Annotated in this window: 43 protein-coding genes and 2 tRNA genes (1 of these 45 running past the window's edge); 25 read left to right on the forward strand and 20 right to left on the reverse strand. The window is 39.7% G+C overall.

Annotation, left to right across the window (positions count from 1 at the left end; genetic code table 11):
* Positions 1 to 388 precede the first annotated feature (388 nt).
* Entirely contained in the window at positions 389 to 2,485 is a 2,097-nt protein-coding gene (locus AC13EX_RS01905) for a beta-galactosidase (protein WP_482891321.1), read from the forward strand.
* Between the two features lie 226 nt (positions 2,486 to 2,711).
* Positions 2,712 to 3,956 (forward strand): outer membrane protein assembly factor BamB family protein, encoded by a 1,245-nt coding sequence (locus AC13EX_RS01910; protein ID WP_084011716.1) that lies wholly within the window; start codon positions 2,712 to 2,714, stop codon positions 3,954 to 3,956.
* Positions 3,957 to 4,317: 361 nt separating this feature from the next.
* Here AC13EX_RS01910 and AC13EX_RS01915 read toward each other — a convergent pair whose 3' ends face one another.
* The 15 genes from AC13EX_RS01915 to AC13EX_RS01985 form a co-directional block, all read right to left on the reverse strand.
* Positions 4,318 to 4,950, reverse strand: a complete 633-nt coding sequence (locus AC13EX_RS01915) for a hypothetical protein (RefSeq protein ID WP_048641827.1) — start codon at positions 4,948 to 4,950, stop codon at positions 4,318 to 4,320.
* Between the two features lie 947 nt (positions 4,951 to 5,897).
* Positions 5,898 to 6,350 (reverse strand): IS200/IS605 family transposase, encoded by a 453-nt coding sequence (gene tnpA, locus AC13EX_RS01920; protein WP_482891322.1) that lies wholly within the window; start codon positions 6,348 to 6,350, stop codon positions 5,898 to 5,900.
* A gap of 335 nt (positions 6,351 to 6,685) precedes the next feature.
* Positions 6,686 to 7,168: a DUF7000 family protein gene (locus AC13EX_RS01925; RefSeq protein ID WP_482891323.1), complete on the reverse strand. Its 483-nt coding sequence runs from the start codon at positions 7,166 to 7,168 to the stop codon at positions 6,686 to 6,688.
* Positions 7,169 to 7,549: 381 nt separating this feature from the next.
* Positions 7,550 to 8,209, reverse strand: a complete 660-nt coding sequence (locus tag AC13EX_RS01930) for a PQLLE family protein (RefSeq protein ID WP_482891324.1) — start codon at positions 8,207 to 8,209, stop codon at positions 7,550 to 7,552.
* Positions 8,210 to 8,763: 554 nt separating this feature from the next.
* Positions 8,764 to 9,516, reverse strand: coding sequence for a hypothetical protein (locus tag AC13EX_RS01935; RefSeq protein ID WP_482891325.1), 753 nt, complete (start codon positions 9,514 to 9,516; stop codon positions 8,764 to 8,766).
* Entirely contained in the window at positions 9,516 to 10,502 is a 987-nt protein-coding gene (locus AC13EX_RS01940) for a DNA cytosine methyltransferase (protein WP_482891326.1), read from the reverse strand. Before AC13EX_RS01940 ends, AC13EX_RS01935 begins: the two co-directional genes overlap by 1 nt.
* Positions 10,503 to 10,934: 432 nt before the next feature.
* The gene (locus AC13EX_RS01945) at positions 10,935 to 11,300 is read right to left on the reverse strand and encodes a VOC family protein (protein WP_482891327.1); all 366 of its coding nucleotides are present in this window, start codon (positions 11,298 to 11,300) and stop codon (positions 10,935 to 10,937) included.
* Between the two features lie 169 nt (positions 11,301 to 11,469).
* Positions 11,470 to 12,543, reverse strand: a complete 1,074-nt coding sequence (locus AC13EX_RS01950) for a methyltransferase (protein WP_482891328.1) — start codon at positions 12,541 to 12,543, stop codon at positions 11,470 to 11,472.
* 81 nt (positions 12,544 to 12,624) lie between these two features.
* Positions 12,625 to 13,779: a N(5)-(carboxyethyl)ornithine synthase gene (locus AC13EX_RS01955; protein ID WP_339712836.1), complete on the reverse strand. Its 1,155-nt coding sequence runs from the start codon at positions 13,777 to 13,779 to the stop codon at positions 12,625 to 12,627.
* Between the two features lie 472 nt (positions 13,780 to 14,251).
* On the reverse strand, positions 14,252 to 14,860 hold the full coding sequence (locus AC13EX_RS01960; RefSeq protein WP_482891329.1) for a superoxide dismutase family protein: 609 nt from the start codon (positions 14,858 to 14,860) through the stop codon (positions 14,252 to 14,254).
* 262 nt (positions 14,861 to 15,122) lie between these two features.
* Positions 15,123 to 15,611 (reverse strand): DUF4252 domain-containing protein, encoded by a 489-nt coding sequence (locus tag AC13EX_RS01965; RefSeq protein ID WP_482891330.1) that lies wholly within the window; start codon positions 15,609 to 15,611, stop codon positions 15,123 to 15,125.
* Positions 15,612 to 15,639: 28 nt separating this feature from the next.
* Positions 15,640 to 16,167 (reverse strand): DUF4252 domain-containing protein, encoded by a 528-nt coding sequence (locus tag AC13EX_RS01970; RefSeq protein ID WP_482891331.1) that lies wholly within the window; start codon positions 16,165 to 16,167, stop codon positions 15,640 to 15,642.
* A 2-nt stretch (positions 16,168 to 16,169) separates the two neighbouring features.
* On the reverse strand, positions 16,170 to 16,598 hold the full coding sequence (locus tag AC13EX_RS01975) for a hypothetical protein (RefSeq protein ID WP_482891332.1): 429 nt from the start codon (positions 16,596 to 16,598) through the stop codon (positions 16,170 to 16,172).
* Positions 16,582 to 17,073 (reverse strand): RNA polymerase sigma factor, encoded by a 492-nt coding sequence (locus tag AC13EX_RS01980; RefSeq protein WP_339712846.1) that lies wholly within the window; start codon positions 17,071 to 17,073, stop codon positions 16,582 to 16,584. The genes AC13EX_RS01975 and AC13EX_RS01980 overlap by 17 nt, the downstream gene beginning before the upstream one ends.
* A 322-nt stretch (positions 17,074 to 17,395) precedes the next feature.
* Positions 17,396 to 17,468, reverse strand: a tRNA-Phe gene (locus AC13EX_RS01985).
* A gap of 88 nt (positions 17,469 to 17,556) precedes the next feature.
* Between AC13EX_RS01985 and AC13EX_RS01990 the strand changes: the two genes are divergently transcribed.
* The 6 genes from AC13EX_RS01990 (at position 17,557) to AC13EX_RS02015 (ending at position 24,903) form a co-directional block, all read left to right on the forward strand.
* Entirely contained in the window at positions 17,557 to 18,888 is a 1,332-nt protein-coding gene (locus tag AC13EX_RS01990; protein ID WP_482891333.1) for a 4Fe-4S dicluster domain-containing protein, read from the forward strand.
* A gap of 12 nt (positions 18,889 to 18,900) precedes the next feature.
* Positions 18,901 to 19,695: a (Fe-S)-binding protein gene (locus AC13EX_RS01995; RefSeq protein ID WP_205749810.1), complete on the forward strand. Its 795-nt coding sequence runs from the start codon at positions 18,901 to 18,903 to the stop codon at positions 19,693 to 19,695.
* A gap of 180 nt (positions 19,696 to 19,875) precedes the next feature.
* Positions 19,876 to 20,364: a hypothetical protein gene (locus tag AC13EX_RS02000; protein ID WP_482891334.1), complete on the forward strand. Its 489-nt coding sequence runs from the start codon at positions 19,876 to 19,878 to the stop codon at positions 20,362 to 20,364.
* Between the two features lie 21 nt (positions 20,365 to 20,385).
* Entirely contained in the window at positions 20,386 to 22,335 is a 1,950-nt protein-coding gene (locus tag AC13EX_RS02005) for a CHU_0125 family OmpA-like outer membrane integrity protein (RefSeq protein WP_048641814.1), read from the forward strand.
* Between the two features lie 45 nt (positions 22,336 to 22,380).
* On the forward strand, positions 22,381 to 23,550 hold the full coding sequence (locus AC13EX_RS02010; RefSeq protein ID WP_048641813.1) for an AIR synthase related protein: 1,170 nt from the start codon (positions 22,381 to 22,383) through the stop codon (positions 23,548 to 23,550).
* A gap of 24 nt (positions 23,551 to 23,574) precedes the next feature.
* Entirely contained in the window at positions 23,575 to 24,903 is a 1,329-nt protein-coding gene (locus AC13EX_RS02015) for a neutral/alkaline non-lysosomal ceramidase N-terminal domain-containing protein (protein ID WP_482891335.1), read from the forward strand.
* On the opposite strand, the gene AC13EX_RS02020 is transcribed toward AC13EX_RS02015, so the two are convergent.
* Positions 24,852 to 25,532, reverse strand: a complete 681-nt coding sequence (locus AC13EX_RS02020; RefSeq protein WP_482891336.1) for a class I SAM-dependent methyltransferase — start codon at positions 25,530 to 25,532, stop codon at positions 24,852 to 24,854. The genes AC13EX_RS02015 and AC13EX_RS02020 overlap by 52 nt on opposite strands.
* Positions 25,533 to 25,565: 33 nt before the next feature.
* A complete protein-coding gene (locus AC13EX_RS02025; RefSeq protein ID WP_482891337.1) occupies positions 25,566 to 26,411 on the reverse strand; it encodes a UbiA prenyltransferase family protein in 846 nt (281 codons plus the stop codon).
* A gap of 101 nt (positions 26,412 to 26,512) precedes the next feature.
* On the opposite strand from AC13EX_RS02025, the gene AC13EX_RS02030 reads away from it, so the two are divergent.
* The 13 genes from AC13EX_RS02030 to AC13EX_RS02090 all read left to right on the forward strand — a co-directional run bounded on the left by AC13EX_RS02030 (position 26,513) and on the right by AC13EX_RS02090 (position 49,934).
* Positions 26,513 to 27,142 carry a GDSL-type esterase/lipase family protein gene (locus AC13EX_RS02030; protein WP_048641809.1) on the forward strand — a complete coding sequence of 210 codons (630 nt, stop codon included), beginning with the start codon at positions 26,513 to 26,515 and terminating at the stop codon, positions 27,140 to 27,142.
* Positions 27,143 to 27,325: 183 nt separating this feature from the next.
* Positions 27,326 to 28,105 (forward strand): alpha/beta fold hydrolase, encoded by a 780-nt coding sequence (locus AC13EX_RS02035; protein ID WP_482891338.1) that lies wholly within the window; start codon positions 27,326 to 27,328, stop codon positions 28,103 to 28,105.
* Positions 28,106 to 28,409: 304 nt separating this feature from the next.
* Entirely contained in the window at positions 28,410 to 29,018 is a 609-nt protein-coding gene (locus AC13EX_RS02040; protein WP_482891339.1) for a DUF6134 family protein, read from the forward strand.
* Positions 29,019 to 29,078: 60 nt separating this feature from the next.
* On the forward strand, positions 29,079 to 31,499 hold the full coding sequence (locus AC13EX_RS02045) for a hypothetical protein (protein WP_482891340.1): 2,421 nt from the start codon (positions 29,079 to 29,081) through the stop codon (positions 31,497 to 31,499).
* A gap of 376 nt (positions 31,500 to 31,875) precedes the next feature.
* Entirely contained in the window at positions 31,876 to 33,387 is a 1,512-nt protein-coding gene (locus AC13EX_RS02050) for an ArnT family glycosyltransferase (RefSeq protein ID WP_048641805.1), read from the forward strand.
* 1,054 nt (positions 33,388 to 34,441) lie between these two features.
* The gene (locus AC13EX_RS02055; RefSeq protein ID WP_048642012.1) at positions 34,442 to 35,212 is read left to right on the forward strand and encodes a GntR family transcriptional regulator; all 771 of its coding nucleotides are present in this window, start codon (positions 34,442 to 34,444) and stop codon (positions 35,210 to 35,212) included.
* A 251-nt stretch (positions 35,213 to 35,463) separates the two neighbouring features.
* A complete protein-coding gene (locus AC13EX_RS02060; RefSeq protein WP_048642013.1) occupies positions 35,464 to 36,693 on the forward strand; it encodes an MFS transporter in 1,230 nt (409 codons plus the stop codon).
* 85 nt (positions 36,694 to 36,778) lie between these two features.
* Entirely contained in the window at positions 36,779 to 38,272 is a 1,494-nt protein-coding gene (locus tag AC13EX_RS02065; RefSeq protein ID WP_482891341.1) for an L-fucose/L-arabinose isomerase family protein, read from the forward strand.
* Positions 38,273 to 38,300: 28 nt separating this feature from the next.
* On the forward strand, positions 38,301 to 41,480 hold the full coding sequence (locus tag AC13EX_RS02070) for a SusC/RagA family TonB-linked outer membrane protein (protein ID WP_482891342.1): 3,180 nt from the start codon (positions 38,301 to 38,303) through the stop codon (positions 41,478 to 41,480).
* 17 nt (positions 41,481 to 41,497) lie between these two features.
* A complete protein-coding gene (locus tag AC13EX_RS02075; RefSeq protein ID WP_482891343.1) occupies positions 41,498 to 42,931 on the forward strand; it encodes a RagB/SusD family nutrient uptake outer membrane protein in 1,434 nt (477 codons plus the stop codon).
* The gene (locus AC13EX_RS02080) at positions 42,931 to 45,459 is read left to right on the forward strand and encodes a hypothetical protein (protein WP_482891344.1); all 2,529 of its coding nucleotides are present in this window, start codon (positions 42,931 to 42,933) and stop codon (positions 45,457 to 45,459) included. The genes AC13EX_RS02075 and AC13EX_RS02080 overlap by 1 nt, the downstream gene beginning before the upstream one ends.
* A gap of 24 nt (positions 45,460 to 45,483) precedes the next feature.
* Positions 45,484 to 46,923: a sulfatase family protein gene (locus AC13EX_RS02085; protein WP_482891345.1), complete on the forward strand. Its 1,440-nt coding sequence runs from the start codon at positions 45,484 to 45,486 to the stop codon at positions 46,921 to 46,923.
* Positions 46,924 to 46,964: 41 nt separating this feature from the next.
* Positions 46,965 to 49,934, forward strand: coding sequence for a glycosyl hydrolase (locus AC13EX_RS02090; RefSeq protein WP_482891346.1), 2,970 nt, complete (start codon positions 46,965 to 46,967; stop codon positions 49,932 to 49,934).
* 66 nt (positions 49,935 to 50,000) lie between these two features.
* Here AC13EX_RS02090 and AC13EX_RS02095 read toward each other — a convergent pair whose 3' ends face one another.
* Complete coding sequence (locus tag AC13EX_RS02095) at positions 50,001 to 52,349, reverse strand: alpha-L-fucosidase (RefSeq protein WP_482891347.1); 2,349 nt, start codon at positions 52,347 to 52,349, stop codon at positions 50,001 to 50,003.
* Positions 52,350 to 52,777: 428 nt separating this feature from the next.
* Between AC13EX_RS02095 and AC13EX_RS02100 the strand changes: the two genes are divergently transcribed.
* Positions 52,778 to 53,155 (forward strand): GxxExxY protein, encoded by a 378-nt coding sequence (locus tag AC13EX_RS02100; RefSeq protein WP_482891348.1) that lies wholly within the window; start codon positions 52,778 to 52,780, stop codon positions 53,153 to 53,155.
* Positions 53,156 to 53,874: 719 nt separating this feature from the next.
* Here AC13EX_RS02100 and AC13EX_RS02105 read toward each other — a convergent pair.
* Positions 53,875 to 53,947: transfer RNA gene (locus AC13EX_RS02105), tRNA-Met, on the reverse strand.
* Between the two features lie 140 nt (positions 53,948 to 54,087).
* Between AC13EX_RS02105 and era the strand changes: the two genes are divergently transcribed.
* From era to AC13EX_RS02120, 3 genes are read left to right on the forward strand one after another with little or no spacing between them, the layout of a single operon-like run.
* Positions 54,088 to 54,978: a GTPase Era gene (gene era, locus AC13EX_RS02110; protein WP_048642019.1), complete on the forward strand. Its 891-nt coding sequence runs from the start codon at positions 54,088 to 54,090 to the stop codon at positions 54,976 to 54,978.
* Positions 54,979 to 54,989: 11 nt separating this feature from the next.
* Complete coding sequence (gene der, locus AC13EX_RS02115; protein WP_048642020.1) at positions 54,990 to 56,303, forward strand: ribosome biogenesis GTPase Der; 1,314 nt, start codon at positions 54,990 to 54,992, stop codon at positions 56,301 to 56,303.
* A gap of 5 nt (positions 56,304 to 56,308) precedes the next feature.
* A complete protein-coding gene (locus AC13EX_RS02120) occupies positions 56,309 to 56,842 on the forward strand; it encodes a hypothetical protein (RefSeq protein ID WP_482891349.1) in 534 nt (177 codons plus the stop codon).
* A gap of 344 nt (positions 56,843 to 57,186) precedes the next feature.
* On the opposite strand, the gene rsmG is transcribed toward AC13EX_RS02120, so the two are convergent.
* Positions 57,187 to 57,671, reverse strand: partial view of a 16S rRNA (guanine(527)-N(7))-methyltransferase RsmG gene (gene rsmG, locus AC13EX_RS02125; protein ID WP_482891350.1) — the 3' portion only. It continues 166 nt past the right edge of the window; only the last 485 of its 651 coding nucleotides appear in the window; the start codon falls outside the window, past its right edge — the gene reads right to left on this strand; the stop codon is at positions 57,187 to 57,189.

The raw sequence follows: 57,671 nt of genomic DNA on the forward strand, positions 1-57,671 counted from the left end.
TGAAAGTGTTTCAATTAAAAATCATTAACATTAAATCAAAGCATCCAATTATTATTTTCAAACGGTATAAAACCGAAATTACTAATATCGAACAGTTCAACACAAAAGTACTGCAAAAATGGCCACTTTTTGGGGTATTTCGAGCCATTTATTGAATTATGATTAGCCTAGTTTAGCCAAGACTATTCATAAATTTCTTTTCAACCATTTACGGAGCCCCACAACCCCCTGGTCTGATTCCCTTATGGGATTATTTAACCGGGATTATTTAATAGAATTGGTGATAGCCTGTCTCGTGTTTACGGGAAGTCTTGCAAAAGCAAGAAAATCGGCGTGTTTGAAGATTTTAGCATAGCACCGCTATGGTGAAATTGAAAACAGCAACGAAGTGGCTGATTTTAAAGCGATTTCAGCACGTAATAGAATGTCTATTGCATATTTTGGGTTAAAAGTACTGAGGCATTCCCAATTAGACCAGAAACATACCATCCTTTTCATGATAAAAGCCCCGAATATATTGACCCAAAATTTTCAAAGATTTAACCTTCTGATTTTCCTACTTTTTCTGTTTACCATAGCTCATCCAGTAAGCGCACAAATAAAATCTGAAGTTCATTGGGAGAATGGAAGCCCTTCTTTGATTATTGATGGAGAGCAATATCCACCTTTTGCCTACATGTCCTATTTGGGAGAGGAAGAATATTATACGGAAATTGCTGCTTCCGGAATTCATCTATACAACCTTCCAGCCTACTTGGGAGAGGGAGGAATAAATACCATCTCAGGAATTGGTGCTTTTAGAAATTCAATATGGAAAGGAGAAAATGAATATGACTTTTCAAGCATAGAAGTAGATTTTGAGAAAATACTTAATGCGGATCCAAAAGCCAAAGTAGTCATCCGCTTTTACCTTGATCCACCTCGCTGGTGGACTTTAGCAAACCCATCAGCAGCAGCACAGTTGCCAGATGGTTCATTATTCCGCCAAAGTTTTGCTTCAGAAGAGTGGCGAGAAAAAACAAAAGTGGCTTTTCAGGATTGTCTGGATTGGTTGCTAAAATCCAAATACCGTAACAATCTGGCAGGAATTCATGTGGCCAGTGGTTTTACGGAAGAATGGTTTTACCATCCTAAACAGTACCAGGACCAAAACCCTGTCCGACTAAAAGCCTTCCGTGATTGGTTAAAGAATAAATATGGTACAGTTCAATCACTGAAAACAGCCTGGAATGCACCGTCTGTCACTTTTGACAATGCCCAGCTGAGCAATATCGATGAGCCTGTCACTGATATCTCATGGAGAGACCCCATTAAAGACCAAAACTACATCGACACGTATCGGTTCCATACGGAAGTTTTGGTGGACAATATTGCCTATTTCTGCAAGATTGTCAAAGAGAAGAGTGATGGCAAATTGTTGACAGGGGCATTTTATGGGTACCATTATTTCGTCACCGACCCAAGGAGAGGCCATGGATCTCTAGCAAAGCTATTGGATTGCCCGGACCTGGATTATTTGTCCAGCCCAAATGTTTACAATAGGTCAATTGGGGAAGATTGGCCTCCTATGGTGGCGGTGAATTCTGTTCACAAGCATGGAAAGCTTTGGTTGGCAGAAAACGATACACGGACTTCAATTACTACACTTTTAAAAGACCGCTCTCAAGGAATAGCTCCTCCTGGTCAATATGAAAGTGGGGTTTGGCTTGGCCCTAAAGACCATGATGCTTCTGTCTCATTGCTATGGAAAAATGCAGCAAGAATGCTGGCTTACGGTTATGGGGGCTGGTGGTTTGACATGTGGGGAGGTTGGTTTAGTGATCCTGAAATGCTTCAGGTATTGGAAAAGACCCAGCAATTTCACCATGACTACCCGTCTAAAAACCCAGAGAAAATGAAGCCTTCTGTATTGGTAATTGTCGATGAAGAACTTTCATTTTGGGACAAAAGTTATGGTAGACTTACTGAGAAAATATTGTCTAACCGATATCCAATAGCCAAAACAGGAAGTGCCTATGACCTTTATCTAAGGACAGACTTACAAGAGATTAGCCACAGTCAATACAAAGTAATCTGGCTTATGGGCTTGCTTCAGTTAACCGATAAAGAAACTGCGCTGATCAAAAAGTGGCAGAAACAGGGCAAAACCATTTTGTGGACCAACGATAAAGGAACAACCCTTAACTTCCCTGGAAAAGCCGCCAAATTCCTTCCGGAAAAGTTGCAATGGAAGCCTTCCGAGCTTAAGAAAATCTGGGCAGAAGCTGGCGTTCACCAATACATAACTACGGAAGACATCTGTTATGTAGGAAGAAATTGGCTAAGCTTACATTCCGTTGATGGTGGAGAAAAAAACATTCAACTCCCCTATTTAGCGCAAGTAATTGACCCATTAACAAACAAGGTATTGTCCGATTCCACCAACCAAATCCAAATAAAAATGGATGCAAAATCAACGGTTATTTTCCGGGTTAATCCATTCTAATCACCCCTTCAATAAATGTCTTATGCCTAAGGGAGGTTTTTGTCATCCATGTTTTATTCCAGTTGAAAGCTTACAGTTATGTACTTAAGAATTTCAAAAGTAATTCCTGAAAAAGAATTGAAATCCTATAACAACCTTTATTTAACCTGTTGTTTTTCTGAATTTTAGAATCAATTTTTATATTTTGCTGACAGAACCCTATTTCAGCCATAAAATAAAAACCAACATGAAGCATATGTTACGTACTTACTTGCCCTTATTCTTAGTACTAATTTTCCAATTTTGTATTTCTCCCGAAGACACAAAAAAGATAATAGATGACGAAGAGGAAGAAGAGGAGGAGGAAGAGGTAGTACTGGAAGACCCCACAGATCTGCCATTTACAGTCGAATGGTCCATCAACAAGGAAGGTGATGAAATTGGTGGCTCCTTTTCCCCGTTTTTGCATATAGGTGAAACCGACCTTTACCTATACAGCCCCTATGGTGGAAAGGGAATTGTTTCTTTGAACAAAGCCAATCAGGAAACCAACTGGAACATCAATAAAGAAAGTATAGGAGGCCCCTTTACCATGAAAACCATTGGAGATCACCTTTGGGCCATGACGGCCGACATTAATAATCCAACTGTGATCAAAGTAGATCCTTCAGATGGCAATGTACTATTTGAAAAGCCTTCCGGAACATTCCCTTCCGGGCAGGTAGATGGTAACTGGTTTGGCTTAAGAAAAAGGGAGACATCCCTCTACAAGGTAAGTTTGGAAACTGGCAATGACGAAATCGCATGTGAGGAGTTATTGGTAGACAATATTAGAAATTTCCTTTTCAGAGATGACAAGTTGGTGCTGATGGTGGTACGTGGAGGTAGAAATTTGCTTTCTATAGATCCCAATACTTGTAATGAATACTGGGAGGTTTTCAATTATGATGAGCCCAACTTTGGTCACCTCAACTATTATTCCTTTGCCGTGGATCTTGGAAGCACCCTACTAAGCGTCAGCCCGGATAATTTCATCTTACGTTCTCCTACTACAGGAGAAGCTGAATGGAAATACCCTGAAGGTTTCAATAACAATACACTTGACCTGACCCATATGCTTCACTTTGAAAGCAAGAAGTCCTTGATCTACCACGACAAAGAATCCGGAAAAGTGGTGGCCATCAACTGGTCTTCCCAATCTAAAACATGGGAATCAGAGATTCAGAATAGAGATGTCGGCCAATTGTTTCTGGTAAAGGATAGGCTCTTTCTTTATACAAAAAACAACTTTCTCTATGAGATCAATGTAGAAAATGGTCAAACCATTTCAGAAAGAGAGATAAAGGAGCTTTATCCTTTCGACACTTCAATCATTCCCTTTTCCATCAATCGTTTAGAAGATTATTTTGGTGAAAGGTATTTCAAAATTTATGGAGATGAAATCTATTACACCACCGAACAAAGCCTCTTGGTTTCAGCGAGGTTAGATTAACATTAAACTGACGCGTCCCCTTCGACAAGCTCAGGGGACGCATCAGATCATTTTTTCTGGCAAAACGCTCTCTTAGTCTACTATTGAAAATTGTTTTATTAAATTTTGTAGATTTCAGTTTATACTTGTAATAATTAATACAACGGAAACGAAAGAAGTCTGAAGGACTTCAACCACAATAACCACGGGTTTCACCCGTGGAAAGAATAAGAAAGCAGAGCGATTTTGGCGGTATTGTTGCTTTTTTTTCTGCAACAATGCTGACAAAATCTCAACGTCTCTCAAACCCTAGCTAAACAAAAACCCCACAACAAATCAACATTTGTTGTGGGGTTTCCTATTTCTAGTTGTATGTGGAAAATTATTTTTTCTCCAACAATACTTCAGCATGTACAGCTACTTCACTCCATGTTTTGCTCACACCGTCTTTACCAGTATGTAAAGCCTCGCAAGCCTTATTGATAGAAGCTACAGCATCTAAAGCATTCCAATTTTCTAATTCCATTACACCGTCAAAAATAAATTGGGTATCATTTACAGTAGAATACTCCAAAGGAATGTTTTGTGTAGTTCCATTCAAGGTTACGTCGATAGAACATTTGTTACCACCTTCTACTTTAAATACACCTGAAATCAGCTCTGTATTTTCCATAACACCGAAGAAAAATTCAAGGATTTTAGGATCTCTTGTTCCAGTAGCGTCGTTGGTAAATAAGCTACTTACAGGGATGCTAAACTTGGTACCATTCATGGCTTCAAGTGCAGTCGCTCCTTCACCGAAATTAGTAACATTAATTTTGGTGAATTGTCCTCCTACAGGTGCTTTGTCTGTGGTCTTGTAAGCCACAAAGCTAACTTTAGTAGAATCTTCTACCAAAGTAAAGTTGCTTTCCGCAACAACCTCTGTTTCAGTTTCAGCGCTTTTATTGGCATTGTTACAACTAAAATTAGCAAGCAACAAAAGGCTTAAGGCAATTAGTTTTAAGTTTTTCATGGTTTTTTTATTTTAAAAATCTTGTCAAATTTAAACATATTAAAGGGGCAATTAAAACCTATAGCCAAATCATTTCCATTATACCTTAAAGTTGATTTTTTTTAACTCTTTAAAGGAGGTCAATTGATGGACCATTCCTTGCTGGGTTGAAGGGCAGCATCTTGTCAACGCCTTAATATTATGGTAAAATGGAATTGTCCCATAATTTACTACACCCTTCCAGGGCTTTAAGGTTTCGTTTTTGCCAATTATGGATGGGCTACACCCATCCCTATTTTACACCGCCCCGTCAGGGCTCCAATTTTTCCAGATTATCCATTCCTAGCCCTGAAAGGGCGATATATATCAGCACAGGGTGGCAGCCCTGTGTGACCAGTCCAATCCCCAACCTCCAAGCCCTGAAAGGGTGACATATTGTCCCCACCTTAATTTGCGAAAAATTATGCTTAAATGGAATTGTCCCATAATTTACTACACCCTTCCAGGGCTTTTCAGGTTTTTTTTGCCGATTGTGGATGGGCTAACACCCATCCCTATTTTACACCGCCCCGTCAGGGCTCCAATTTTTCCAGATTATCCATTCCTAGCCCTGAAAGGGCAATATATATCAGCACAGGGTGTCAGCCCTGTGATTAAGCCCAATCCCCATCCTCCAAGCCCTGAAAGGGTGACATATTGTTCTCACCTTAATTTGCGAAAAATTATGCTTAAATGAAATGGTTCCATAATTTTACTACACCCTTCCAGGGCTTTAAGGTTTTGTTTTTGCCGATTGTGGATGGGCTACACCCATCCCTATTTTACACCGCCCCGTCAGGGCTCCAATTTTTACAGTTATCCATTCCTAGCCCTAAAAGGGCGATATATATCAGCATAGGGTGGCAGCCCTGTGATTAAGTCCAAGCCCTAACCTCCAAGCCCTGAAAGGGTGACATAAAAATACAGTATTAATCCCAAACATAACGTTCATCATATTCTACTCCGTATTTCTTTAAAAAACCAACATATTCCTCTTTAAAAGTCTTTTTTTTATGGTGTTCATGTTGGTTGGCTATATAAATCTTCACTGCCTCCACTTGTGTTGGATTTATTGAAAAAGAACCATATCCATCTTGCCAATAAAAATCCTTATAATCTTCTCCCCTAGTTTTTATCCACTTGGAAGAATGCGATTTTACACTTTCTACAAGTTTCATAAGTGCAATTTTTTTAGAAAGATTGCATAAAATATGTACATGATCAGTAAAACCCCCAACTATGATTGACTGACAATCCATCTTATTACAAACACCTCCCAAGTAGGCATGTAATTCCTTATCAATAGGTGGCAGTATCTTTGGCGTCCTATTTTTTGTGCTGAATATAATGTGAATGAAGTTTTGTACTAGTGACTGTCCCATAATTTTACTACACCCTTCAGGGCTTTAAGGTTTCGTTTTCGCCGATTGTGGATGGGCTGATACCCATCCCTATTTTACACAACCCCGTCAGGGCTTGATTTTTATAGTTATCTGTTTCCTAGCCCTGAAAGGGCGATATATATTAGCACAGGGTGTTAGCCCTGTGTGATAAAGTCCAATTCCTACCCTTCAAGCCCTGAAAGGGTGACATATACCACTGACTTTAATTAGATGAATTTTATGCAAAAATGAAAAGGGCCCCATTATTTACTACAGCTTATGCCGAATATTGAATGAGCTACTACCCATCCCAAATTTTACAACGGCCTTTCTTTTTATTGATAGCCATTTTTGCTCAAGTCCTGCAAAAATACTTTTACACTTTGTTCCATTTTAGTGGTGACTGTGTCCAGGTCATTAAAATTCGGACTTTTCAAAACCTCCCACTCCAAAATGGAATGGGGATGGGTAGAAGCCCTGTAATGAGCCCCCAGTTCTTTTTCATCCATTAAGGCTAAATATTGCTTTTGTACCTGCTTGTTTTGCCCTGCCAACCAAATTTCGAAACTTGCCTTTTGATGATTAAAAATGATGACGAACTTTAGTTTCTTCTCTTTCAACTCTTTTGTACTAATCGGAAAATAGGTAAAGTCCATTGCTCCTTGATAAAAACTACCCACAATGAATTCCTGATGGTTATTCTTGAAATAAATTCTAAGCGACTGCATAAACGCAATTAAGCTTTTGTAAACTCTCGCTATTTCTCCCGTCTGGATTTGTTTTTGGTATTCAGAAAAACTTTCATTCATTGGTTCCATCTCTCTTTTAAGGTGTTAATGGATTTAATTTAGTAGGTAAAACCTTAAATCAAAAATAAGACTAGGAATTTTATACATCAAAACTTCAACGGTGCCTAATACCAAATGGCCTGGGGTAAAGCTGAAAAGAGACTGCCGCCCTTTGGTCCAGATACCCTTCCGTGTTGACCTCAATTTCGGGGCTATGTACGGTAACCAGGTATTTTCCTGAACAGGCTTATACGCCTGGTTCCACTTTTAGAATTGGGAAGTGGGGGTTTTATGATAGCGCATGAAATGTAAGGCCTTTTGAAAACTTTCGTTTAGACATGAATTACAGATCCCATGGTAAGACAAAAAAAACGCCCATAAAGGGCGTTAAACTATACTTTGTGGTTTAAATCACCTTCTTACCAACTTGCCGATGGATTCGAGCAATTGGGATTTGTTAACCAAAGCCACTTTGGCTACACGATAAAAATCACTCATCCAATCCTCTATTTCTTCCAAAGCCTCATCTTTTATTTTGGTTGCTTCCTGAGACTCTCCTTTTTCTCTGAGGTAATTTTCTCTTGCAGCTTCCAAAACAGCTATCTGACTTTCTCCTGCATTTAATTCATCAATGCTGATATTTAGCCTAGAAAGTTGGTTTTGCAAAGCGGAGTCTGCTACCACTTCAGAATAAAAGGTTTTTACCTTTTCCATCCAGCCTGTATAGGCCCTTGGTATTCTACCCAATATCCCAAGGCGGCCTAAGATAACGCCATCATTTTTAAAAACTACTTTGGCTAATTTACGGTGGACCCCATAGGTATCTTCCAATGCTGATTTAGCTTGCGTAAAATTGGCATAAGCAGCGGAAGTTTCATTGTCTTCAATTCTGTTGGCGTCAAATAATTGTCTGGCTTTAGCCAATAAGGCTTTGCCTTGGCTGATGACGCTGGCATCGTATCCCTTTTCTGCCATGGCATTGGCAATTTCGGGTTGATTTTCTGTATTGTTTAGAGAAACCCTGTACAGTTCAAGGGTTTCGGCTTCGGATAAAGAATTCATTTTGGCCATAATAATTAACTTTTGGGTTATAAATTTGAGTTATTGCGAACTCCTTTCGGATGCTTGCCATCTGCTAAAATTGACCCTGCGTTAATTATTGTTACTTATCCATTCTTATAGGTACTAGACCTATTTTTTACCATCCCTCATACATTCCTACAGGCTCCTCCTGTGTAAATGAGCGTTACATTTCCATTTTCCCGAGTTACAATTGCATTATTTACCATTACATTTGTATTCTCTATGATTACAATTGCATTCCCGACCATTTACATTTGATTTTTTTACGTTACAATTGCATTCTCCCCCCTTACGCTTCCATTTTCTAAGGTTACTATTCGGTTTTTTTCCATTACAATTGCATTATTGACAAGTCCCCGTTCCTACTTTTCGGTTACATATCTATTAAATATAACAATAAAATTAAAAAATTAGTAATTTTATTGTGAGAAATTGGTTTGGTGGGGGAGGGATGTGTAAGAAATTAATTTCAATTAAAATTTGCCTCACATATAACACAAAGTTTAATTCACCAGATGAGTATTTGCATTCTAATGACGATTTTATTCCCTTTTTTCAATTGTAACCCAAGTTTTATCAAATCCAATTTCCTTTAAAACTTTATCTTTTTCTAACGCATCTGGTTGTTTTAACTTCAAAATCAAACTTTTTCTTGGAACCTCTTCAATAATAGTAAATTGAGATCCATGTGGCTGCCACACAAATCTTTTATTATCAGTCCCTTGATCATAACCTTCTAAATTGCCATTCCTGTTCCATGAAAAATCAAACAGTTCAGGGTCGTAACGGATAGTTTCAAATTCGAAAACAGCAACTTGAGAAAGGTCATTCGATTTTACCAAGACAACTGTTCTAAGGTTTTTAAATTTTTCTCTTATAGAAGAAACTCTCTCATTCCATATCTCTAGGACTTGACCTCCAACAATTATTGGGTCCGCAGAAATATCTACGGTTCCACCATAAGAATAAAGCGTTGAATTCCTCCCTGATATCAAACGAACTTTATTTAATTTCCTGAAATCTTTAACACCTGATTTCACAGTTTTTGCTCCCCATGCAGTATTCCCTAAAACTACGTCATCAAGACCAACATTCGAAGGCTTCCATTCAGCTCCAATACAATGAGCGAAAATTTCTTCCCATTCAGATCCTTCAAGAACCCCTTTACCTTTTGTAGCTAGTAAATAAACAATTTCTTTGGCAAGAAGGTAAGGGAATTCCGAACCAAATTCATTTAATTTATAGGGTGGGATTGATTTATTTACTGTCCTTAATTTTGGAGATTGTCTTCCCATTACCTAGGGTTATTTTTTAAATCATATTCTCTAAGAACCGACGCTTGATCAAGAGATGTTGCAATATACGGTAACAATTTTTGGACAACCGCCTTAATCATATTCACAGGAACAGCATTCCCGGCCTGTCGTCTAGCCTGACCATCACTAACAACAATCTTATACCAGTCTGGAAACCCTTGTAATCTAAACATTTCTCTCGGTGTTAACCTTCGTTCACCATTCACAAGCAAGTAATTATAAGATGCTCCAGCTCTTAAAGCACAGGAATAAGGATAAGAGCAAATATTTCCTGATTTATTTTCATGCCAAATTGAAGGGTAAAAAGATGATTTATGACTTTCATCTCTTTTTGCTCTTATATAATCTGAAGCATAATGCTTCTGATCAACTTTAGTTTGTAAAATCTCCGTTAATGGTGTATATGGTCTTATAGGATCAGGATAAGTAAACATAATAGGTTCTTTATGACCAACAATTACTATCCTTTCTCTTTTATGAGGTAATCCGTAATCAAGGGCATTTAAAACAGAATATTGAACGTGATAACCAAGTTCAGTTAGTGTTTTCAAAATAACTTTTAAAGTTTTTCCTTCATCATGACCAACAAGTTGCTTGACATTTTCTAAAATAAATGCCTTAGGTTGTTTCTCTTTGATAATACGTGCTATATCAAAAAATAGTGTCCCTCTAGTGTCACTTAGACCTTTCATTTGTCCAATAATGCTGAATGGTTGACATGGAAATCCTGCAAAAAGAATGTCATGATCCGGAACGTCCTTTTCGTCTATTTGTGTAATATCTCCATGGGGTCTTTCTCCGAAATTGGCTTCGTAAGAATCTTGGCAAAATTTATCTATATCTGAAGAAAACACACATTTTGCATTTATATCAACTTCTTGACAGGATTCTTCAAATGCAATCCGGAAGCCTCCAATTCCACAAAAAAGGTCAATAAATCGAATTTGTTCTCTATTATCGTACATTTTTATATTTTAAAATCACCAAACAGTAAATTAATCTTGTTTGAAATTGGTTCCAATCACACAGAAATATGTACTTATATTTAACTATGAGAAATGATTACTAAACTAATGGGTTTTTAATTATTTTAAAAATTTTTAAAGATATTGTATACTAAAATATTCCTTTCTATTAATTAATACATTCTCAATAATTAAATAAAAGCGGTATTTAAACTTTTTATTAAACACCTCCACTCCACAATCAAGCCCTATCCAAAAAAAACCTCCTACTCCAATATGGCATATAATCCCAGAAGGATCGTATAGCATGCATTCGTTTCCTAAGTGATTGTAGACGGTTTCTGAGCATTGGCTATAAGGGAATTATTAAATGTTTTGAAAGCTATACACCTGGGAATAGAAGCAAAGCGATATTGACAGGTGGAATAAAAACTACCCCAAAAACGCCCCAATATGCCATAAAATCCCAGAAGGATCGTGTAGGAAGTATTCGCTGCCCCAGTCGTTATAGACGATTTCGGATAGGCGGACGCCGCTGTACTTTTGAGGGAGGTTGAGGGTTTTTATTTTTTCCAGATGCTTGGCCAACCCCTCCACTTCCATAAATACCATGGTATTGTCTACCCAGTCCTTGACATAGGCCTCCTGCAGGTAGAAGCCAAAGGCACCGGATTTGAAGTAGGACATCTTGCTGGAAAGGACGATTTCGGCAAAGCCCAGATCGGTATAAAATTGACGGGACAGCCCATAATCTTTGGCGCCAATAAACGGCCGAATTGACTTGATTTTATGTTCCATAGTTTATCTCGATTAATTCAAAAAGAATTAACCAAGATAAATATTATATAAGGATTTATCCATAAATCAAAGCAAATGGGTCCATGCTTTCATCTTGGGATTAATTTAATCGGAGAAATAAGGATTGCTATATACTGTATTTTAGAAACAGCCCTGTTCAGTAACAGACCTATGCTTCCTTTTGCGTCAGCTCCCAAAGCTCTACTACTTCATCAGTACGCCAGTTCTGGTTTCGCTTTGTTTTCTTTGAGGCTGGTTTAACAGATTTTTTAAAGCATCTTGCCAATTGAAAACGACCGCCTTCAGCCAGTTCTTTTTCTATTGGATGTTCTTTGGTCAGCTCCGTGATTTGAGCTAGGTTAGAGAACAAAAGCAGCAGTTTGCCATCGGGCAACAAGCGTTTCTTTGCCTCTGCAAAAAACTCAGGGAACAGCTTCTCATTGTAATAGATGCCTGTATCCAAGTTTTCCACAGCATTGGATGCTGGCAGCCAAGGAGGATTAAACACAATCAGTTCGGTCTGTTTTTCCCACTTTCCAAAAAGATGTCCCAGATCCAACTCTATCTTTCGGGACAATTTAGTATCTCCCATAAAGGCTTTTAACCCCACGATCGCGTTGGGATTGCTGTCTGTTCCAAAAACCTTTTGGAAGCCGTACTGCACCATTTGTAAAGCGAGAATACCACTACCCACACCAATGTCTATGGCCGTTTTTTTCGGGCCAGTATAGCGTTTTAGCCACTGATCAAACTGCGCCAAATGATCAAATCGGGTTGGGAAATAGGTGCCGTAATAAGGGTGTAATTTATTCCTTAGCACAGGAATGGAAATCCCATTTTTGTACCATTCCCAGGAACTGTTTAGTCCCTGTACTTGAGGAAAAGTCAGCAAGAAATCACTTTTTTCCGGATACAACTCTTCCAACCAACCGATAAAAGGGGCCTTCTTAAGTGCCAGTTTGTTCCCTGCAATTTCAATCAATACAAGGTTGGAAAGCTTGTGGTAAGCTGCCCGAAATTCACGTTGCTCCTGAAAAGTTGTGTTAGAAAACTTTTTTTGTAAATGAGCTTTCAATTCTTTCATAAGCAACAAGCCGTTGCTATAAAAAGCCGTAATCAACACTTGCTTACCGGCCTCTAATGCTTCTATAGAAAGCTTTATGTCTGTGGTGCCATCAAAGACAACTTTTGGTTTCGCGGAAGTAATCGGTTCCGGCTTGTTTATTTTTATTGCTTCAGTCATATTTTACGTTGTGCTTTGGATTATCCTGAAAAAATCCATTACTGATTCTTATTTATAAAATTAAAATCACCCCAGTCCGGATTAGTTGAGTACCGGATTTATGGGATGTGGATATTTTGCATTGCGGTTCTGAAACCTAAGGATAGTGTCTTTTACAATCACGCCTTTGTCTATATTTATCGCATTACTAATCGTCTGGCTATCTTTCCAACTTTCACGGCCAGAGATCACAAAAGGCAAATGCACGATCATCGCTGCCGATATGGATCTGGAAGCACTTTCCCAAAAATAACTTGGGGTATGATCTACCCCATAGTAATCAATAGCATCAATGGCTATCAATGGATTTTTAAAAGTAGTTGGCTTGGCAAAATAAAAGCCCATCCCTTCATCACAGCTCACATCGATAAACAGTGAACCAGGTTTTAACATTGACTTTTCATTTTCCATGACATAATTGATGGGATCATCTGTATCCTGGTAGGTTCCATTAATGATAATCTCAGATTCATTGATTAATTCCAATAACGGCCTTTCCGTACCATCGTGTTCTACCACGATCAGCCTGGGCTCATTTTCATTCCCCTTTCGAAGTCTGGCATAATGCACATCCAATACCTCTTCTCTTACTTCGTGATCTGGTCGCTGAATACAAATGGTAATGTCCCTAAAACCATGTGCTTTCAAGGCATAAATTGCCCCTCTGCTTACGGCTCCAAAACTAAAGATGATAACTTTTCTTTGATTTCCATAATGTCCATCTATCCCTTTTAATTGTAGGGCATGAATAACGGCACAATAGCCTGCCATTTCATTGTTTTTATAGAAGGTATGTCTTCCAATTTGCCCGCTAGGACTCCAAACATACATGTCTTCGAAAGCAATCAAGGTCAATTTCTTGTCGATTGCGATTTGGGTAATATGATCTTGTTGGGCGCAATGAGGATAACCCCAAAGCAAGCCGCCCTCTTTAAGTTCTTCCAGATCTGAAAGGATAGGTTTGGCAATGATAGCCGCCCCAATATCCGTCAGGATTTCACTTCGACTTGCGATTCCACCGGTCAGCTCACTGATCTCTTCGTCGGCTATATTGAAAGGCAGGCCATAACCTTTTTCAAAAATAAGTTGCTTTCGAATAGGTTCTGGAAGTCTTGTTAAATGTGCAGGATGAATAGGAACCCGTCTTTCGTCTTCTTTTTTCGAGGTACCAATTACACCCATTTCTAATAAAGCCATATTTTTTGCTTTGTGGCGCATTGCAAGGTAATGACAGGTGCAAAAACGCAAGATTAAAATTACTTTTAATAGGTAATTTCCAGCACCCAGGCATTAAGTTGGCTACGGAGTTTAAACAATTGAAATAAAGATTTATAAAAAAGTAAGCATCAGCAATTCGCTGAGATAGTGCGAAGGGATATTTAATAACTTCAGATCAATACTACTGTTACAAAGGTACTTTATTTAAAACCATTACTGGCATTATCCAAAATTATTAACATAAGCTTGAACCCAATTCATCAAAAAGCCCAATGGTTTGACGCATTGGGCTTTGAATGTATCAGTCCTATTCCTTTATATTTTGCACCTATAGGCTAGTAAAGAGGATAATAAGGAAAAGGGAATACGATGCTGTTCTAGGTAATTTAAATCTCACACTCATCCCATACATAAAGCACGCAAAATGAGCATTTTATTCAGTAGCTATTGATTATACTTTTTCCTGTATTACACCACAGGCCACTCTTGAACCGGCTGCACCGGAAGGCTGTGAAGTAAAATCATCGGCATCAGCATGAATAATAACCGCCTTATTGAGGATATCAGAATCCTGTCCATCACCGATAGACCATCCATCAACCACCATAACAAGCGATCCAATACCATCTTCACCTACAGTCAAATTATCTATATCACCGGCATGGTAATCATTTTCACCTCTCTTACCGTGCTCATCTTCAGTTGGGTTCCAATGACCTCCTGCAGAACTAGCGTCTGCTGCACTGCAATCTCCATTTTCATGAAGGTGGACTGCATGCTTTCCCGGTGTCAAATTGTTCACTGACAATACCAATTTAACCTTTCCCTCTGCTGTTTGAGTAAAGGTAGCCATTCCTGAAACCTCACTTCCATTTGCCGCTGACAGCACTGCATTTGCTGACTTGTCAGCCATCTTGGTTTCACTTTCAATAGTCTCCTGTTGGTTTTCTTTTACCTCTGTCCTATCAGTAGCACTTTCCCCGGAATCATTGGTTCCAGGTCCACAAGCTATTGCCATGGATACAGCCCCGATAAATAGAAAATAATTAAGCGTTTTCATAATCATAGTAATTTAGTTAAATCCGAGTTACTATTCAAGAAAAAACTATGCCAAAACTATAGATTATAAATTAACTTTATAACTATAAACAGATTCAATAAAACTAAGTAAGGATAACCTTTTTATTGTATTATTGTATTAATAGGCTTGGAAAATGGCTGCAATTAAGGGACAAACTCCTTGAAAGGCTAGCGGTAAAACACCAACAAAGCTGAATTTTATAGCTCCACTTTAACCCAAGTTATTCCGCACAGCAAGAAAATCAAATCCCCTTGCCTATGGTTGCCAATGTTTTCTGGTCAAAGCGACCTTCCAGTTCGATCACCATAAATTCGCTGTCATTATCAGACCTAATCATCAGCACTAACCCTTCCACAGCCTCTTTTCCTTTGGAATAAATGGCAAGTCCGCTGTCTTTGTCAGTGGCATCCATCATCAATTCATAACGCTCCCTGTTCAAACCTTTGCTTAGCTTGTGAAAATCTGCCTTAGCACGTGAACCTCCCACCGGCAACTTAAAAAACTTAACCCTTTCTATGCTTTCGGTAATGGCATCGAGATTGGCTTCCTCGATTTCTAGGTTCCATCCTTTGGCAAAGTCCAGAAAGTTTCCAGCAAGGTCTAAGTGAAAGAAATTTTCCTCGCCCTTGTATTGCTGATAAAGCTGATCCACACTTTTGCTTTGGGCATGAAGTACTGAAGGAAGGCTAAAAAGGAGGGTCAATGCGATTACAATAATTGAATTTTTCATGGTAAAATCTTTTAATACTAATGGTTATTTATTTTTTTTTAGCTCGGCCATACTCTTCCATTCCGGGCAAACTGGTGTTTTCAGAAAGCATATTGAGGTCTTGATAGGTGAAATCCCCCTGCATACTCATAAAGGTAAATTCACTGGTAGACCCTGAAACCATCAGCAATTCCTTGATCCTGCCTCCTTCTTCCCTGACCATAAATTTCAATGAGCTTTCTTTGTCCCTCACGTCCATGAGTTCTTCATAAAGGTTCTTTTTCAGGTCTCCCATAGCTTCATTGAACAAGGCCAAACCACCAATTTTCTCCGCAGATAGAATTCTAATGCCTTTGATTTTGGTGATCAGCTCCATCAGGTTTTCGGCATCTTCATCCTTCTGGTCCGCATTGGAACTTAGGAACCCCCCGGCCATTTGCATCAGCTTGGGGCTGATGTAAACCCTGGAAAAGCGTTCATCCTGCCTGTACTTCTCATAAAACTGCTCTATGACTTCCGTTTGAGCCTCTGCCAACCAAGGCAATAAGCACAAGGTCAGTAATAATATCTTTTTCATCGCTAATTATTTTTATTGTTGTCATACCAATCCATACCTGAATTGAGGTATTTGATCTTTTCCATACTTTCCAGTTGACTGGTTCCCTTCTTTAGGTTTAGCTTTATTTTACCCATGGCTTCCACTACTTGTTGATAAGCCTCGGCCTGCTGCTGTTGCTCATATTCCTTATAGCCCCACCAACAGGCGGTAACAGTAAGAAAAACCAGCATCACGGCAGCCAATTTTTGCCAAGGAAAACGTTGCTTGGGCAAAGGCAATTGAATACCTGATGACTTCTCTGAGCGAATCATTTGTATCCCTGAATAGAACTCGGCAAGTTTACTATCCGCCTTGTCCGCTTCGACTTCTGCAAAGAGGGTCTTTTCCTCTTCCAGGCTTGTCTCACCCTCCCAGTATTTTTTCCACAATTCCTTATTCTTGCTTTCCATAATTTTCAAGAAATGATTTCAACTTTTTTCTGGCCCGGTGCAATTCCACCTTTACCTGTCCTTCATTAAGACCCAGATAATCAGCCATTTCTTTGTGTGTAAGCCCTTCTACTTCCCGCAGGAAGAAAATTTCCTTTTGTTTCTCAGGAAGTTTATTCATAAACCTGAACACCATTTTAGCTTGCTGACTAGTATCTACTTCGGGTACAACTTCCATTGCCATTTCCCCAACTTCCTCCAGTGTTCCCCATTTTCCTGCCTCACGAATCTGCTGCAGAGCCTCATTTTTTAAGGTCTTCACCAACCATCCCGTAGGATTGTTAATAGAAGAGAGGTATTCCTGTTGCATAAATCCTTTGGTCATTGTTTCCTGCACCGCATCTTGCGCTTTATCCCTGTCCTTCAGCCAAAGTATGGCGAACCGGTAAAGCCTGTTCTTCAAGGGCCAAATCTGTGATTCAAAAAAGGACTTCATGTAGTAAGATGATGATCGGGAAACAAAAAGGTTACACTTTTGGACAAAAACTTTTTTAAATAATAGAGATAATTACCAAATTATCACCAATTAACTGGAACAAGCGGCTTATTCTCAGGTTTACTTTAAATTAGGCTATGGTCCTATTAATTTAAAATCCCATTGCATAATCCCTGTTTAAAAATAAAATATATAGTTTGCCTCCTGACTATTTATTAATTTGCCTATTCAAAGAATAGAAAAAATCAAAGCATGCAAAATACCGGAAATCATTCGCTAAAAATAAAGGACATAAAAAAAGCCCTGGCAAAACCAGGGCTTGTGGTGATGAGTGGGCTCGAACCACCGACTCACGGATTTTCAGTCCGATGCTCTACCAACTGAGCTACATCACCGCTGAAAGTGATGCAAAGGTAGCTATTTGTTACTTTTGTACAAGCAATTTTAATAAAAAAATCGAGGATAAATAATAACACATTCAATATGAGTAGCTTACCACAAATCCTTTTTTTATTGGTTTTAGGAACAGCAGGGTATATTCTGTACAAGAGGATAAACTTTATCCGAAAAACCATCCTACTGGGAAAACCCTTACAAAGGAATGACAAACCGGAAGAACGTTGGAAAACCATGTTACTGGTAGCCTTGGGACAAAAGAAGATGTTCAAAAATCTAATTCCAGCCTTACTTCACCTGGTAATTTACGTGTCCTTTATTATCATCAACCTCGAAGTTCTAGAATTCATAATAGATGGGATTGCTGGTACGCACAGGGTTTTTGCCCCTTTTCTGGCAGGTTTTTATTCAGTAGCCATGAATTTTTTCGAGTTTTTGGCTTTGGGAGTTCTTGTTTCTTGTGTGGTATTCCTTATCCGTAGAAACATCACCAAGGTACCAAGACTCAACATGAAAGAGTTGAAAGGATGGCCAAAATTAGATGCCAACCTGATTTTGGTAATTGAAATCATATTGATGGTAGCAATTTTCACCATGAATGCTACCGACCAAATCCTCGCTTATAAGGGTGTCGGTGGATATATCCCACTCGGCGGTCTTTGGATTAGTGGAAGCATCCAAGGGCTTTTTGAAGGCCTTGAAGTTGGCACGCTGGTTTTTATTGAAAGATTTGCCTGGTGGTTTCACATCATTGGCATATTAGGCTTCGCTGTTTATGTCACTTATTCCAAACACCTCCACATTTTCCTGGCCTTTCCAAACACCTGGTATTCCAATCTGGAACCCAAAGGAAAAATCCCCAATATGGAAGCCGTTACACATGAGGTAAAGATGATGCTGGGAATGCCTACTGATCAACAAGGGACTGAAACTGCTGAAGTTGGTAGATTTGGCGCAAAGGATATCAATGATTTGTCTTGGATCAATCTGATGAATGCCTTTTCTTGCACCGAATGTGGCCGTTGTACGGCCGAATGCCCTGCAAACCTTACAGGAAAGAAATTATCTCCACGAAAAATTATGATGGACACTAGAGACCGGGCCGAAGAGGTGAGTAAAAATCTACTCGCTGGCAAAAAAGGACTGGACGATGGCAAGTCACTTTTAGGAGATTTCATTACTCAGGAAGAAATTAACGCATGTACCAATTGCAATGCTTGTGTGGAAGCCTGTCCTGTCAATATTGATCCATTGGCCATTATTATTGAATTGAGAAGGTATACGGCCATGGAAGAAAGTGGCAGTCCCGCACAATGGAATGCCATGTTCCAAAATATTGAGACCAGTTTTGCCCCTTGGAAATTTCCTCCAACGGATAGATTTAACTGGGCAGCCGATTTAAACAAAGAAAAAAAGTAAAAATTCTATATTATGAGTGATAGCTATAAAGCCCCTACAATGGCCCAAAAAATGGCAGCTGGAGAAGCGCCTGAGATCTTATTTTGGGTAGGTTGTGCAGGCTCTTTCGATGACCGATACAAGGCAGTAACCTTGGCTTTTGTCAAAATCCTTAATAAAGTGGGTGTGAACTTTGCCGTACTCGGAGATGAAGAAACTTGTACCGGAGATCCTGCCAGAAGGGCTGGAAATGAATTCCTGTACCAAATGCAGGCCATGAGCAATATCCAGGTATTGGACGGTTACCAGGTAAAACGCATAGTAACAGCCTGTCCCCACTGCTTCAACACCATCAAAAATGAATACCCGGCTTTAGGGGGCAATTATGAGGTGGTTCATCACTCTCAATACTTGCAGGAGTTGATCAATGAAGGCAAGATCGTCATGAAGGACGGTGGTGAATTTAAAGGTAAAAAAATCACTTTCCACGACAGCTGCTTCCTTGGAAGGGCTAACGATGTATACGAAGCGCCTAGGGCAGTGATCAAAGCACTGGATATGGAACTGGTAGAGATGAAGCGATGCAAGTCCAAGGGTCTTTGTTGTGGTGCCGGCGGGGCGCAAATGTTCAAAGAACCTGAAGCTGGAAAAAAAGACATCAATGTGGAGCGGACAGAAGAAGCATTGCAAACTGGTGCAAAAACCATAGCCGTAGGTTGTCCCTTTTGCCTGACGATGATGACGGATGGTGTAAAAAACAAGGAAAAAGAAACAGAGGTAAATGTTCTTGACTTGGCAGAATTGATTGCTAAGGACCAGCAGTTATAGACCTAAAGTTGGTTTTAAAGGGCTGATTATAAGCGACAGTTTTGGTTTTCATATTTTTTTAGGGGAACTTAAAAAAAATTGTATCATAATAAATCTATCTTCGTTTAAATATAAATGCCAGGTTAAGCCTGTCAATATTTTGTAAATTTGTAGAAGACATATATTTAAAAAGAGTCAATCATGTACGTACCATTTGATGAAATGCCAAAAGATGCGAGAATTTGGGTATATCAGGCAGATCGCCCATTTGATGAGCAAGAAAAAACCTGGATTATATCAAAACTTGTTGCCTTTTGTAATCAGTGGAACACTCATGGTGCTGAAATGCCTAGTTCTTTTGACCTGAAATTTGACCAATTTATTATTCTTAGTGTTGACGAAAGCCAGTTGGGGGCCAGTGGTTGCTCTATTGATAGTTCAGTAAGAATTATGCGAGAGTTAGAGGTTAAATTGAATATAAATTTACTGGACAGTGGAAAAGTTGCTTACCTAGAGGGTGAAAATGTCAGGGTGGCATTTTTGCCCGACATCAAAAAACATGTCGTTGAGGGTTCTTTACAGTCCAACAGCAAAATGTTTAACCCTAGTGTAAGTAAGATTGCAGATTTGAATGACCAATGGCTAATTGAAGCCAACAAAAGTTGGCTAAAAAAATATTTTGCTAATTAATGCTGCGAGAGAAAAAATAGTATGAGAAACATAAAGTCTACCTTTCCAATAAGCCGCTGTTTACTTCCTGTTTTATTGCTTGTATTGCAGGCCTCTTGTACCAGTCTGCTACAGAAGGCCCAAACCCAATTTAACTCAGGAGAATATCAGTTGGCAATCGCCTCTTATTCTAAGTTATTAGAAAATGATTCGGCAAACAACGAGGCAAATTTTTATATTGCAGAAAGCTATAGACTCTCAAATAGAATAGAAAAAGCGGCTGCTTATTATGATAAAGTGAATGCTGAAAATGCCAGCTTTGAAAGTCAACTTCACAAAGGGAGAAGCCTAAAAGGCAAAGGAGAATATGAAGCGGCAAAGGAAGCTTTTGAAGCTGCCAAAAAGCTTACAATGGACGACGAAAAAATCGCCTTGGCCACAAAGGAAATTCAAAACATTGATGCTATAGCAGAAATAACCCCTATCTGGCCCAATCATGAATTGGAAAATTATGAATTGCTTAACTCTACGGGTATAGATTACGCCCCGATTGTAAGTGAGAACCAACTTTTCTTTACTAGCTCACGTGGGGCTGGAGGCATGTATGCAGGCACAGGCCAGGGATACACCCGATTATTTAAAACAAGAGCGGAAGGGATCAACGTAGATGTGCAGGGCGTACAAACCCTTAACGAATTCCGAAATGAATCAGGCCTTAACCAAGGAGCCATTGCCATAAGCCCTGACGGCAACATGATCGTCTATGCACGAGGCAACAGTGCCAGTAGAAAAGACCTTCCTGATGTTAGCTTATTTAGTTCCACATTCAATGGTAGTGGATTTACTGAGCCCGCCTATATGGGTGTTAATGGGGAACCAGAATATTGGAATTCCACCCCATCATTTAGCCCTGATGGTGAAACCCTTTATTTTGCCTCAAACAGGCCTGGAGGCTATGGAGGAACAGACCTTTACAAAGCCACTAAAATGGCAAGTGGGAATTTTGGTAAAGGTGTAAACCTAGGCCCTGAAATCAATACGCCTGGAAATGAGATGTTTCCTAGGTTATTGGCAAATGGAGAGTTTTACTTTGCCTCAGACGGTCATCCCGGATTTGGTAAGCTAGACCTTTTTGTTTTTAAGGAAGTAGAAGACACCAACAAGGTTATAAATCTAGGACCTAACTTTAATTCCATTGCAGATGATTTTGGGATTTTCTTCACCAAGTACCCTGAAGAAGGCTTCATCACTTCCAACCGCGAGGGAGGTAAAGGAGATGATGACATCTATTATTTCAAGGACATGACTCCAGCTCCAAAAGTGGTCAATGTATTGTTAAATGTAGTTACCAAAACAATTGCTGAAAATGGTGAAGAGCAAATTCTTCCACAGGTCCGTGTAATGCTTTATGATGACAACAACCAAACCATAGACGGCAACCTTACAAGTCAAAGTGGACGCTTGCGATTCCCACTTGAACCTGAGAAAAAATATTCAATGATCGCTTCCAAAAGTGGTTACTTCACCAAAAGTGTTCCTTACAGCACTATTGGCAAAACCCCAGCTGAAGAAGACCTGATACAGGATGTGACCAATATTACTCTGGACACTACCATTGTACTTGACCAGTTGATACTAGAGCGTGCCATAGTGCTTGAAAACATCTATTATGATTTAGATAAGGCTGATATTAGGCCTGACGCTGCAGTTGAACTTGACAAGCTAGTCAAAATCCTGAAAGACAATCCTGGAATACGCATTGAGTTGAGTAGCCATACAGATGTAAGGGCTACAGATGCTTACAATGACGATCTTTCACAAAGAAGAGCAGAATCTGCTGTGGCTTATATTGTGTCCCAAGGAATTGATGCAGACAGGCTGGAAGCCAAGGGCTATGGTGAAAGACAGTTGATTATCGAAAATGCTCAAACTGAGGAAGAGCACCAAGTCAACAGAAGAACAGAGTTTAAGGTTATAGAAATCACGGACTAAAATGCTTACCTTTGACCCTTATCTGTTTTTTCCAAATCTGATTTTATGAACGATAGGTACATGCAGCGGGGTGTTTCTGCCTCGAAAGAAGACGTACACCAAGCAATTTCCAACCTAGACAAAGGCCTATTTCCTAAAGCCTTCTGCAAAATAGTAGAAGATGTATTAGGAAATGACCCTGACTATTGCAACATCATGCATGCAGATGGTGCAGGAACAAAGTCCTCTCTAGCTTACCTTTATTGGAAGGCTACAGGTGACCTAAGTGTCTGGAAAGGAATTGCCCAGGATGCAATAATCATGAATATAGACGACCTACTATGTGTGGGCGCAGTCAATAATATATTGGTTTCCTCCACCATAGGAAGAAACAAAAACCTTATTCCAGGAGAAGTGATCGCTGCCATCATCAATGGCACAGAAGAAGTGCTACAGATGCTGAGAGATCATGGCGTCAATGCAGTGCTTACTGGAGGGGAAACAGCTGATGTAGGAGATTTGGTACGTACCATCATCGTGGACAGTACGGTCACTTGCAGAATGAAAAGAAACGAAGTCATTTCCAATGACAACATAAAAGCAGGAGATGTAGTCGTAGGTATGACTTCATTTGGTCAAGCGACTTATGAATCCGAATACAATGGAGGAATGGGAAGCAATGGGCTTACTTCTGCCAGACATGATGTCTTCGGGAAAAATATAAAATCTGCTTACCCTGAAAGTTTTGATCCTTCCGTTCCTGAAGATTTGGTATACTCTGGGAGCTATGACTTAACCAGTCCGGCGCCTGGCACTCCCTTAGACATGGGTAAATTGGTCCTTTCACCTACCAGAACCTATGCTCCTATCATGGCAGCCTTATTGAAAGAAAATAGAGCTGCAATACACGGTTTGGTACATTGCAGTGGAGGAGCACAAACCAAAGTGCTTCATTTTATTGACAATTTGCACGTCATCAAAGACAACCTTTTTGAAACCCCACCTCTCTTTAAAATCATACAGGAAGAAAGCGGTACTGACTGGAAAGAGATGTACAAGGTTTTCAATATGGGCCACAGAATGGAAGTCTACCTAGACGAAAAATGGGCCGATCAAGTCATCGCGATAGCAGCCAATTTTGGCGTAGAAGCAAAAGTTATAGGCCGCGTTACAGATCATCAAGGCAAAAAAGTTACCGTCAATAGCCAACATGGTACCTTCACTTATGAGGGTTAATATGTCCATTTAATTTTCAAAAAAATGAAAGTCCTATTAAAAATCGTTATTGGGTGCTTCATTTTTTTGTTAGCACTGGCATTATTGACCATCACCACTGTTGATTGGACACCCTATAAAGAAACGGCATACTATAAACAAACCCTTCAATCGCTAGAAAACCTGGCTTTTGAGGGGACTGATAATGGATACGTTTTAGGAGGATGGGCCAAGGCCAATATTACTCCTGATACACCTGCAAACCTTGTTGCCTATAGGCCACGAGGTCCCTATGAATTTGTTGAGGACAGCAGTTATATAAAAGCCATCATTGTAGGCAATAACAAGTTTAAGGTAGCTTTCCTTAATTATGAATTGTTGATTGTTCATCCTCAATTAGCACAAGCTTTGCGGTCAGCAATAAAGGAGCAAAAACTTCCTCTAGACCATATTTATTTTACAGCTACCCATACGCACAGTGGTATGGGAGGAACCATTCCTGGTCCCGTAGGGAAGATTGCCATGGGAGGATGGGATGAATCCCTGGTCAAGCATATTGCCAAAGGAACACTCAGTGCCCTCACTAAGGCCTTGAACAATATGGACACGGTTTCCTTACACACCAAAAAGTCAGAAGCCGCGAATTTTGTATCCAATAGATTGATTGCCTCCGACCCCATTGATCCTTATATTAGACAGTTAATATTAAAGAAAAACAACGGTAGCACTTGTTCATTTACTACCTACAGTGCACACGCCACCTGTCTTAGTAGCAAGTTTATGGGCCTTTCAGGAGATTACCCCTATTACCTATCCGAAGCTTTGGAAAGCAGGCATGAATTTGCTGTTTTTGCAGCAGGAGCTGTAGGAAGCCACCGCCCAAAGGCGCCTGGAAATGACATTAAAAGTATTCAGCAATACGCTTCTTCACTGGATTCAGTTGTGAGAAGTAATACTATAGACGAAGCAGTAATGGGCAGTCAGGTTTTGGCAGCAAAACTACCATTAAAGCTCCGCTCACCACATTACAGAATTAGTGACAATTTGCGATTGAGACCATGGCTTTTTAATTGGGCTATTGGAAATAATCCGGCTTATTTCGATGTCATCAGGATAGGCGACGCCCTGTTTATCTCTTCCTCAGGTGAAGTCTCTGGGGTATTTTATAAGGCATGGGAAGAACAAGCAAATGCATTGGGGCTTTCATTGTTTGTAACCACATTTAACGGAGGATATATAGGATACATCACCCCTGACAAATATTATTCAGGTGATTACTATGAAGCGAGGGATATGAATTTTTATGGTCCTTATAATGGGGATTATTTTAAAGAGATCGTTTCTGATTTGATAGCCTTTGGCGCTAAGCGATAAAGCTTGGCCTTATAAAATCCTTTTTCAAAGCTTACTGCTTTTTTTTCACCCCAATCCCAGTTTTTAAAGAATTTATCATAATCAGGAAGTTCTTTTCTCGGATGTTTGGCCAACAGGCTAAAACTTGTGATCATTAAATGTATCAGCCATTGCTTGTCCTTCACTGGATAAAAATCCAAAAATAACCAAGAAGTGCTTGGGGAGACCTTTTGCTTTACTCTTTGAAACAAAGAATTAATAGAATGATCTGTCAATACATCCAATAGAAATTGAGTGATAACAACATCAATTTCCCCCTCCTTGGGAAGTCCAAAATCTTCGGAACAGATAAATTCTACCCGGCTTTGACAGTCCAATGAAACCCTACCTTTTGCCTTTTCAAGCATTTTATTCGAGGCTTCCATGTAAATGATTTTTCCATTCTTGCCGCATCTTTTTAAGATTTCAGGCAGGATAGCACCTGTTCCTCCTCCAATTACCCATACCGTATCTCCCGGCTGAATAATTTCCAAAAATGTCCTTTTGCTTTCATGAAAGGCCTTGCCTAATACAAGAGAGGCAAGGTAATCATAAATAGGAGCAAGAAACCTGTATTTATCCACTGTACTCAATTTGTCCTTTGTCTTCATTTTGGGAGTGGATCAGCTATTCACAAATTGGGGTTAAAAAAACAATAACAGCAAAGGTAGGGTAAAAGCTAACTCAAGTCTCTTTCTGGTTTTTAAGTTATTGGTACCGGGAAATTCCACAAAACTCAAAATGTGCATCAAAAGCATTAAACCCCAAATCAGCGTATATATATGGTAAAAAGAAGGCAGTATAAGAAAAAGAACCACCAGGTAAAACAAACCAATAAGGGTAAGTGACCACAGTAATTTCCGTGTTTTTTCTATACCAAGGACGGTCACAATAGACTCCTGCCCTTCAGCAAAATCTTGCTCACTATCACTATAGGAAAGAAATACCAGATTATACCAAGCCAATAAAAAATAGGCACCTAAAAAAAACATCCAATAATTGGAGGAAAATGAAAGGTCTATATTCAATAGGGGAATTAAAACAAGTCCTGCCACATAAAATAAAGCAGTAGAAAACTCTTTAACAGCAGCTGTTTTTTTTCCTGCAATACGCAATATTGCCATAGACAATACGATGAGAAAGGCAAGACCTAGTCCAGAACCAAACATCCTTAAAGAAGGCAAAAACCATAAGGCCAACACAAATCCAGAGATAACGGCCAGGAACAGCAATCCCAATAGTAAAGTAAAATGGTCTTGATGAAACCTATGTCTATGGGACAAAGCTTTTCCTTTCACCTTTCTGGCATCCAATAAATGGTCAAAAGTATAAATGCTCCATACAGCAAGCGCCAAAAGCAAATAGATTTTCCAGGACAAATTCACTTTCATCAAATCAGCGAAAAAACACATCCCCGCACATGCCCCTGTTACCACATCCAAAGAAAGGAGGTTAAACTTTTCAAAAAAGACCAAGTAATTCAATTTCATTGCACCTGAAAAATTCCAACTGACGGGCAATTTAAAGAATTGAAAGGATCAAAGCATTTAAAAATTATGTAATTTCCACTTTCAAAGCAAAATCAAAATTCATGAACAAGTTATTTTATATCCTGCTGTTATTTATAGGGCAGGAAGTTTTAGCCCAATCACCTATTAAAGTTGCCTGTGTGGGTAACAGTATCACCCAAGGACCAGGCCGTGAACATCCTGACAGTTACCCACTTCAATTACAGGAGAAATTGGGTAAAAAGTACCATGTCATCAACTTTGGTGTTAGTGGACGTACTTTATTAAAAAATGGGGATTACCCTTACTGGAATGAGCCTCAGTTTGAAGGTGTTAAATCTTTTGCCCCTGATATTCTGGTTATCAAACTGGGTACCAATGACTCCAAGCCTCAAAACTGGAAGTACAAGGATGAATTTCTGGACAATTATGTGGAAATGATAGAGACTTTTAGGGCAAGTATGCCTGAAAACGGGAAAATATATGTCTGCCTTCCTGTCCCTGTTTTCAAAACTAATTTTGATATCACAGAAGAAATTATTGTCAACGAAATGGTGCAACTAATCCGCCAGGCAGCTGAAAAAACAGGAGCAAGCCTAATAGACATGCACCAGCCTATGGAGAAGTATGGAAAACTTTTTGCAGACGGTGTTCATCCTAATAAAAGAGGAAACAAGATCATGGCAAAATTGATCGCCAAGGAAATTCGCTGAGTTGCAGCTCACCATGTCATCAAAGCAAAAGCCTGTCCCTAACTTTCCAGGGACAGGCTTTTTTCAAGAAATTAGAGAAATTGGAAATTGAAATCCTTGCTATAATGTTTCACCTATCCAAGAACTCATAATGAATCTTATTAGAAATTAAACCATATAGGGATATTTCGTGTTAAATAAGTCATGCTCCATTATACCACATATTTATTAAAACCTGAAGCCCCTTGGGTTACTTTTGTGCATGGTGCAGGAGGAAGCAGCGCTATTTGGTTTAAACAGATCCGAGATTTCAAAAAATCCTTCAACGTTTTGTTGGTGGACTTACGTGGTCATGGAAAATCAAAAGACAAAGTCTACGAAAAATTAAAAAAATATACATTCCCAGTAATTTCCGATGAGGTCATGGAGGTATTAAACCATCTCAAGATTGAAAAATCTCACTTTGTAGGGATCTCATTAGGAACAATAATCATTAGGGAGATTACAGAAAGATATCCTGAAAGAGTTTCGAGTATGGTGCTTGCTGGCGCGATTATGAAGCTAAACATCAGAGGACAAGTATTGATGCGGCTAGGGATTTTGCTAAAATCTGTGATCCCTTACCTTCTACTTTACAAGCTGTTTGCTTTTATTATTATGCCTAGGAAAAACCACAAGGCTTCCAGATATTTATTTGTTCAGGAGGCGAAAAAATTATACCAAAAGGAGTTTATTCGCTGGTTTAGCCTCGCTTCAAGAGTAAACCCTCTATTGGATTTTTTCAGAATTAAAGAGACCAACATTCCCACACTTTACCTTATGGGTGAAGAAGATTATATGTTTCTACCCACCATTGCAAAGCTGGTCAAAACCCATCAGTCAGCCAAACTTGAGGTGGTTCCTTCTTGTGGACATGTAGTCAATGTAGAAAACCCAGAAGCTTTTAATAAGATAGCTTTGGGCTTTTTAACCCGGATTATGTAATAGGATTTCTCCGTCCTGACAATAGTCAGGGGTGAAGCCTGTCCCGTGTTGACGGGAAGTGTTGCAATCGCAAGACAATCAGGCTGTTTGGAGATTTCACCATAGCGGTGCTATGCTAAAATATCCAAACAGCAACGAAGTGGCTGATTTTGAAGCGATTTCAGCACATAATAGATTGTCTATTGCATATTTCGGGTTTAACTACAATTTAGGTTCATCCATCACCTAATATCTTAATGGGAACTTGAACAAATTCAGTCTTTTTTATACCTTACTATCTGCACATTATTTTAACCAATAGCTAATGCCTAGAACAGGAATTTATATTGCCTGCTGTTTCAGTATGCTCCTCTTTTTATCTACATCTGCCTTGAATGCTCAAGACCAAATCGATTTTGACATTACTTTGGCAGGGTTTAAAATTGGAGACATGAAAGCCAACAAGGTCTTAAATGGGGATACCACCCTATATTTACTAGAAAGTAAGGTGAGTTTTTGGCTGTTTGGGACAATAAATGTAGACTACAATATGAAGGTGAAATACCTTGATGGCATTTTTATTAATTCCATAGTAAGTTCTAAGACTAACAGAGGCGACTTTGTTTCCAAAATTTGGTTAGAAGGTGATCAGTATATAATTGATGCAAAAGGGTATAAATATGAAAACTCAGACACCATTAATGAACCGATCCATCATAGTGCTGTCCGGCTATTTTTTGAAGAGCCAAAGGGAGTAAAATTAATGATGGCCGAAAACTTGGGAAAATATTCGGAAATTAGGGCTCATGGTGAGGGGATTTACACCACCCATATAGAAGGCGATCAAAACAAATATTACTATCAAAATGGACAGATGCTAAAAGTCAGCATGCACAATCCAATAAAAAATTACGAAGTAAGGCGACGATACTAACTTTCAAAATAGCCTAAATGCATAGCAAAAAGGTATATTTGGGGATAATCCCAAATAACGATGCTACTACGAACCCTTTTAATTGTTTCTGTTTTTTTAATAAACGGCCTTTCTTATGGCCAAGATCTTGATTTTTCAAATGCTGTCATAATCCCTCATGGCAATAGTGAGCGATTGCAAAAATATGCCACCATACTACATGAGGAACTGACAAAGCGCGTGGAAAAAACATTTCCTATACAAACGAAGGCAAAAAGAACACAATCTTCCATCCTTTTGACCCAATTCGAGGATATCCCAAGCCTTCCTAAGAATTGGAGGAAGCTTCTTAATGAAGTACAGCCTATGCCTGATGAAGGGTTCAAAGTCATTATTGACAATACATCAACCAACCCGAACTCCATTATTATAGGGCAAGATGACAGGGGCTTATTGTTTGGAATAGGACACCTGCTTAGAAAAATGAATTGGGCTAAAGATCAGCTTTTATTGTCCAAAGCCATTGAAAAGTCCTCTTCACCAAAATCTCCCATTAGAGGGCACCAACTAGGTTATCGTCCCAAGACTAATGCTTATGATGCCTTTACAGTGGATCGTTTTGACCAATACATTAGAGAGCTGGCACTCTTTGGTTCCAATAGTATTGAAATTATGCCTCCACGAACGGATGATGACTTTACCTCCCGTCACATGACTATACCTGCAATAGACATGATCGGAGAGCAGTCGCGAATTGCCAATGAATTGGACTTGGATGTATGGATGTGGTTTCCAAATATGGAAGATGACTATGAAGACCCGCAAACAAGAACAATAGAACTAACACAACGCAAAGATGTATTTGCCTCTATTCCAAGGCTGGATCATTTGTTTGTTCCTGGAGGAGACCCAGGAGACCTTGAACCGGATGTATTGTTTGATTGGCTAGAAGAAGTGGCTACCAAGCTTCATAGATTTCACCCGAACGCCAAAATATGGGTTTCCCCTCAGGTGTTTAAGCCTACAAAGGCCTGGTTTGATCGTTTCTTTTATCACGTCAACCAAAAGTACGATTGGTTTGGTGGTGTGGTTTTCGGCCCTTGGGTTAAAATACCATTACCTGAACTGAGACAATTAACAGACGCCTCACTTCCTATTCGAAGGTATCCGGACATTACCCATAACCTAAGCTCTCAATATCCAATACCAGAATGGGATTTGGCCATGGCCATGACCTTAGGAAGGGAATCCATAAATCCTCGTCCGATAGATCAAAAAACCATCCACAACTATCTGGCCCAATATGCCAATGGAAGCTTGAGCTATTCTGAAGGCACCAATGATGATGTAAACAAATTTATTTGGACAGACCAGGAATGGAATCCTGAAACAGAAGTAATAGAAACACTTAGGGATTATTCTCGATTTTTCTTTGGTCCGGAATGGACAGATGCAGCAGCCAATGGTTTTTTAGCTGAGGAGAAGAACCTGCAGGGTCCATTGCTCTCTAACACTAGTATTTCTCAAACGCTGGCACAATGGCAGGACATGGAAAAAAGAGCCGATGCCAAACTAATGAGTAATTTCAGGTTTCAAATGGGCTTGATCCGTGCCTATTATGACGCATACATTCAGCAGAAACTGCTCTTTGAAACCCAACAAGAACAAAAGGCACAAAATGCGCTCCACAGGGCAGAAAAAGAGGGAAGCTTGAATAGTATAAAAGTCGCCACAGCCTTTTTAAATGAGCAAATGGCTGATCCTTACATTGCTCAATTAAAACATAGATGTTTGGAATTGGCAGATGCACTTTATAATAGTATTGGCGCACAACTGACTGTCAATCCGCATGGAGCGGCTTCTGGAAGGGGGAACTTCATAGACAATCTAGACGTGGTGCTTAATGATGCGCCATGGCTTTTGGCCAACCTTAATGAAATCAAGAAAGAAACCGAGGAGAAGCAGAGATTAGAAAAAATAGCTCAATTACTGAATCGAACCAATCCTGGACCTGGAGGTTTTTATGACAATTTTGGGCAAGGGAAAAGCTGGGAAAGGATATTAAAGCCAATAGAATGGAGTCAAGATCCAGGAGGGCTCTATGGTCCTAGAGAAAGTTTTGGCGTTGGACTAAGGGGCCAAGAGTGGGTTCATGAAATCCAGGCAGTAGGTTTCGGAGGCACTGCTACTCCATTGGCATGGATGAATCAAGTAACTACACTTTATGACACGCCCCTGATCATCAATTATGATCAGCTTAACCCAGAGGTTTCCTACAAAATCAGAATTGCTTATACCGGAAGGTTCCGAGCCAAAATGAAATTGACCACTGATGATGGGCATCTAATCCACGATTATATCAGAACGGGTATTAGGCCTTTGTATGAATTTGAACTTCCTGCCAGCTCCTATTCAGATGGCAATCTTGTTCTCCAATGGACTTGCAGCGAAGGAGAAAGAGGTTCACAAGTTGCAGAAATTTGGATTATTCCCAATCCATGATTTTGCCCTAGTAAATAGTCCGTGTATAAGTTCTTAATGGCCAAAGGTGATTTGCTACCGCGTCCGATAGTGTAAAATATTCACGTTTATATGAATATTCATTCAATAGGCAATTTATAACCTAATGAATTCTCCTAATTTTCGATTAATTGTGCTCAATACCAACTCTTCCAGAAAGTAGGATAGTTTACCATCATAACACAAGTCCAAACTTGCAACACAGCCTGATTTCCTTGCAATTACAACATATCCCTAATAATAAGGAATAGGGTTATCAAACCCTAGTAAATAATCCGCGTTAAATTATTGGTTAATAAATATTTAGCCTTAGATTATCGGGTATTATTATAAGAGCATTTAACCATGTCAATTTTTTATGGTCCTCAACCAAAAAAAATATTCCCTCTATTTTTACCTGTTAACATTGGGGCTCTCGCTAGCCAAAATACTATTTACCCTCCGTCCAGAAATAAATTTATTTACCGAAGAAGCACAGTACTGGTTATGGTCCCAGAATTTGGCCTGGCATTATTATTCAAAACCAGCTTTAGTTGCAGTGCTTAACTTTATAAGTACTGCAGTGATGGGCAATACAGAGCTTGCCATCCGCATCAACGCAATTCTATGTGGTATAGGAATAGCCTGGGTTACTTTTATCTTTGGCACCTATTTATACTCAAAAAAAGTTGGTTTTTGGTCTGCATTAGCCATACAGGCAATGCCATTTTGGTGGCTGGCTTCTACCTTTCATATGACAGACTCCTCCCTCTCCTTCTTTTGGATCTTAAGCATTTATCTTAGTTATAGAGGGATTAATGAGGAAAATAGAGTTTGTTGGATTTATGCAGGAATAGCTACAGTATTGGGGCTTACAGCGAAGTATGTGATGGTCCTGATCTTTCCTGTACTTATTATATACCTGCTGTTTATAAGAAAGTGGAAAACACAAAGAGCTAATTTCTTGGTATTTGTAATGATAAGTGCATTGGGATTCTTGCCGATTGTAATTTGGAACTGGCAAAATAACTTTGAAACCTTTCTGCATTTGCTGGCCTTGACCGGCACAGAAGGAACTAGCTCAAAACCATTTTCGTTGACGGCTGCAAGCAAAAGTTTATTAGAATTCGTAAAAGGGCAATTGGCAATCGTATCATTGTTTCTGTTACCCTCATGGCTACTAACATTTAAATTCAACTTTAAAAATATAAGTACCCCTTTCATTTTTCTTGTTCTACCGGGAATGATGGCCTTTCTTATTTTTGCCTCTTTGAGTATTTTTAAAGAGGCAATGGTTAATTGGCCTACTTTTTCCTATGCAGGGCTGGCAATAGTATTTGCTCGATGGATGACTTTACAAGGCAAGTTTTGGAAAATTGTTAGTCATGGTGGAATCTACATCAGTATTGCCCTACCCCTTATATTCATTTTACCAGACTACACCGGAATTAAATCGAGTAAAACTGTTAAGAAAAGAGAACAAAGGATAATCAAAAGACTGCTAGGTCATGAACAACTGGCGAAAAGAATTGATCACCTTACAGACAGTCTTGGCATAGACAATGCATTTGTATTTTCAGACTCTTATCATACTGCTTCAGCGCTTTCTTTCTACCTAAAAGGAAACCCACAAACCTATGTGTTGAATATGGGAAGCCGAAAAAATCAGTTCAATTTCTGGAATGGTATAGAGCAGTTTCTAGGGAGAGAAAACACGGGTATTTTTGTTAGCTGGAACTACGACTCCATGGAGGATAAAGTTTCTTTTCAATCATTAATCCATGAAGAGTCATTTATCACGAAATTTCACAATATCCCAAGGCGGGCCGTAAAGATTCAATATTGGAGCAATTTAATTGAATACAAGCCCACATTACCGACAAGCTATTAACCCTAATAAGCATAATTGTTTGCTCGCCGTAGCAGGTTAATGGTCTCTGAGTGCAGGATAAAAAAAGCCGCCACCTAATAATAAGCTAACTATTTGGAATTACTTCGAGGAGTAAGAAATTCATAAAATTCAAGCTGAAGAGATCAACTTTATAATATATATAATTCAATAAGGCTTATCGAAAGAGAAAAATTATTTTATTTATTTTTAAAAAAAAGACAAATTACGATCAAATCACATTCAATTCGCTTAATTTCAACCACTTAATAAGCAATTCTGTCCTTCATATGTCAAATAAAATGGTTTTTTGCTAGGACGAAATACAATTAACTGTATTTCGTAATTTTTAACACTTATATTATTGTATTTTACACAATTAAAAAATCTTTGTAAACTTATATAATGATTTACTTTTATATTAATTGGTATTGTATATTTTTCTTTAGTACATTTATCTTATTAAAAATATGAAAACGGAGTGAGTTGAGAAGTGAAGTTGGATTCCGTAGCGGAAGTTGGTTATTTTTTAATGTAGGGTTTGTCCAGGGTTTTATGATGAATAAGACCCTGGCATTTTTTTTTAATCCAATTCAACCCCAATCCTACCTTATGTGTTCCTCACCTGCGTTCCCTTATGGTTTTAGCTATAACTGGAAATAGAATACAATAAATTAGAGTATTAAGTTGAAAGGCGATTGAGACAAGTAACGGGCTACCTATGTCAGGTTAAGGCTTACTTTTTCCCTTAAATGTTTAAACCCGGATTAATAGGATTTCTCCGCCCTGACAATGTCAGGGGTGAAGCCTGTCCCGTGTTTACGGGAAGTGTTGCAATCGCAAGAAAATCAGGCTGTTTGGAGATTTTAGCATAGCACCGCTATGGTGAAATTGAAAACAGCAACGATTGGGTATTTTAAAGCGATTCAGCACTTAATAGAATGTCTATTGCATATTTCGAGTTTAAGGGTTAAAATCATTTAATTTACAAGAATTCCTATTGGTTTTAACTCATTATTTAAGTGGCGACACCTAATAGGCCAGTAAATTTTCTTTTATGAAAAATCGGAACCAGAGCAAAAAGCCCAAATTTATTGTCATAAGTGAGCAAATCATCAGTAAAATAATTTCAGGAGAATTATTGCCGGGAGAAAAGGTGCCCTCTGAAAATGAATTGATTCATAACTTTCAAGTTAGCAATACTACCGCCAGAAAAAGCTTGCAGGAAATTGAGTCCCGTGGTTATGCCCAGCGGATAAAAGGTAAAGGTACCTTTGTGCTCAATAAAACTGAAGACCATCACTTGGTCAGGACTTTGGGTTCAATCGATGCCACCAGAAGGGGGTTTGATGAAGGTTTGAAAGTGGAAGGCTTCAAGCCAAAAACAATTGTGCTCGAAAAGACCGTATTGGATCATGGTGTTTCAGCAGAGATAAGTGGAAAAAATTATATTATTGAAGGGCCTGTTCTAAAAGTACATCAATTAAGGTATGCTGATGAGATGTTGCTAAAAGATGAAACAAAGTACATCTCATTAAAGCTTTGTCCAAAAATCAATATGCTTTCCACGGACCTGTCTTATTTCAAGGTGTACGAAGACAAGTACCAGCTTAAAATTTCCGATATCAAACAGAATTTAAGTGCAATCATTCTTCCTCCGGATGATCCAACAAATAATTTTGAATATGAAAGTGCATTACCTGTATTCGTGCTCGACAGTGTGGTGTTGAGTAGGAAAGACGCTGTACTTGAATTAGAGAAATCTCTCTACAGAGGAGATAAATATAAATTTGCTATCATCGCCCACCCTGAGTACAATGGGAATTAAGTTCAATACTGGTCCTTTTCACGGAGGGTTTTCCCTAATTATTTTTTTTCTAAAAAACACTTTATCACCTTGTTTTACCTTAAATTATTCTCTTAGAGCGTTAAGATAAATTTTGTAATTTCGTTTTAATTTGCTTTTTTGTTCCGTAAGGTCTGGTATTGAGTAGTCTATTGAGTAAAAAATAGATAATAACTTGCATTTTAATTTTTAAGGTTATATCATTGTTTAATTAACTTAGAGCGTTAAGTACAATGAGCCCAAAAATCAAATGGTATATTTTAGCAATGGTTTTCATTGCTACAGGTCTAAATTTTTTAGATAGGCAGGTCTTATCTATGACCATAATAAAAATTCAAGAAGAACTTTCCATTTCCGATGTACAATATGGATGGGTGAACACTGGCTTTTTGGTAAGCTATGCCCTGATGTTCACCGTTGGGGGTCGCTTAATCGATAAATTTGGAGGAAAAAAAGGGCTTGGCTTTTCAGTTGGGATTTGGTCCTTTGCCAGTGTGCTTCATGGTGTTATGAACAGTTTTTCTCAATTGCTGGGATTTCGGTTTTTACTTGGAGTGGGTGAGGGAGCCTGTTTTCCCGGAGCAGCCAAGACGGTGTATGAATGGTTTGATGAAAAAGAAAGGGCCTTGGCCAATGGGATTGCGATAGGAGGAGCGGCAATTGGGGCAGTAGCGGCACCACCTTTGACCATTTTGATTGCAGGGGAATATGGTTGGCGATGGAGTTTTATTATACCCGGTTTGATTGGGTTGGTGTGGATTGTACTTTGGTTTAGCCAATCCTGGAAAAATAGCCTACATGCAAGAGAGGTTAAAGCAATGGCCACTATCGATGAGCATGTAGTGCAAATTTCTATTAAAAGGCTGCTTCAAAATAAGACCGTGCAGGTGTTTATTTTAATTAGGTTTCTCTTAGATCCTGTATTTTACTTTTTGATGTTTTGGGTACCCAAATACCTTAATCAGGAGCGGGACTTGTCCTTTGAGCGAATAGGTGAATTGTTTTGGATCCCTTTTCTTGCTTTGGGTCTTTCCAATATTCTGGGTGGCTGGTGTTCAGATAAATTGGTAGCTAGGGATTTCAGTATCAATGCTGCTAGAAAGTGGGTGATGGGTTTTGCTGCGGCATTGACTTTGGTGGCTCCTTTTATTTCTACGGTTTCTACGGTAGAAGTAGCCGTACTATTGATGTCATTAATGATGTTGGCTCATGGTTTTTGGATTACCAATTACATAACGGCCATAGCAGATGTATTTGGTAAATATGCTACTTCATCAGTGGTGGGTTTATCTGGGACAGCAGGTGCTATTTCTGGGATGATCATTAATCCATTGATTGGGTGGATTGCCCAAAATTATTCTTATGGACCACTTTGGTTGGTCTCTGGAATAATGTATCCTCTGGCCTTTGTCATTCTGATAGTATTTATACCAAAAATTAAAACAATCGAATTCGGTAAATAAAATTCAATTGGCAATTGGGATTGTATCAATTTGTCAAATTTAACATAGTGCGTTAAGAAAAAATATTAATCTTAAACTTAAAACAATGAAGGAAATTAATGGAAGTGGCAACCCAGCAGAGGGAAAATATAAAATTGAAAGAAGAGAATCCTCTTTGCCTAGAATTGGCGTTTTTGGTGTGGGCTATTTCAAATATTGGGCACAATTTGAGGGGCTATTGGATGCCTTATTGGCAAAACAAAAAGTGCTCATAGAAAAAATTGAAAAGAACAATGCAGAGGTAATTGATTTTGGATTGGTAGATGATGCACATTCGGCCTATGACCTAGTGCCTAAGTTACAAGCTGAAAATCTCGATTTGATATTTTGTGACATGCTTACTTATGCTACCTCGAGCACTTTTGGGACAATCATTAAAAATATAAATGTGCCTATAGTGCTGGTAGCCTTGCAGCCAGACAAGGCAATGGATTACAGTAAGGCTTCTACCTATATGCAGCTCTACAATGATGATGTATGCTCATTGCCTGAATTTGCGGGTGTTGCAGTAAGAATGGGAAAAAAAGTGCCTGATGTTATTATCGGTACCCTCCATGATGATCCTGAATCTGAGCGAATGATTGGTGATTATTGTCGGATGGCTAACGTATTACATGGTTTGAAAACAGCTAGAATTGGACATATAGGTCATCCTATAGAAGCCATGCTGGACATGCATACCGATTCAACCATGCTTACTGCCCATTTCGGGGTACATATAGTGCAATGTGAAGCCAATGAAATTGTTGGCAATTACACCAATAAGGTTTCAGAGGCTGAAGTAACTGAAGAAGAGAAGCGTATTTTATCTTTCTTCGATACCCCCGATCCTGTTTCTGATCCTATCTCTGAGAAATTAAAGAAGGAAGATTTAAATGTAGCAGCAGGAGTTTCTGTAGCCCTAAAGAAATTCGTTGAAGATAAAAACCTTGATGGACTGGCCTATTATTATAATGGAGAAGATCAAAGTGAAACTCAATTGGTAATGTCCAATCTTATTGTTGGGAATTCAATATTAACAAGTTCTGGATTTCCCATGTGTGGAGAGTCTGATTTGAAATGTTGTATGGCCATGTTTATCATGGATCGTTTCGGTATAGGCGGGAGTTTCGCAGAATTTCACCCCGTAGATTTCAAAGAAAACTTTGTTTTGGTAGGACATGATGGCCCTCACAATCTCTCCATCGCTCAGGGGAAGCCGGTGCTTAGAAGTTTAAAGAAGTACCATGGTAAACCCGGATTTGGAGCTGGCGTAGAGTTTAAGATCAAGGAAGGGCCGATTACCATGTTAAGTATAAGCTCTACTTATGAAGGTAAATTTAAATTTGTTATTGCTGAGGGAGAATCAGTAGAAGGGCCAATACCTCCTACAGGAAATACAAATACAAGAGGTTTTTTCAAACCCGATGTACGCACCTTTTTGACCAATTGGATCAAAGAAGGACCTACCCATCACTTTGCTTTAGGCATAGGACATCATGCAAAAAGCATCCAGAAAATTGCCAATTACCTAAATATAGAATCGGTAATAGTAGTCTGAATTAATGAATAACCCAAAATAACTGACCATGAAAACACTTATTAAAATTTTTGTTTTCGTGATGGTACTCTGCTTTAGCATGGGCCATTACGAGCTATTGGCACAAGCAGGCAATCGCCTGGTGGTAAAAGGAACGGTAACATCTGCTGAGGATGGGGCCACAATTCCTGGCGTGACAGTCCTTGAAAAAGGCACCTCTAATGGGACGGTGACAGACATAGACGGAGGGTATGAAATTACGCTTAGCAATGGAAATGCTGTCTTGGTTTTCTCTTATGTGGGCTTCGCTAAGATGGAGCTTCAAGTGGGAAACCGAAGTGCATTAGACATCGAACTCCAAATGGATATGGAACAACTGAATGAAGTTGTTGTCGTGGGCTATGGTACTCAAAAGAGAAAAGACCTTAGTGGATCAATTTCAAGAATTACTAGTGATGAGTTTTTACAACCATCTACAGGGAGTTTTGATCAGATGCTACAAGGAAAAGTGGCTGGAGTGCAGATCAACCAGACCACGGGTGCGCCTGGAGGGAATGTGAATATACTTGTAAGAGGAGTGAGTTCAATTTCTGGCGGCAACCAACCATTGTATGTAATTGATGGGTTTCCAGTAGATGGAGGATCAAATTCAAATATGCGTGGTTATGGTGGAGATTCTTTTTCCTCTGCAGATATGGCTTCCAATACTGCGAACCGGATCAACCCATTAAGCGCTATTAACCCTTCAGATATTGCTTCAATAGAGATTTTAAAAGATGCTTCAGCTACTGCTATTTACGGTTCAAGAGGATCAAATGGTGTTGTGATCATAACCACCAAAAGGGGAAATTATGAAAAGGCACAGATTAGCCTTGACATGTCCTATGGTTACCAGGAAGTAGCCAATAAACTGGACTTGATGAATGCCAGCCAATATGCTGATTTTGTAGCTGATGGAAGAGACAATGCATGGATTTTTCGTGGAGGAGATATAAATGACCCTAACGAGGTAAGGAATGCTGCCAGTAGGGTAAGGCCTGAATTTAGAAATCCTGGATCCCTGACTACAAATACAGATTGGCAAGATGTGTTATTCAGAACTGCTCCGGTAAGAAACGTTCAGTTATCATCTAGAGGTGGAACAGATAAAACAAGTTTTTTCATCTCCGGAGGTTATTTTTCTCAGGAAGGTGTGGTGATCAACTCTGATTATAATAGGTTTAATTTAAGGGTGAATGTGGATGCTCAAATTACCAACAAGGTGAGGATCGGAACCTCCACTTATGGTTCTTACGGTTATGGCAGGTTTGCCAATACTGAATCACATTACGGACAGGGTGGTTTGCTTTCCAATGTGCTAGCAGCTTCCCCAACCATACCTGTTTATGATACTGATGGTAATTATTATTTCAATCAAGACGATGTTACAGATGGATTAGGGTTTTTAGCCAATGTGCTGGCAGTAAGTGAAGGATCTGTGGACAGGAGAAATGTGATGAATGTTTACACTAATAATTATATAGAGGTAGACATCAATGAAAACCTGATGTTCAGATCATCTGCTGGTATCAATTATTCCTCAAGTAATATCCGCCTTTGGAGGTCTACCGCAGTACCTCAGTACACCTCTCTGAACTATCCGGCAACAGCCGGAGCAACAAAAATGGACAACCTCAATTGGCTGAATGAAAATACGTTGACCTTTAACAAGTCTTTTGACACCAAACATTTTTTAAATGCTGTAGCAGGCTTTACTGCTCAGAAAAACAGTAGCGACCGATTGTCTGCTGGAGCTTCTGATTTCCCAACAAACTACGTCACCTACCTGTCTGGGGGAATAGTCAATGCAGGAACGCAAACGCTTAACGAGTGGTCTTTATTGTCAGTGATGGCTCGGGTAAATTATTCCTATGACAGCAAATATCTTTTCACGGCTACCCTTAGACGAGATGGAAGTTCAAGGTTTGGAAGCAACTTCAAGTGGGGCTCTTTTCCTTCATTCTCCCTGGGATACAATATTTCTGAGGAAGAGTTTTTAAGCAATGCTGATTTTCTAAGTAACCTTAAAATTAGGGCCAGTTACGGGATTTCAGGTAACAACCAAATCGGAAATTATACCCATATAGGATTATTATCTGCTAGGAGGTATATTAATGAGGGTGGTTTGATACCAGGATTGGTGCCAAGTAGTCTTGCAAATGATGATCTGACTTGGGAAATATCGAAACAAACCAATTTCGGGATAGACATGAGCCTATTTCAGGACAGGGTCAACCTTACGGCAGATGTATATAGGGATTTGAAGACTGACTTGCTATTGGCTGTTCAACTTCCTGCTGCCTCAGGTTTTTACAGTTCCGTGCAGAACATTGGAGATGTCGAGAATAAGGGATTTGAGCTTGGGTTGAATACGGTGAACGTCCAAAAGACCAATTTTACATGGAATAGCAATTTCACTTTTTCTGCAAATAGAAACAAAGTACTTAAACTCGCTACCGAAGGTGGAAGAATTTCAAATTCGCCTTACCAAATTACAGAAGTAGGCCAACCTGTCTCTAGTTTTTATTTGATCAATAAACTGGGCATTTTCATGAACAGTGATGAGTTGGAAGGTGCTGCATTGTTTCATCCAAGAACTGAAGCCGGAGACATAAAATTTGAGGATGTAAATGAAGATGGTGTAATCAATCAAAATGACCGAAAAATTGTAGGAAACCCTTGGCCAGATTTTGTATGGGGTATAACCAATAATTTCGAATGGAAGAATTTCAATTTGAATATTGCTATCGTTGGTTCAGAAGGTGCCCAAACCTATATTGAATCTGGTGGTGCCTTAATGGGTTCCAATGGGGTTCAAAACGGTTTGGTCTTACAAGATAGAAGATGGAGATCAGAAGAAGATCCTGGAGATGGTATTATTCCACGAGCGATCAGAAGTAATCATGCCTTGGGCTTTGGTACCTCCTCAAACTTTCTATTTGATGCCTCTTTTATCCGTATTAGAAATGTGATGCTGGGCTATACTATGCCGCAAGAACTTGTTTCCAGATTTAGGCTGACCGGTATGAACGTCTATGCGAGTGTTGCCAATGTTTACACCTTCACTGATTACCCTGGTTATGATCCAGAATCCAGTAGCACAGGTGACAATGTAGTTAACGCAGGTATTGATTACCTAAATTACCCACTACCAAGGACTTACACTTTGGGACTAAAGATAACCTTATAACTTAAAATTATTGAGTCATGAAAAAATATATCATATATATCCTGACCTTATTGGCTGGGACCTCTTGCTCAGATTTTCTAGAATTGCAGCCTGAACATCAAATCAGTGATGGCTCCTTCTATAAAAATGCCAACGATTTTGAGACAGCGCTTATAGGTAGTTATTCAAGTCTTCAGAACCTGTATGATGCCAATTTAGTGTACGTTGGAGAATTGACAACGGACAATGCGGAAATACAGTGGACTACTCCTTCAATATCCGAGGTGGAATTGGACGAGGTCAACTTTACGCCTTCCAATGGCTTTTTGAATTCAATTTGGCAGATAAGTTTTAACCTTGTTTCTCAGTCAAATAATATATTGTCTAGAATTGATGAGGTGGACATGGGCACTCAGATCAGAGACCAGATAAAAGGCGAGGCTTTATTTTTAAGGGCTTTTGGGTACTTTAATCTTGTCAGAACATTTGGGCCTGTTCCAATTGTGGATGTGGCTTTCCGTAGCCCAGGTGAAATAGCGGCTTATGATATGACGAGAAAACCTGAGGAAGCTGTGTATCAAATGATAGAAGCCGACTTGAATCAGGCTACCTCCCTGCTAACTAATGTAGATGGCTTGGGTAAATCCAGGGCTTCAAGTGCAGCAGCAATGACCTTATTGGGGAAAGTTTATCTTACCCAAATGGACTATAGCAATGCCGAAACTGCATTAAAAGGAGTTGTAGAAAGCAATGCTTATTCGCTTGAATCAGATTATAAAAGTTTATTCAGCAATGGGAATGATGAATTGACTGAGTCAATTTTTGAAATCAAGTACATGTCGGGTAACTTGGGTGTAGGGAATGGCTTTTCCAGCACTTTTACCCCAGCGAGATTTGACATGGATATCTTCCCTAATCAAATGCAAGGTTCAGGAAGAATTTTACCAACACCTGAAATGTCCGAAGCCTATGAAGCCGGCGACCTAAGAAGGCCAGCTTCTATTGGAGATTCTGTAAGGGTGATTTCCGGAGGTTATGAAAAGGAATTGTATGGGTTGAAATTTGTAGATTTCACTACCGGTGTTCAGGGAGATGGTGGAATCAATTTTACTGCTTTAAGGTATGCAGATGTACTATTGATGTATGCAGAAGCACTCAATCAAAATGGCAAGCAGGACGAAGCGATGGTTTACCTTAATATGGTTCGCGAACGAGCAGGTTTGACAGAGGTGAGCGGATTGGATCAAGCGGCATTGACGGTTGCATTGGCACAAGAACGCAGAGTTGAGTTATTTTTGGAAGGTCACCGCTGGTTTGATTTGGTGAGAACAGGTAAGCTGTTAACTGAAATGAATGCTTATTTTGAGCGGAACAATTTAAATTTTGAAGTTCAGGCCTACAAGACGATAATGCCAATTCCGCTTAGGGAAATTGATATTAATCCCAGTTTAGGACAAAACACGGGTTATTAATGAGGATACGAAACAATACAATGCACAATTTTTGGTTGGTTTTGTTGCTAGTCTTGGTCTGTGTTCCAGGGTTAGCACAGGACAACCTAAAGGGTAAGAATTTCCAAAGTATTACTTTGGAATCTTCCCTTAAGCCTTTTAAGAAAAAGGACAAAGCTTATATCAGGGCAGTGGCTCATGAAATGTTTACCCAATGGCATTCTTTGTTGAGGCATACGGATACTGTATCGATGATGCTTTGGACCAGTGATGGTTCTGAGATTCTCGATTATAAAGGCACTATGGATCAACCACTAGAGTGGGCCAAATACATGGGGAATCCAAATACAGCGCATGAAGTGGGTTCAGGTCCCGAATCCCTTTCTTTGCATCAAAGGGCTTATGTCTATCGGGACGATGCGCCAGACTTTACTTATGGTGATTTAGCTTTTATCGTTAAGGTACTTAAAGAGGAAGGACGAAAAGTAACAGGCAAGCCAGTGAAAGTAGGAGCTACCTTTGATCCAGGTCCTGAATTTGCCAAATCTCCTTTCAAATATGAGAAACATCCAGAGATTTTGGGTGGAAATGCCATGGGGCACAAGACTTTTGTAAGTTCTTATTCAGTATTGAATGGTGACAGTGAGTCCTATGCAGGTTTTCCTGATGGTATCCCTGATCAAACCCCATTTGGAACCTTCTTTGGAAGACAAAGTCAGCATTTTCTTGATGACTTGGGTTTTGACTATATATGGCTAAGCAATGGTTTTGGTTTTGGTGCAGAAGGATGGGCAGCTACTGGAGCAATTTTTACCGGAGAAAATTTTGCCCAAGAAAAACTGGTGCCATCTGCAGATAAAGTAGTAGGCTTTTGGAAGTTGTTTAGGGAAGAATGTCCTGATTACCCTATCCAAACCAGAGGTACCAACCTTTCTGTAGGTGCTGATTTAGCCAGAGATGCGGTAGATTTAAGAAACATATACAAAGGAGGGTTTAATATGTTGCCTCCACCCAATTCACCTTGGGCAGCATTGGATGGAGATTTTGGGTTAGAATTGGCAGGTTATATGTCACGAATGGCCATGTTACCGGACAATAGATTTCCATTCAGGTATTATACCCACGATCCATGGTGGATCAATAGTCCTTGGCTAGATCGCTATGGAAGAGAACCACATGATATTTATTTGCCTTTGGCTGTAGCAAGGATTGATGAAGAAGGAAAGATAGGAGTACCTACGCATTTAAATTTCCTGACCATTGATGACACCTATGGCAATATGCCAACGCAGGTACCTGACGAGGTTATGCCTCATATCTTAAAAGCACGGTATGACATGCCTACAGCTCCTGGGCCTTTAGTTTGGGTCTATCCCTTTGATGAGTACCATGATTGGGCAAGGGATTATACCGACAGATTGCCAGAGATTTATTATGGGGACTGGTTTATGAGACAGGCCATCAACAGTGGACTTCCTATGAACACGGTGATTTCAACTACTTCTCTTCCAGGCGCCATTGCGAATAATCCAGGACTTTTTAAGTCTTCGATACTTATGACAATTGCTCCGGAAAAAAATTCTAACAATGAGAAAACACTCATGGATTTTGTGAAAAATGGTGGGCAACTTATAGTATTTGGGCCTGTAGATCATTCAAGTAAAACCTTTATGGATTTTCTTAACCTTTCCAATACTAAGCCGCTTTCAGGGGAGATGGAGCTGCTTTCAGAAGTGGATATAGATATTATTCGAGGGACTGTGCCAGATAAAATCCGGCATCTTTCCTTATTCTCTGGTGGAGGATTCCGTACCCTTATCAAAAACCCGAAAGATTCATTTACTCAAGCTTTGTCAAGTGTGAAGCAAGGGGACGAAAAAAGGGACATGGCATGGCTGAGACAACACCCTGATTGGAATGGAGGAAAGGTTGTTTATTTAAGAGGTACCAATTCCAGCAGTTTTACCGGCGGAAGGTTATTGACGCCAGACAATCCGGAAGAATTCCAGATCGTTCCAGCCATGCTAAGGCAACTGCTTGGGAATTTTGGGATGTATTTGAAAATAGAAAAGGAAAATGCGTCAATCAAAGATCCTGTACTTACAATCAATCGTTCTGACAATGCTTTTATCTTTTCCGGTTACAATCCCAATTCTACCGTAAAGCAGTCCTTTAAATTTGAACAAGGAGCGCCGCTGATTTTAGGCTTAGAGACCATTCTTGAAGATGGTTTTTCCAATTACAATATGCCTACAGCTTGGCATAGAGAATGTCGTGTTTTTGTTAAGCAGAGCTCAGGAATGATATCCTTTAAAGAACTTCATTCCGGACAAAGAGGGATAAGCAAGCGGTATAGTGTCAGTGGGTTACAAAATGGCTCGCTTAGGATATATCCATCCGATGGTGTGACGGCAGAAGATTTAAATGTATACTTAAATTCAAGGTATCCATGGAATACTGGTGAGATCCCATTCACTGAGGTAAAAAATGGCAATGAGCGCTATTTTGAAATCAAAGAGGTCTCTGGAACAGTAGCATTTTCATGGTAGTTTAACTTGGGTAACTAGTTTAAGATGAAAAAGAAAATAGATATTTCCTGGAGATTGATCTTATTTATGAGCTATAGTATGGTGGCAATAGCAGGTTGCCAAAGTGAAAAAACTCAGGAGAAGGAACTAAAGCCCAATGTTTTGGTCATTCTGACAGATCAACATACCAATGATGCCCTGAGTTATTTAGGTAATCCTCACCTGAACACGCCGGCCATGGACCAATTGGCAGCTGAAGGTACCTTTTTTACGGCATCTTATTGTACCTCGCCAGTTTGCGGACCAGCAAGAAGTAGCTTGATCACAGGAAGGTTGCCTCATGAAACTGGTGTGGTTTGGAATTCTACAAATATCCGACCAGAAGTACCAACCATCGGTCAGATATTTAAAGAAGCAGGCTATAATACCGCATGGGCGGGGAAATGGCATCTTCCTCAAGCTTACCCTGCCAAAAATAAAATGGATTCCGTAGCAGGTTTTGCAGTGGTTCCGTTTCAATCTTTGGATAAAGAATGGGATCTCGGAGAAGATACGGATGGGCCCATTGCAGACGCCACGGTAAATTACCTCAATAATTATAAAGAAGATCAACCCTTCTTATTGACAGTTTCACTTCACAATCCCCATGACATATGTCATGTACCAAGAAGACCGGATGAATATGCCAAGGCCCATGAATTGGAAGGTTTGCCTCCCTTGCCCAATAACTTTGAAATTGACCCAGATGAACCACAGTTTCTAGCAGAAAAACGCTTGATGGATCATTATGGGGATGAGTTATTAAAAACAAAGGATTATACACCCGAAGACTGGCAGGCATACCTGTACCATTATTATCGATTTACGGAAATGGTAGATGGGGAAATTGGAAAAATCCTACAAGCATTGAAGAAAAATGGTTATGATGAAAATACCATTGTAGTGCTTACCAGTGAACACGGTGATGGTGGTGCAGGGCACAAGTGGGCGGCCAAGTTAAGTTTGTATGATGAAGCTGCTACCGTTCCGTTTGTCATCAGGTACAAGGGCCATGTGCCATCTGGCAACATTGACAGAAACCAATTGGTATCAGGTATTGACTTAGCCCCGACTATTGTGGATTATGCTGGTTTGTCTTCATCAGTCAAATTCACGGGTAAAAGCCTAAAGCCCGTTTTGGAAAAACCTGGGGAGAAATTGAGAGATTATTTGGTAGTGCAGTTGGCAGACGATAAACTGGATTCCAGCAGGCAGGCCAGGTTGATCAGAAATGACAGGTACAAGTACAATTTATACAATCAAGGAGAGCGGAATGAGCAGCTGTTTGATTTGTGGAAAGATCCTGGAGAGCAGCACAATCTTGCTTATGTTGATGCCTACCAATCCATTAAACATGAAATGCATGTGGCTTTGGATGAATGGATCGCTGCTACAGGGGATGACTTTTATGAATGGAAAGCATTGCCAAATAGTAAAGAAAAATAAACGTATATTGATTTTAGACTAATACTAGAAATGCCTACGCCATGAAGTTAAAAGCTTTTATCATTTGTTATTTAGTTACGTTTTGCAGTATGTTGTCCTTTGGCCTTAAGGCCCAGGAAAGTAAAGCCTACAATCAGATGAGACAAAATTTCCTACAACCACCAAGTACTGCCAAGCCTACCGTTTATCATTGGTGGCTAGGTGGTCATGTGGATACAGTGAGATTAAAAGAGGAAATACGTTCTTTTGATGAAGCAGGAATAGCAGGGTTTACCATATTTGAAATAGGTTCTAGGGATACCGTTCAGGTAGGTGCAGGCCCGGAGTTTTTAGGGGACGAATCTTTGGCAACCATTAAAGTTGCTGTGGATGAAGCTAGTAAATATGGCATGGATGTAGGATTGAATACGGCAAGCAGCTGGAATGCTGGAGGGAATTGGCTTAGGCCACAACATGCAGCAAAATCAATTTACCAACGAAAAGTAAAAGTAAGGGGTGGAGGGAAGAAGAAGATAAAAGTGCCTTTCCCTGAGATCCCAGAGAAAGATCCTCGAGGCAGAAAACGACTTATTTCTTATGGAAAAGATGGCAAACCACTTTATTCTGAAGAGATAGCAGTCTTGGCTATACCGATGGTTACAGAAAATATGGTAATGGATACAAGTCGGATAATAGATGTTTCCCTTTATTTTGATGCTAAAAAAGAGGTGTTGGATTGGAATGTTCCGGAAGGAGAATGGAAAATTGTACGTTATGTCAGTTCCAATTCTGGAGAGAATTTGGTGTTGCCAAGTAAGTATTCAGCAGGGCCTATTGTAGATCATTTTGATGCTGAAGCCACGGCCTTTCACTTCAATTATATTATAGACCGATTGGAATCGGTGTTGGGGGATTTGCGTGAAACGGCCTTGAAAAACCTATACATGGCAAGTTATGAGGCTAGGGGGTTCAATTGGACACCTACCATGCCACAAGAATTTCAGGAATTAAATGGCTATGATATAAAGAAATTCTTACCCATTCTATTTGAGGAGGTAACGCTTTCTCAAGAGGCAACTTCTGCATTCAAGGCGGGCTTCCAAAGGACCTTGTCAGAATTGATGATCAAAAACTTCTACATGAAGTCCAAAGAAATTTGCAATGCACATGGGTTGAAAAACAACAGTGAGGCGGGAGGTCCAGGCTATCCTTTACACAATGTGCCTGTGGAGCCCTTAAAGGCTTTGGGTAAAGGTTTGGATATCCCTAGAGGAGAGTTTTGGATTAACCACCATAATTTTAGCGAGGAGGGAATGGATGTGCTGAGGGTGGTGAAGGAAGTCTCTTCTGCCTCCCATATTTATGGTTTGGGAATGGTGGAGATGGAAGCATTTACCACTTTTCAGCAGTGGCAAGAAGGTCCTTTCGAAATGAAACCTATGGGAGACAGGGCTTTTGCTGAAGGCATGAATAGGGTAGTAGTCCACGGATCTACACATAATCCGGAAGGTACCGGGAATCCCGGAATTGTTTATCATGCGGGTACCCATTACAATGACAAAAGGGTTTGGTGGAAGAAAATCCGACCATTTAATGAATACCTGGCCAGGATATCCTATGTTTTACAGGAAGCCGATTTCAAAGCAGATGTTTTGTATTATTATGGTGATACCATTCCCAATTACGGTGGACATAAGCGAAGCCGTTTTAACCCAGGAGAAGGGTATGATTTTGAGCTTTTGAATACAGAAGTGCTACTCGGTCTGAAGGTGAAAAATGGGAAAGTTTTGAACCCGAGAAATGGTGCTGAATTTAGTGTGCTGGCATTGACCGAAGAATATGAGATCAATCCGAAGGTATTGGTGAAACTGGAACAAATGGCAAAAAACGGGGCCATTATCACGGGGCCTAAACCCAGTAGAATTGCCCCGGAAAGAAACATGAAGGATTTACCGAATATGAATGGTTGGCTGGATAGTTTGTGGAAGCCTTTTAGCAAACAAGACTTTAAATCAGGAAATAAAGCCATTTATTACAATGTTTCAGTAGGAGAGATTTTGAAAGCATTAGAAGTCAGCCCTGATTTTGATTACAAAGACAAGGGTTTTTATAAGCTTGATTACACCCATTATCAAAAGGATGGAATGGATTTTTATTTCATTGTTAACACTACAAATGAATGGATTTCCAGGGACTTGAGATTTCGGCAAGCGGGAAAGACTCCAGAGTTATGGAATCCGGAAAATGGAAGTATAACGGCTATTTCTATTTTCGAACAAACTCAAGATGGTATTACCCTTCCTTTGACCCTTGCCCCTTACGAAAGCACCTTTGTGGCTTTTAGAAATGGGAACAATCAAGAACATTTCACAAACATTTTAACCAATGATATTCACCCACCTATGCTTCGATATGGGGAATATGGTGTTGAATTGTGGGAAGAAGGTGAATTTGAATTTGTTCAAAATGATATAATGAGCAGCTTGGTAAATCGTGCCAATATGAAAACGATAGACGGTGCTTGGGAAGTTTATTTTCCAGAAGGTTGGGGAGCACCGGAAAAAGCAATTTTCCCGGAATTAAAATCCTGGACAGAGGCTGAAAATGAGGGGGTCAAATATTTTTCAGGGACTGCCCGCTATGAAAAGAATTTTATATATGATATGCATGCCTCTGAATTTCCTGAGGCCAGGGTTTACCTGGATTTAGGTGATCTCTCCCATATCGCTGAGGTTTGGTTGAATGATAAGTTATTGGGTATAACCTGGGCGAAGCCTTACCGTTTTGATGTGACCGATGCTTTAAAACCGGGAATAAATACCCTAAAAATAGAAGTAGCCAATACCTGGTCAAATAGGCTAACGGGAGATGCAGTGACTGGAGCTAATTTCACCAAAACGCATGTGGAGGCCACCGTTATAAAAGGCATTCCTAAGTTAAGGGTTCCTTGGAAAGATGCACCGTTGATTCCTTCAGGAATCTTTGGGCCAGTTACTTTAACAACCGTTTTGCCAATTGCAATGCCTAAGTGATTTTGAGCGGCATTGTTGCTTTTTTTCTGCAACAATGCCGCTCAAGTTCTTGACTATATTTCTTAATTAGTCTGCTTGATAGACTGTAAAAGATTTCAACTCTATTTTGCTTTCATCACCTTTCAAAGAAAGACGGAGTTTATCGGTTTTTACGGGATCAAAATAGTGGATGCGCCTTCTTCCTATGGTAAGCCCTTCGGCCAAAAGATGCCAATTGGTGCCATCAAAACTCTCAAGATGGTACTGCTTGATATGTTGTCCATTGGCAATGTTTTCTTCCAAAACCATTAAGTTGGTTACCTGGTTTTCAGGAATTGACAGAGTGAAAATAGTATTGCCATTGTTCTCCGGCTGATCATAATTGGCCACAGGATTCGAAAAAGTTTGCGCAATGGCTTCACCAAATTCTTCCAGTCGCTTTACTTCAGCCGCTGGAATCAGGCCGCTAGTGTCTGGTGTCATGTTTACCAGCAAATTTGCTCCCCGACCTATGGATTCGGAATACACGTTCATCATAAAGGGGAGGTCACGTAAAGTTTTGTCTGAATCAGGCTTCCAAAACCAGGTTGACCTGGTGTGGAGGTTGGCTTCGGCAGGAATCCATCCCGCACTTTGAGGGCCCACCCACTTATCAAATCCTTCTCCCGGCTGAACGATATTTGCCAATGGATAAGCTGCCCATCCCTGCTCACTGCCTGACCAGCGGACATCTGGTTTGGTTCCTCCCATTACAATTGCATTAGGTTGTAGAAGCCGCACCATATTGTGTATTGCATTCCCATAGGCGGTGCCTAATGGTTGCTGAGTTTCTGGATCCATGACATCCCATCCAAACGGGTCGTAAGCACCATCAAACCAAAGGTAGGAGATCTCCCCATAGTTGGTTAGCAACTCTCTGAGCTGGTCCAAAAAAACTGGGAAGTACTTGTGTATGTCTCCTACAATTTTGCGTTCCCCTTGTGGGTCGGGTGTGCTGGTACATCCAAAATGCTTGTCTCCACCGGATACATAGAGGCCAATTTCCAGGTCGTACTTTCTACAAGCTTCTACAAACTCCCTGACAACATCCCCTTTACCCTTTTTCCAGGTAGCATTCTTCACCGAATAATCCGTGGTTTCGGTAGGCCAGAGACAAAAGCCATTGTGGTGCTTTGCCGTTAATACGATGTGTTTGGCCCCAAAAGATTTGGCTGTTTTGGCCCATTGTTCCGCATCCAGTCTGTAGGGGTTGAATATTTCCGCAGCAGGCACGCTCATCATGTCCGATTCAATGTAGGTGGCAGGGCCAAAATGGATAAATGCTCCCAATTGTCGATCCTGATAAGCCAATTGGCTTTCTGTGGGGCGAGTCCGTAATGGTTCAGTAGAGAAAATGGCTGTTCCATTGCCTTCTGTACCTGCTTCCAATACTGGTAACCAGTCTCCCTGGTGTTTTGGTGCCACATCTGATTGCTCTTCGGCTTTAAAGAAATGCTCGAACAATTCCTTCGGTGTTCCATCATAGGTTGCGCGTTGTAAATCTCCGGCAGTTGTTTGGTCACTTCCGGTGAAATAAAGGATGGTTTTGCCTTGAAAATAACAAAGTTCAACATCTGAAGCATTGCTTTCTGAGATGTCAGGGTCTATTAAAGGGATGTTTTTGTATTCCGGATTATAAGTAACAAAAGGCCTGTCTTCTGGTGCATCTTCCCAATTGACAAGGTCTTTGGAACGGGTAATACGTGTTTCATAGCTCGGATTGAGTGATTCCAAATAAAGTGTATAGTACCAACCTCCTTCATAATAAAGGGCAGGTCCGCCTACATATTTATCTACTCCGTAGACTGCGTCTGGAATCTCCCTCCAGTTTTCCAAATCCGAAGAGCTCATGTACCTAAAGGTAAAAGGTTTCCACTGCTTGTCACTGGTTTCATACAGAAGTACAAAGCCATCTTTTCCTCTAGTGACCGCGGTGTTAAAAAAATACTCATTGTCATTTGCTCGAAGGATGGTCTTTGGCTTGCTCCAATTGACAAGATCTTCAGAGCTGGTCATTGTGATTTCGGTCATTTTTCGCCAAGGTTTTCCTTGTCCATAATTCCCTGCGAAAACATAAACCCTACCTTCCCAAGTCAGGACCGTTCCAAAGCCATGGTTTTTTAAAGGGGTGGAAATTATCTGATTTGTTTGAAGGTCACGGATTCGTACTTCATCCTCATGGAAATTGTCCCCAGGTTTTGCCCCCGGAATATCCCAAAACCGCTGGTTATTTTCCAGTAAGTACAACTTCTCCTGAAAAACAAAAGGAGAGGTTTCCACTAAGGGTGACCCCAGTCGTTCTTCTTTCTGGATAGGGTTTTCCCAAGGCTCTTGCGCCAAAAGGTTCTGGCATATAAAGAGTAGGGCAATACAGGCAATGCTTTTAATACGATTCATGGTATAGGTTATACAGCTTAAAGTCAATTGATACTATCAGGTAAATATATAAAAAGTGGGTGGGTTTTATTATTTTGAGCTGATTTGAAAAATTGTTAACTTATAGGATAGATTGAACGCAGAGCCACAGAGTCGCGAAGAAATATTTTCTGCACCCTAATGAGGATTGAGAAAAAACTAATTAAAGGGGCGCCTTTTCAATAAGAGGCAACCCTATACTCTTTGCGTCTTAGCGCCTTTGCGAGAACCAAAAACCTGAAAAACCAATAAAATTTCACGCAGAGTCGCAGAGTCGCGAAGAAATATTTTCTACTTCTTAGCGAGAAAACAAGAGTTAAATATATAAGCTAAGCAAAGGGTCACGAATAAAAAAAGTATCTTCAACATCTTTGCGCCTTAGCGTTTTTGCGAGAAAAAGTCTAAATAGAATGTCTGAAAATGATCTTTCTAAAATAATTGTAGAAACCTGCTACCAGATTCATGTTGCTTTTGGTCCAGGTTTGTTTGAGTCTGTTTATGAGGAGATTTTGTATTATGAACTTGTTCAGTGTGGCTTAAGTGTTTCACGACAACAGGCCATTCCTGTGATTTGGAAGGGTATTAAAATGGATCAGGGTTTTCGATCGGATTTGATAGTGGAGGAAAAGGTATTGATAGAAATAAAATCAATAGGGGCCATTGCTCCGGTGCATTTAAAGCAGGTTTTAACTTACCTAAAACTCACAGGGCTGAAGCTCGGCTTGTTGATTAATTTCAATGAAGCTTTGATAAAAGATGGGGTGACAAGAGTTGTAAATAATTTATAAGTATTCCTCGCAAAGCCACAGAGTCGCAAAGAAATATTTTCTGCACCCTAACGAGGGTTAAGAAAAAAACCAATTAAAGGTTAACCTTTTCAATAAGAGGCATCCGTATACTCTTTGCGTCTTAGCGCCTTAGCGAGAATCAAAAACTTAAATAAAACCTTTAAAAATTTCACGCAGAGCCGCAGAGTCGCAAAGAAATATTTTCTGCACGCAAACGAGGGTTAAGAAAAAACTAATTAAAGGGGCACCTTTTCAATAAGAGGCATCCCTATACTCTTTGCGTCTTAGCGCCTTAGCGAGAATCAAAAACTTAAATAAAACCTTTAAAAATTCACGCAGAGCCGCAGAGTCGCAAAGAAATATTTTCTGCACCCTAACGAGGGTTAAGAAAAAAACCAATTAAAGGTTAACCTTTTCAATAAGAGGCATCCCTATACTCTTTGCGTCTTAGCGCCTTTGCGAGAACCAAAAACTAAAATAAAGCCTTTAAAAATTTTACGCAGAGCCGCAGAGTCGCGAAGAAATATTTTCTGCACGCAAACGAGGGTTAAGAAAAAACTAATTAAAGGGGCACCTTTTCAATAAGAGGCATCCCTATACTCTTTGCGTCTTAGCGGCTTCGCGAGAAAATATAATAGTCTTGGTGCCTAATCGATAAATAATAAAAACGCCTTAAAAAAAAGAAAACCCCAAATACTTGACGTATAAGGGGTTTCTAGTAGCGGGAACAGGACTCGAACCTGTGACCTTTGGGTTATGAGCCCAACGAGCTACCAACTGCTCCATCCCGCGATATATCTTTATTTTAAATAAAATCGCTTTGAAAAATGATAAGGTTTTAAACGTTTTTTGCTGCCTTATCCTTTATTGTGGTACAAAGGTAAGGGTATATTATCAAAAATCAAGTACCTTTGTAAAAAAAATCTGAGACCATGCCAGAAAACATGCATAAAGCAGGCTTCGTTAATATAATAGGCAAACCCAATGTGGGCAAATCTACTCTTATGAATGCCCTGCTTGGAGAAAAGCTTTCTATCATTTCATCCAAAGCCCAGACTACTCGTCATAGGATTTTGGGAATTATGAATGAACCAGAATACCAGATTGTATTCTCCGATACCCCGGGCATGCTTAAACCTAAGTACGAACTACATAAAAGCATGATGGGGTTTGTGAATCTTTCCCTTGAAGATGCTGATGTAATTGTATTTGTAACAGATCTTTTTGAGAATGATGAAGAAATAGAAGACATTATACAAAAAGTAAATGCTGCAGGTGTACCTGTTTTGCTTATCATCAATAAAATAGACCTGAACAAGGAGGAGAAACTTGCTGAAGTAACGGAATATTGGACCCAAAAAATAAAAGCAGATGTGGTAATCCCAATTTCAGCATTAGAAGGGTTTAACTTACAAAAGATTATGCAGGAAATCCTGGACCGATTACCTGTTCATCCACCCTTTTATGACAAAGAAGAACTAAGTGACCGTCCTGAACGTTTCTTTGCTTCTGAAATAATAAGGGAAAAAATATTTATTCAATACAAAAAAGAAATCCCCTATAGCACTGAAGTGAGGATAGAGGATTTTGAAGAAACTGATCAATTACTCCGAATGAGGGCATTGATATTTGTAGAAAGGGATAGCCAAAAAGGAATTATCATTGGAGACAAAGGGAAAGCATTGAAAAGAGTGGGGACCCAAGCCAGGATTGAAATGGAGAAATTTTTTGGAAAAAAAGTTTTTCTAGAAACCTTTGTGAAGGTAGAAGAGAACTGGAGAAAGAATAAAAACAAACTGAAAAAATTTGGTTACGACCAATAAATTATAGTATTATGGCCAATATAGTAGCAATTGTAGGGAGACCTAATGTGGGTAAATCCACACTTTTTAACCGACTTGTAGAAGAGCGGAAAGCCATTGAAGATAACCTCAGTGGGGTGACAAGAGACAGGCATTATGGACACGCTCAATGGGGAGGGAAGTTTTTCTCTGTCATTGATACCGGTGGGTATGTGACTGGATCTGAAGATATTTTTGAGAAAGAAATTCGCAAGCAAGTCAAGCTGGCAATAGAAGAGGCTTCAGTCATCTTGTTTGTGGTTGACTGTATGGTAGGACTTACGGATTTGGATGCCGAATTTGCCAAAGAGCTAAGAGGTGCTGATAAACCTATTTTTATGGTGGCCAATAAGGCAGATAATCTTGATGACCTGCTAATGGCCAATGAATTTTATGCGCTGGGCATAGGAGAGGATATTATTTTCCCTACCACCTCAACAAGTGGTAGTGGTATAGGCGATTTGTTGGATGAGGTGATAAAGAAATTTCCTGATGAGGGAGAAAGAGATCCTGATGAAGGAATACCTAAGTTGGCCATTCTGGGAAGACCAAATGTGGGCAAGTCCTCTTTTCTTAACGCCCTGATAGGTAGGGAAAGGTCAATAGTGACTGATGAGGCTGGAACGACCAGAGATGCTATTCACACACGTTACCAGCTATATGGTAAGGACTATATCCTTACTGATACTGCAGGTATTAGAAAAAAAGCCAAGGTCAAGGAAGACATTGAATTTTATTCTGTGATGCGTTCATTGAGAACATTGGAAGATTCTGATGTGATCATTATCATGGTAGATGCTACTCGAGGACTGGAAGCTCAGGATGTCAATCTTATCTCTTTGTCCATTAAAAATAACAAAGGACTGATGATTATGGTCAACAAATGGGATTTGGTAGAAAAAGACCATAAGACCATGCAGGCTTTCAAGGACAACATGACGGATAAGCTTGGGGAAAATAAATGGATTCCAATCATATTCATTTCCGCTCTTACCAAACAAAGGATCTTTCAAGCCATGGAATTGGCCATGAATGTTTACGAAAACAAGCAAAGAAAGGTCTCTACATCCAAATTAAATGAGCTATTGTTGCCGGAAATAGAAAAATATCCGCCACCAGCCAATAAGGGGAAATATATCAAGATAAAGTACATCACACAATTGCCAACCAAGAATCCGGTTATTGCTTTCTTTTGTAACTTACCTCAATACATTAAATCTCCTTATACCAGGTTTTTGGAAAACAGGCTTAGGGAAAATTTTGATTTCACAGGCGTGCCCGTGAAAATCACCTACAAAAAGAAATAAATACCATGAAAAAGTTCACCTATTTCCTCTCCTTGATAGTGCTGATGTCGATCTGGAGTTGTAAAACTTCATCAGAGGAACGCCCTGCCCTCGAATTGGTAAATAAAGAATGGACCTTGCAAGAAGCTACTTTAAGAGGAAGAGGTGTTGTCTCAATTTCTGGTGGTCCTTCCGTCCCTGTAAGTATTGAGGGTAATGGAGAGAATTATGACATGACGCTGGATTTTGGGGATATGGATCAATTGCTTACCGCCGCAGGGAGTTTCGTTTTCGATTTAGATGTAACGGCATTGGGAATCACACTTCAGAATGAAAAAATCCCCGTTCAAGGGGTTGAAATCTTTTCTGGCACCTGGGAGTTGGTTGGAGATCAGTTGGTGATTACAGACAAAGAGGAGGCTGTGATATTAGAGGTCATAGACTATTCCGAAAATATGCTCAGGTTGGGAGGAGAGATTGAAGTTTCCGATTTTGAGCGTTTTCAAGAAGAAGGACTTACAGTTAGCGAAACCAGTATTGAAGTGGTTTTAGTTAGGTAAGACAAATACGCTTGACTCTTTAAACGCAGGTTTGAAGATAGGGGGTGGTAGCAGGAATTGCACCTGACTTATAGGTCGATGTTTTGGCGGCATGGTTGCAAATATTACTGCAATTATGCCGCCAAATTTGTTTATTATAGGCTGGTTTTTATAGGGTTAAGCCTTTTTGCGTTGGTTTCTGATCCTCTCTTTATATTTAGCAGAGCGCTTAATGGCCTTTCCTTATTCCATCTAAAATTGCTTTTATTTCTGCAACTTTTAGACTGAAGTTTTGGGTGTGGAGAAGCGTTGGGCTTTTTTGTATTCATGAACCAAAATTGCGCATGAGTATAAAAGTGGGCTAACTACCTTTTTCCTTCGTAGGGAAGGTAGACCACTTTTTTTGTCTCAAAAAAGGGTTCTGTATAGTAATCCTCCAGGTGGTAACTTACATAGTTTAGGTTTAATGCTTCCAGTTCTTCATCCACCTCGCCTCCTTTGAGGTAAAAGACACCGTTTTGGAATTCTGGATGCATATCTTCTTTCCTAAATTTACCTTTGATCCAAGGGTAAAATTTCTCCATTTGTGTCACCGCCCGGCTGATGATATAATGGTACTTTCGGTCCGTCAGACTTTCTGCCCGTACTTGTTGGGGTTCCACATTTTTTAATCCCAATTGCTTGACCACATCTTTTACCACCGTAATTTTCTTTCCAATAGAGTCAACCAGGTGAAATTGTACTTCAGGAAACATAATGGCAAGAGGGATTCCAGGAAATCCTCCTCCGGTACCTATGTCTAGAATCTTTGTTCCAGCTTCAAATGTAATTAATTTCGCTATACCCAGGG

This window comes from Cyclobacterium sp. L-R (genome assembly GCF_056859355.1).

Excerpts from the sequence above, each read along its gene's own strand:
- AC13EX_RS01940 (WP_482891326.1), bottom strand. The coding sequence starts at position 10,502 with ATGTACGATAATAGAGAACAAATTCGATTTATTGACCTTTTTTGTGGA.
- AC13EX_RS02045 (WP_482891340.1), top strand. The coding sequence starts at position 29,079 with ATGCTACTACGAACCCTTTTAATTGTTTCTGTTTTTTTAATAAACGGC.
- AC13EX_RS01930 (WP_482891324.1), bottom strand. The coding sequence starts at position 8,209 with ATGGCCAAAATGAATTCTTTATCCGAAGCCGAAACCCTTGAACTGTAC.
- AC13EX_RS01910 (WP_084011716.1), top strand. The coding sequence starts at position 2,712 with ATGAAGCATATGTTACGTACTTACTTGCCCTTATTCTTAGTACTAATT.
- AC13EX_RS02085 (WP_482891345.1), top strand. The coding sequence starts at position 45,484 with ATGAAAAAGAAAATAGATATTTCCTGGAGATTGATCTTATTTATGAGC.
- AC13EX_RS02005 (WP_048641814.1), top strand. The coding sequence starts at position 20,386 with ATGAGAAACATAAAGTCTACCTTTCCAATAAGCCGCTGTTTACTTCCT.
- tnpA (WP_482891322.1), bottom strand. The coding sequence starts at position 6,350 with ATGGGACAGTCACTAGTACAAAACTTCATTCACATTATATTCAGCACA.
- AC13EX_RS01990 (WP_482891333.1), top strand. The coding sequence starts at position 17,557 with ATGAGTAGCTTACCACAAATCCTTTTTTTATTGGTTTTAGGAACAGCA.
- AC13EX_RS02010 (WP_048641813.1), top strand. The coding sequence starts at position 22,381 with ATGAACGATAGGTACATGCAGCGGGGTGTTTCTGCCTCGAAAGAAGAC.
- AC13EX_RS01955 (WP_339712836.1), bottom strand. The coding sequence starts at position 13,779 with ATGGCTTTATTAGAAATGGGTGTAATTGGTACCTCGAAAAAAGAAGAC.
- AC13EX_RS02055 (WP_048642012.1), top strand. The coding sequence starts at position 34,442 with ATGAAAAATCGGAACCAGAGCAAAAAGCCCAAATTTATTGTCATAAGT.
- AC13EX_RS01960 (WP_482891329.1), bottom strand. The coding sequence starts at position 14,860 with ATGAAAACGCTTAATTATTTTCTATTTATCGGGGCTGTATCCATGGCA.
- AC13EX_RS02050 (WP_048641805.1), top strand. The coding sequence starts at position 31,876 with ATGGTCCTCAACCAAAAAAAATATTCCCTCTATTTTTACCTGTTAACA.
- AC13EX_RS01975 (WP_482891332.1), bottom strand. The coding sequence starts at position 16,598 with ATGGAAAGCAAGAATAAGGAATTGTGGAAAAAATACTGGGAGGGTGAG.
- AC13EX_RS01925 (WP_482891323.1), bottom strand. The coding sequence starts at position 7,168 with ATGGAACCAATGAATGAAAGTTTTTCTGAATACCAAAAACAAATCCAG.
- AC13EX_RS01970 (WP_482891331.1), bottom strand. The coding sequence starts at position 16,167 with ATGAAAAAGATATTATTACTGACCTTGTGCTTATTGCCTTGGTTGGCA.
- AC13EX_RS01950 (WP_482891328.1), bottom strand. The coding sequence starts at position 12,543 with ATGACTGAAGCAATAAAAATAAACAAGCCGGAACCGATTACTTCCGCG.
- AC13EX_RS02095 (WP_482891347.1), bottom strand. The coding sequence starts at position 52,349 with ATGAATCGTATTAAAAGCATTGCCTGTATTGCCCTACTCTTTATATGC.
- der (WP_048642020.1), top strand. The coding sequence starts at position 54,990 with ATGGCCAATATAGTAGCAATTGTAGGGAGACCTAATGTGGGTAAATCC.
- AC13EX_RS02025 (WP_482891337.1), bottom strand. The coding sequence starts at position 26,411 with ATGAAATTGAATTACTTGGTCTTTTTTGAAAAGTTTAACCTCCTTTCT.
- AC13EX_RS02035 (WP_482891338.1), top strand. The coding sequence starts at position 27,326 with ATGCTCCATTATACCACATATTTATTAAAACCTGAAGCCCCTTGGGTT.
- AC13EX_RS01945 (WP_482891327.1), bottom strand. The coding sequence starts at position 11,300 with ATGGAACATAAAATCAAGTCAATTCGGCCGTTTATTGGCGCCAAAGAT.
- AC13EX_RS02090 (WP_482891346.1), top strand. The coding sequence starts at position 46,965 with ATGAAGTTAAAAGCTTTTATCATTTGTTATTTAGTTACGTTTTGCAGT.
- AC13EX_RS02030 (WP_048641809.1), top strand. The coding sequence starts at position 26,513 with ATGAACAAGTTATTTTATATCCTGCTGTTATTTATAGGGCAGGAAGTT.
- AC13EX_RS02070 (WP_482891342.1), top strand. The coding sequence starts at position 38,301 with ATGAAAACACTTATTAAAATTTTTGTTTTCGTGATGGTACTCTGCTTT.
- AC13EX_RS02120 (WP_482891349.1), top strand. The coding sequence starts at position 56,309 with ATGAAAAAGTTCACCTATTTCCTCTCCTTGATAGTGCTGATGTCGATC.
- AC13EX_RS02080 (WP_482891344.1), top strand. The coding sequence starts at position 42,931 with ATGAGGATACGAAACAATACAATGCACAATTTTTGGTTGGTTTTGTTG.
- AC13EX_RS02040 (WP_482891339.1), top strand. The coding sequence starts at position 28,410 with ATGCCTAGAACAGGAATTTATATTGCCTGCTGTTTCAGTATGCTCCTC.
- AC13EX_RS02065 (WP_482891341.1), top strand. The coding sequence starts at position 36,779 with ATGAAGGAAATTAATGGAAGTGGCAACCCAGCAGAGGGAAAATATAAA.
- AC13EX_RS01915 (WP_048641827.1), bottom strand. The coding sequence starts at position 4,950 with ATGAAAAACTTAAAACTAATTGCCTTAAGCCTTTTGTTGCTTGCTAAT.
- AC13EX_RS01965 (WP_482891330.1), bottom strand. The coding sequence starts at position 15,611 with ATGAAAAATTCAATTATTGTAATCGCATTGACCCTCCTTTTTAGCCTT.
- AC13EX_RS02020 (WP_482891336.1), bottom strand. The coding sequence starts at position 25,532 with ATGAAGACAAAGGACAAATTGAGTACAGTGGATAAATACAGGTTTCTT.
- AC13EX_RS02060 (WP_048642013.1), top strand. The coding sequence starts at position 35,464 with ATGAGCCCAAAAATCAAATGGTATATTTTAGCAATGGTTTTCATTGCT.
- AC13EX_RS02000 (WP_482891334.1), top strand. The coding sequence starts at position 19,876 with ATGTACGTACCATTTGATGAAATGCCAAAAGATGCGAGAATTTGGGTA.
- AC13EX_RS02100 (WP_482891348.1), top strand. The coding sequence starts at position 52,778 with ATGTCTGAAAATGATCTTTCTAAAATAATTGTAGAAACCTGCTACCAG.
- AC13EX_RS01995 (WP_205749810.1), top strand. The coding sequence starts at position 18,901 with ATGAGTGATAGCTATAAAGCCCCTACAATGGCCCAAAAAATGGCAGCT.
- AC13EX_RS02015 (WP_482891335.1), top strand. The coding sequence starts at position 23,575 with ATGAAAGTCCTATTAAAAATCGTTATTGGGTGCTTCATTTTTTTGTTA.
- AC13EX_RS01980 (WP_339712846.1), bottom strand. The coding sequence starts at position 17,073 with ATGAAGTCCTTTTTTGAATCACAGATTTGGCCCTTGAAGAACAGGCTT.
- era (WP_048642019.1), top strand. The coding sequence starts at position 54,088 with ATGCCAGAAAACATGCATAAAGCAGGCTTCGTTAATATAATAGGCAAA.
- AC13EX_RS02075 (WP_482891343.1), top strand. The coding sequence starts at position 41,498 with ATGAAAAAATATATCATATATATCCTGACCTTATTGGCTGGGACCTCT.
- AC13EX_RS01935 (WP_482891325.1), bottom strand. The coding sequence starts at position 9,516 with ATGGGAAGACAATCTCCAAAATTAAGGACAGTAAATAAATCAATCCCA.